Source organism: Pseudonocardia yuanmonensis, assembly GCF_039542425.1.
In the GTDB taxonomy this organism is placed as follows: domain Bacteria; phylum Actinomycetota; class Actinomycetes; order Mycobacteriales; family Pseudonocardiaceae; genus Pseudonocardia; species Pseudonocardia yuanmonensis.
This window is the reverse complement of sequence record NZ_BAABIC010000016.1, coordinates 112,805-169,382: the sequence shown is the minus strand read 5'-3', so window position 1 is coordinate 169,382 and position 56,578 is coordinate 112,805. Positions and strand designations below refer to the sequence as shown.

At 71.2% G+C, this 56,578-nt stretch carries 53 protein-coding genes and 4 pseudogenes (2 of these 57 cut by a window edge); 33 read left to right on the top strand and 24 right to left on the bottom strand.

What is annotated here, in order from left to right:
- The 9 genes from ABD990_RS23020 to eda all read left to right on the top strand — a co-directional run.
- A protein-coding gene (locus tag ABD990_RS23020; protein ID WP_345382803.1) for a methionyl-tRNA formyltransferase crosses the window boundary here: on the top strand, positions 1 to 640 show its 3' portion. 302 nt of this gene lie to the left of the window's left edge; only the last 640 of its 942 coding nucleotides appear in the window; its start codon lies beyond the left edge, outside the window; its stop codon occupies positions 638 to 640.
- Positions 637 to 2,295, top strand: a complete 1,659-nt coding sequence (locus tag ABD990_RS23015) for an ABC transporter transmembrane domain-containing protein (RefSeq protein WP_345382802.1) — start codon at positions 637 to 639, stop codon at positions 2,293 to 2,295. Before ABD990_RS23020 ends, ABD990_RS23015 begins: the two co-directional genes overlap by 4 nt.
- Positions 2,292 to 4,001, top strand: a complete 1,710-nt coding sequence (locus ABD990_RS23010) for an ABC transporter ATP-binding protein (RefSeq protein WP_345382801.1) — start codon at positions 2,292 to 2,294, stop codon at positions 3,999 to 4,001. Before ABD990_RS23015 ends, ABD990_RS23010 begins: the two co-directional genes overlap by 4 nt.
- 126 nt (positions 4,002 to 4,127) lie before the next feature.
- Positions 4,128 to 5,627: an amidohydrolase gene (locus tag ABD990_RS23005; protein WP_345382800.1), complete on the top strand. Its 1,500-nt coding sequence runs from the start codon at positions 4,128 to 4,130 to the stop codon at positions 5,625 to 5,627.
- Between the two features lie 660 nt (positions 5,628 to 6,287).
- A complete protein-coding gene (locus ABD990_RS23000; RefSeq protein ID WP_345382799.1) occupies positions 6,288 to 7,148 on the top strand; it encodes an FGGY-family carbohydrate kinase in 861 nt (286 codons plus the stop codon).
- Positions 7,058 to 7,756, top strand: coding sequence for a transaldolase family protein (locus ABD990_RS22995; RefSeq protein ID WP_345382798.1), 699 nt, complete (start codon positions 7,058 to 7,060; stop codon positions 7,754 to 7,756). Before ABD990_RS23000 ends, ABD990_RS22995 begins: the two co-directional genes overlap by 91 nt.
- 98 nt (positions 7,757 to 7,854) lie before the next feature.
- Positions 7,855 to 9,372 carry a glucose-6-phosphate dehydrogenase gene (gene zwf / locus ABD990_RS22990; protein ID WP_345382797.1) on the top strand — a complete coding sequence of 506 codons (1,518 nt, stop codon included), beginning with the start codon at positions 7,855 to 7,857 and terminating at the stop codon, positions 9,370 to 9,372.
- Between the two features lie 58 nt (positions 9,373 to 9,430).
- Positions 9,431 to 11,359, top strand: a complete 1,929-nt coding sequence (gene edd / locus ABD990_RS22985; RefSeq protein ID WP_345382796.1) for a phosphogluconate dehydratase — start codon at positions 9,431 to 9,433, stop codon at positions 11,357 to 11,359.
- Entirely contained in the window at positions 11,356 to 12,009 is a 654-nt protein-coding gene (eda, locus tag ABD990_RS22980; protein ID WP_345382795.1) for a bifunctional 4-hydroxy-2-oxoglutarate aldolase/2-dehydro-3-deoxy-phosphogluconate aldolase, read from the top strand. The genes edd and eda overlap by 4 nt, the downstream gene beginning before the upstream one ends.
- 887 nt (positions 12,010 to 12,896) lie before the next feature.
- Here the strand turns inward: eda and ABD990_RS34495 are convergent.
- Positions 12,897 to 13,313, bottom strand: a pseudogene (locus ABD990_RS34495) (AMP-binding protein); the annotation flags it as partial.
- On the bottom strand, positions 13,255 to 13,524 hold the full coding sequence (locus ABD990_RS22975; RefSeq protein ID WP_345382794.1) for a winged helix-turn-helix transcriptional regulator: 270 nt from the start codon (positions 13,522 to 13,524) through the stop codon (positions 13,255 to 13,257). The pseudogene ABD990_RS34495 and the gene ABD990_RS22975, both read right to left, overlap by 59 nt.
- A gap of 348 nt (positions 13,525 to 13,872) precedes the next feature.
- Between ABD990_RS22975 and ABD990_RS22970 the strand changes: the two genes are divergently transcribed.
- The 9 genes and pseudogenes from ABD990_RS22970 (at position 13,873) to ABD990_RS22930 (ending at position 19,702) form a co-directional block, all read left to right on the top strand.
- Positions 13,873 to 14,037 (top strand): hypothetical protein, encoded by a 165-nt coding sequence (locus tag ABD990_RS22970; protein WP_345382793.1) that lies wholly within the window; start codon positions 13,873 to 13,875, stop codon positions 14,035 to 14,037.
- A 532-nt stretch (positions 14,038 to 14,569) separates the two neighbouring features.
- Entirely contained in the window at positions 14,570 to 15,013 is a 444-nt protein-coding gene (locus tag ABD990_RS22965) for a nuclear transport factor 2 family protein (RefSeq protein WP_345382792.1), read from the top strand.
- 468 nt (positions 15,014 to 15,481) lie between these two features.
- The gene (locus ABD990_RS22960) at positions 15,482 to 17,092 is read left to right on the top strand and encodes a linalool dehydratase/isomerase domain-containing protein (protein ID WP_345382791.1); all 1,611 of its coding nucleotides are present in this window, start codon (positions 15,482 to 15,484) and stop codon (positions 17,090 to 17,092) included.
- The gene (locus ABD990_RS22955; RefSeq protein ID WP_345382790.1) at positions 17,089 to 17,592 is read left to right on the top strand and encodes an SCO family protein; all 504 of its coding nucleotides are present in this window, start codon (positions 17,089 to 17,091) and stop codon (positions 17,590 to 17,592) included. The genes ABD990_RS22960 and ABD990_RS22955 overlap by 4 nt, the downstream gene beginning before the upstream one ends.
- A gap of 48 nt (positions 17,593 to 17,640) precedes the next feature.
- Positions 17,641 to 18,345 (top strand): alpha/beta hydrolase, encoded by a 705-nt coding sequence (locus tag ABD990_RS22950; RefSeq protein ID WP_345382789.1) that lies wholly within the window; start codon positions 17,641 to 17,643, stop codon positions 18,343 to 18,345.
- Positions 18,346 to 18,611: 266 nt separating this feature from the next.
- Positions 18,612 to 19,046 (top strand): hypothetical protein, encoded by a 435-nt coding sequence (locus tag ABD990_RS22945; RefSeq protein WP_345382788.1) that lies wholly within the window; start codon positions 18,612 to 18,614, stop codon positions 19,044 to 19,046.
- Positions 19,004 to 19,099, top strand: a pseudogene (locus ABD990_RS34625) (protocatechuate 3,4-dioxygenase subunit beta); the annotation flags it as partial. The gene ABD990_RS22945 and the pseudogene ABD990_RS34625, both read left to right, overlap by 43 nt.
- On the top strand, positions 19,099 to 19,437 hold the full coding sequence (locus ABD990_RS22935; RefSeq protein WP_345382812.1) for a dioxygenase family protein: 339 nt from the start codon (positions 19,099 to 19,101) through the stop codon (positions 19,435 to 19,437). The pseudogene ABD990_RS34625 and the gene ABD990_RS22935, both read left to right, overlap by 1 nt.
- A gap of 85 nt (positions 19,438 to 19,522) precedes the next feature.
- On the top strand, positions 19,523 to 19,702 hold the full coding sequence (locus ABD990_RS22930; RefSeq protein ID WP_345382813.1) for a peptidase associated/transthyretin-like domain-containing protein: 180 nt from the start codon (positions 19,523 to 19,525) through the stop codon (positions 19,700 to 19,702).
- Positions 19,703 to 20,303: 601 nt separating this feature from the next.
- On the opposite strand, the gene ABD990_RS22925 is transcribed toward ABD990_RS22930, so the two are convergent.
- Both ABD990_RS22925 and ABD990_RS22920 read right to left on the bottom strand, forming a co-directional pair.
- Positions 20,304 to 21,662 carry an MFS transporter gene (locus ABD990_RS22925; protein ID WP_345382787.1) on the bottom strand — a complete coding sequence of 453 codons (1,359 nt, stop codon included), beginning with the start codon at positions 21,660 to 21,662 and terminating at the stop codon, positions 20,304 to 20,306.
- 200 nt (positions 21,663 to 21,862) lie between these two features.
- Complete coding sequence (locus ABD990_RS22920; protein WP_345382786.1) at positions 21,863 to 22,252, bottom strand: tautomerase family protein; 390 nt, start codon at positions 22,250 to 22,252, stop codon at positions 21,863 to 21,865.
- Between the two features lie 146 nt (positions 22,253 to 22,398).
- On the opposite strand from ABD990_RS22920, the gene ABD990_RS22915 reads away from it, so the two are divergent.
- The 3 genes from ABD990_RS22915 (at position 22,399) to ABD990_RS22905 (ending at position 24,060) form a co-directional block, all read left to right on the top strand.
- Complete coding sequence (locus tag ABD990_RS22915) at positions 22,399 to 22,845, top strand: winged helix-turn-helix transcriptional regulator (RefSeq protein WP_345382785.1); 447 nt, start codon at positions 22,399 to 22,401, stop codon at positions 22,843 to 22,845.
- A 24-nt stretch (positions 22,846 to 22,869) separates the two neighbouring features.
- The gene (locus ABD990_RS22910; protein ID WP_345382784.1) at positions 22,870 to 23,202 is read left to right on the top strand and encodes an FCD domain-containing protein; all 333 of its coding nucleotides are present in this window, start codon (positions 22,870 to 22,872) and stop codon (positions 23,200 to 23,202) included.
- Positions 23,203 to 23,319: 117 nt separating this feature from the next.
- Positions 23,320 to 24,060, top strand: a complete 741-nt coding sequence (locus tag ABD990_RS22905; RefSeq protein ID WP_345382783.1) for an SDR family oxidoreductase — start codon at positions 23,320 to 23,322, stop codon at positions 24,058 to 24,060.
- A 185-nt stretch (positions 24,061 to 24,245) separates the two neighbouring features.
- On the opposite strand, the gene ABD990_RS22900 is transcribed toward ABD990_RS22905, so the two are convergent.
- On the bottom strand, positions 24,246 to 24,704 hold the full coding sequence (locus tag ABD990_RS22900; protein WP_345382782.1) for a transposase: 459 nt from the start codon (positions 24,702 to 24,704) through the stop codon (positions 24,246 to 24,248).
- Positions 24,705 to 24,884: 180 nt separating this feature from the next.
- On the opposite strand from ABD990_RS22900, the gene ABD990_RS22895 reads away from it, so the two are divergent.
- Positions 24,885 to 25,049, top strand: coding sequence for a hypothetical protein (locus tag ABD990_RS22895; protein ID WP_345382781.1), 165 nt, complete (start codon positions 24,885 to 24,887; stop codon positions 25,047 to 25,049).
- A 692-nt stretch (positions 25,050 to 25,741) separates the two neighbouring features.
- On the opposite strand, the gene ABD990_RS22890 is transcribed toward ABD990_RS22895, so the two are convergent.
- The gene (locus ABD990_RS22890) at positions 25,742 to 26,521 is read right to left on the bottom strand and encodes an IclR family transcriptional regulator (RefSeq protein WP_345382780.1); all 780 of its coding nucleotides are present in this window, start codon (positions 26,519 to 26,521) and stop codon (positions 25,742 to 25,744) included.
- A 221-nt stretch (positions 26,522 to 26,742) separates the two neighbouring features.
- On the opposite strand from ABD990_RS22890, the gene ABD990_RS22885 reads away from it, so the two are divergent.
- Complete coding sequence (locus ABD990_RS22885) at positions 26,743 to 28,131, top strand: M24 family metallopeptidase (protein WP_345382779.1); 1,389 nt, start codon at positions 26,743 to 26,745, stop codon at positions 28,129 to 28,131.
- Positions 28,132 to 28,208: 77 nt separating this feature from the next.
- Here ABD990_RS22885 and ABD990_RS22880 read toward each other — a convergent pair whose 3' ends face one another.
- The 4 genes from ABD990_RS22880 to ABD990_RS22865 form a co-directional block, all read right to left on the bottom strand.
- Positions 28,209 to 29,453, bottom strand: a complete 1,245-nt coding sequence (locus ABD990_RS22880) for a flavin-dependent oxidoreductase (RefSeq protein WP_345382778.1) — start codon at positions 29,451 to 29,453, stop codon at positions 28,209 to 28,211.
- Positions 29,454 to 29,487: 34 nt separating this feature from the next.
- Positions 29,488 to 30,609 (bottom strand): LLM class flavin-dependent oxidoreductase, encoded by a 1,122-nt coding sequence (locus ABD990_RS22875; protein ID WP_345382777.1) that lies wholly within the window; start codon positions 30,607 to 30,609, stop codon positions 29,488 to 29,490.
- Between the two features lie 50 nt (positions 30,610 to 30,659).
- On the bottom strand, positions 30,660 to 31,991 hold the full coding sequence (locus ABD990_RS22870; RefSeq protein WP_345382776.1) for an MFS transporter: 1,332 nt from the start codon (positions 31,989 to 31,991) through the stop codon (positions 30,660 to 30,662).
- A gap of 208 nt (positions 31,992 to 32,199) precedes the next feature.
- Positions 32,200 to 32,805: an IclR family transcriptional regulator gene (locus tag ABD990_RS22865; RefSeq protein WP_345382775.1), complete on the bottom strand. Its 606-nt coding sequence runs from the start codon at positions 32,803 to 32,805 to the stop codon at positions 32,200 to 32,202.
- A 300-nt stretch (positions 32,806 to 33,105) separates the two neighbouring features.
- Between ABD990_RS22865 and ABD990_RS22860 the strand changes: the two are divergent.
- The 3 genes and pseudogenes from ABD990_RS22860 to ABD990_RS22850 all read left to right on the top strand — a co-directional run bounded on the left by ABD990_RS22860 (position 33,106) and on the right by ABD990_RS22850 (position 35,777).
- Positions 33,106 to 34,261 (top strand): annotated as a pseudogene (locus ABD990_RS22860) (cupin domain-containing protein).
- A complete protein-coding gene (locus ABD990_RS22855; RefSeq protein ID WP_345382774.1) occupies positions 34,258 to 35,103 on the top strand; it encodes a fumarylacetoacetate hydrolase family protein in 846 nt (281 codons plus the stop codon). The pseudogene ABD990_RS22860 and the gene ABD990_RS22855 overlap by 4 nt, the downstream one beginning before the upstream one ends.
- The gene (locus ABD990_RS22850) at positions 35,100 to 35,777 is read left to right on the top strand and encodes a maleylpyruvate isomerase family mycothiol-dependent enzyme (protein WP_345382773.1); all 678 of its coding nucleotides are present in this window, start codon (positions 35,100 to 35,102) and stop codon (positions 35,775 to 35,777) included. Before ABD990_RS22855 ends, ABD990_RS22850 begins: the two co-directional genes overlap by 4 nt.
- Before the next feature lie 69 nt (positions 35,778 to 35,846).
- Here the strand turns inward: ABD990_RS22850 and ABD990_RS22845 are convergent, their stop codons facing one another.
- From ABD990_RS22845 to ABD990_RS22815, 7 genes are all read right to left on the bottom strand, one after another.
- Positions 35,847 to 37,499, bottom strand: a complete 1,653-nt coding sequence (locus ABD990_RS22845; RefSeq protein ID WP_345382772.1) for a carboxylesterase/lipase family protein — start codon at positions 37,497 to 37,499, stop codon at positions 35,847 to 35,849.
- Positions 37,500 to 37,535: 36 nt separating this feature from the next.
- A complete protein-coding gene (locus ABD990_RS22840; RefSeq protein WP_345382771.1) occupies positions 37,536 to 38,015 on the bottom strand; it encodes a 5-oxoprolinase subunit C family protein in 480 nt (159 codons plus the stop codon).
- 19 nt (positions 38,016 to 38,034) lie between these two features.
- Positions 38,035 to 38,754 (bottom strand): flavin reductase family protein, encoded by a 720-nt coding sequence (locus tag ABD990_RS22835; protein WP_345382770.1) that lies wholly within the window; start codon positions 38,752 to 38,754, stop codon positions 38,035 to 38,037.
- 3 nt (positions 38,755 to 38,757) lie between these two features.
- Positions 38,758 to 39,411, bottom strand: coding sequence for a CGNR zinc finger domain-containing protein (locus tag ABD990_RS22830; RefSeq protein WP_345382769.1), 654 nt, complete (start codon positions 39,409 to 39,411; stop codon positions 38,758 to 38,760).
- Between the two features lie 106 nt (positions 39,412 to 39,517).
- Positions 39,518 to 39,955, bottom strand: coding sequence for a hypothetical protein (locus ABD990_RS22825; protein ID WP_345382768.1), 438 nt, complete (start codon positions 39,953 to 39,955; stop codon positions 39,518 to 39,520).
- The gene (locus ABD990_RS22820) at positions 39,952 to 41,283 is read right to left on the bottom strand and encodes an MFS transporter (protein WP_345382767.1); all 1,332 of its coding nucleotides are present in this window, start codon (positions 41,281 to 41,283) and stop codon (positions 39,952 to 39,954) included. The genes ABD990_RS22825 and ABD990_RS22820 overlap by 4 nt, the downstream gene beginning before the upstream one ends.
- Before the next feature lie 135 nt (positions 41,284 to 41,418).
- Complete coding sequence (locus tag ABD990_RS22815; protein ID WP_345382766.1) at positions 41,419 to 42,273, bottom strand: MBL fold metallo-hydrolase; 855 nt, start codon at positions 42,271 to 42,273, stop codon at positions 41,419 to 41,421.
- Positions 42,274 to 43,205: 932 nt separating this feature from the next.
- On the opposite strand from ABD990_RS22815, the gene ABD990_RS22810 reads away from it, so the two are divergent.
- Positions 43,206 to 43,598, top strand: coding sequence for a winged helix-turn-helix transcriptional regulator (locus ABD990_RS22810; protein ID WP_345382765.1), 393 nt, complete (start codon positions 43,206 to 43,208; stop codon positions 43,596 to 43,598).
- A 3-nt stretch (positions 43,599 to 43,601) separates the two neighbouring features.
- Here ABD990_RS22810 and ABD990_RS22805 read toward each other — a convergent pair whose 3' ends face one another.
- Positions 43,602 to 44,198, bottom strand: coding sequence for a CGNR zinc finger domain-containing protein (locus tag ABD990_RS22805; RefSeq protein WP_345382764.1), 597 nt, complete (start codon positions 44,196 to 44,198; stop codon positions 43,602 to 43,604).
- Positions 44,199 to 44,490: 292 nt separating this feature from the next.
- Complete coding sequence (locus ABD990_RS22800) at positions 44,491 to 45,390, bottom strand: alpha/beta hydrolase (protein ID WP_345382763.1); 900 nt, start codon at positions 45,388 to 45,390, stop codon at positions 44,491 to 44,493.
- A 115-nt stretch (positions 45,391 to 45,505) separates the two neighbouring features.
- On the opposite strand from ABD990_RS22800, the gene ABD990_RS34490 reads away from it, so the two are divergent.
- Positions 45,506 to 46,189, top strand: a complete 684-nt coding sequence (locus ABD990_RS34490) for a CGNR zinc finger domain-containing protein (protein ID WP_425569640.1) — start codon at positions 45,506 to 45,508, stop codon at positions 46,187 to 46,189.
- Between the two features lie 825 nt (positions 46,190 to 47,014).
- Here the strand turns inward: ABD990_RS34490 and ABD990_RS22795 are convergent.
- The 3 genes from ABD990_RS22795 to ABD990_RS22785 all read right to left on the bottom strand — a co-directional run bounded on the left by ABD990_RS22795 (position 47,015) and on the right by ABD990_RS22785 (position 50,236).
- Positions 47,015 to 48,178: an alpha/beta fold hydrolase gene (locus ABD990_RS22795; RefSeq protein WP_345382762.1), complete on the bottom strand. Its 1,164-nt coding sequence runs from the start codon at positions 48,176 to 48,178 to the stop codon at positions 47,015 to 47,017.
- 61 nt (positions 48,179 to 48,239) lie between these two features.
- Positions 48,240 to 49,994, bottom strand: a complete 1,755-nt coding sequence (locus ABD990_RS22790) for a CocE/NonD family hydrolase (protein WP_345382761.1) — start codon at positions 49,992 to 49,994, stop codon at positions 48,240 to 48,242.
- Positions 49,995 to 49,996: 2 nt separating this feature from the next.
- Positions 49,997 to 50,236 carry a redoxin domain-containing protein gene (locus ABD990_RS22785; RefSeq protein ID WP_425569639.1) on the bottom strand — a complete coding sequence of 80 codons (240 nt, stop codon included), beginning with the start codon at positions 50,234 to 50,236 and terminating at the stop codon, positions 49,997 to 49,999.
- A 209-nt stretch (positions 50,237 to 50,445) separates the two neighbouring features.
- On the opposite strand from ABD990_RS22785, the gene ABD990_RS22780 reads away from it, so the two are divergent.
- Together ABD990_RS22780 and ABD990_RS22775 are read left to right on the top strand one after the other, a co-directional pair.
- On the top strand, positions 50,446 to 51,234 hold the full coding sequence (locus ABD990_RS22780; RefSeq protein WP_345382811.1) for an enoyl-CoA hydratase/isomerase family protein: 789 nt from the start codon (positions 50,446 to 50,448) through the stop codon (positions 51,232 to 51,234).
- Between the two features lie 31 nt (positions 51,235 to 51,265).
- Positions 51,266 to 52,105, top strand: a complete 840-nt coding sequence (locus tag ABD990_RS22775) for an MBL fold metallo-hydrolase (RefSeq protein ID WP_345382760.1) — start codon at positions 51,266 to 51,268, stop codon at positions 52,103 to 52,105.
- A 332-nt stretch (positions 52,106 to 52,437) separates the two neighbouring features.
- Here the strand turns inward: ABD990_RS22775 and ABD990_RS22770 are convergent, their stop codons facing one another.
- Both ABD990_RS22770 and ABD990_RS22765 read right to left on the bottom strand, forming a co-directional pair.
- On the bottom strand, positions 52,438 to 53,007 hold the full coding sequence (locus tag ABD990_RS22770) for a hypothetical protein (protein WP_345382759.1): 570 nt from the start codon (positions 53,005 to 53,007) through the stop codon (positions 52,438 to 52,440).
- A gap of 11 nt (positions 53,008 to 53,018) precedes the next feature.
- On the bottom strand, positions 53,019 to 54,230 hold the full coding sequence (locus ABD990_RS22765) for a hypothetical protein (protein ID WP_345382758.1): 1,212 nt from the start codon (positions 54,228 to 54,230) through the stop codon (positions 53,019 to 53,021).
- Positions 54,231 to 54,616: 386 nt separating this feature from the next.
- Here ABD990_RS22765 and istA point away from each other — a divergent pair.
- The 3 genes and pseudogenes from istA to istB form a co-directional block, all read left to right on the top strand.
- Positions 54,617 to 55,855: pseudogene (gene istA, locus ABD990_RS22760) on the top strand (IS21 family transposase).
- Between the two features lie 121 nt (positions 55,856 to 55,976).
- On the top strand, positions 55,977 to 56,162 hold the full coding sequence (locus tag ABD990_RS22755; RefSeq protein WP_345382757.1) for an ATP-binding protein: 186 nt from the start codon (positions 55,977 to 55,979) through the stop codon (positions 56,160 to 56,162).
- A protein-coding gene (gene istB / locus ABD990_RS22750) for an IS21-like element helper ATPase IstB (RefSeq protein WP_345382756.1) crosses the window boundary here: on the top strand, positions 56,159 to 56,578 show its 5' portion. 93 nt of this gene lie beyond the right edge of the window; 420 of the gene's 513 nt are visible here — the first part of the coding sequence; it begins with the start codon at positions 56,159 to 56,161; the stop codon falls past the right edge of the window. Before ABD990_RS22755 ends, istB begins: the two co-directional genes overlap by 4 nt.

The following is a 56,578-nucleotide window of genomic DNA, read 5'->3' as shown; positions in this document are numbered from 1 at the left end:
CACGCTCAACGTCCACGACGCGCTGCTCCCGGCGTACGCCGGGTTCGCACCGCTGAACTGGGCGCTGATCAACGACGAGCCGGAGGTCGGCGTCACCGCGCACATGATGGACGCCGACTTCGATGCCGGTGACATCGTGCTGCAGTGGGCCACCCCGGTGGCCGAGTCGGACACCGTCGTCGAGCTGTTCGAGCGCACCCTGGCGATGTTCGGCCCCATCGCGGTGGAGGGCCTCGCGCTGCTGGCCACCGGGCGGACCGACTGGACGCCGCAGGACCGCAGCAGGGCGACCTACTTCCACCGGCGCAGCGACGTCGACAACCGCATCGATTGGTCCTGGCCGGCCCGCGACATCGCCAACCTGGTGCGCGCGCAGGTCGACCCGTACCCGAACGCGTACTGCCTCCACGAAGGCGAGCGGCTGTGCATCCTCGAGGCCCGGGCGACCGAGCGTCCCTACGGCGGCACCCCGGGCCGGATCTTCATCCGGGACGGCGACGGCGGCGTCGTGGTCGTTGCCGGTGCGGACGCCCGGCGCGGGCGGAACCCCGGCCTGTCGATCCGGCGGGTCCGCACCGCCGACGGGCGCGAACTGACCGGAGCGGAGTACTTCACGAGGATGGGCGGCTACCTCACGTGAGCGTCCTGAGGGCGTCGATCGGCGCGTTCCGCCGGCAGGTCGCCCTGGCCACGCTGTGCTTCTGCGGCCACCAGGTCGGCGAGGCCCTGGTCCCGGTCCTGGTCGGGGTCGTGATCGACGTCGCCCTGCGCGGCGGCGATGGGGTGGCGTTGCTGGGCTGGCTGGCCGTGCTCGGGCTGGACTTCGCGTTCCTGTCCACCTGCTACCGGCTCGGGGCCCGCCAGGCGTGGATCGCCGACGTGCGCGCCGACCAGCGGCTGCGGCTGCTGGTCGCCCGCCGGCTGCTGGACCCGGCGGGCGGCGCCGAGGCCGGTCGGCTGCCCGGCGGCCTGGTCGCCGTCGCCACGTCGGACACCAAGCGGGTCGGGCTGGTCAACTTCGCGCTGCCGCTCGGGTTGGCCGCCGTCGCGTCGCTCGTCGTCGCCGCGGTGGCGCTGCTGCGGATCTCGGTGCCCCTGGGGCTGCTGATCCTGCTCGGGACACCCCCCGTGCTGTTCCTGATCTACCTGTTCGGGCGGCCGCTCGAGCGGCGCAGCGAGGCCGAGCAGGAGCAGGCGGCACACGCCGCCGGCACCGCCGCCGACCTGATCGCAGGCATCCGCGTCCTCAAGGGACTGCGGGCCGAGCCGGCTGCGGTCCGCCGCTACACGCGGGCCAGCGAGGACTCCCTGGGCGCCACGCTGCGGGCCACCCGCAGCCAGGCCTGGTTCTCCGGCACCGTGCTCATCGTCAACGGCACCTTCCTGGCCCTGATCGCGCTGGTCGGAGGCCGCCTCGCGGCGGAGGGAGCGATCAGCCTGGGCGGGCTGGTGGCCGCCGTCGGGCTGGCGCAGTTCCTGGTCGACCCGCTGCAGGAGCTGGGCTGGGTCAACGAGCGGTTGGCGCAGGCCCGGGCCTCGGCCCGGCGGATCGCCGACCTGCTCGCCGCGGCCCCCGCCGTGCGCAGCGGCACCCAGCCGCTCCCGGCGCGGGTCGACGGGGCGCTGCGGGTCCGCGGGCCGCTGGACCTCGACGTACGGCCCGGCGAGTTCCTCGGCGTCGTCACCGCCGATCCCGCCGACGCGGTGACGCTGCTGCGCTCCCTGGCCCGGGAGACCGACGCCGAGGACGTCACGGTGGCGCTCGACGGGGCACCGCTCGAGGACTACCCGCCCGAGCAGGCCCGATCCGCCGTGCTCGTGGCCGCCCACGACGCACAGCTGTTCGCGGACACCGTGCACCGCATCGCGGCCGCCGGTGCCCCGGCCGGGCACGACCTGGCTCCCGCACTCGCCGCGGCCCGCGCCGACCAGGTGATCGAGACGCTCCCCGACGGTGCCGATACCCGGATCACCGAGCAGGGTCGCTCGCTGTCGGGCGGGCAGAGGCAGCGGGTCGCGCTCGCACGGGCCCTGGCCGCCGACGCGCCCGTGCTCGTCCTGCACGACCCCACCACCGCCGTCGACTCGGTCACCGAGGCCGAGATCGCCTCCAGGCTGCGCACGCTGCGGCACGGCCGGACCACCGTCGTGGTGACCAGCAGCCCGGCTCTGCTCGCCGTCACCGACCGGGTGGTGCTCGTCGACAGAGGCGTGGCCGAGGGTGGCGTGACCGACGGCCGCCACGACCTGCTCCTTCGGGAGAACCCACGCTACCGGGAGGTGGTGCGCGGATGAGCCGCGTCCTACTGCCGGTCGCCACCCCGGCCCGGACCCGACGGGTCGTGGGCGAGCTGCTCCGGCCGCACCGGGTCCGCGCCGCCGTCGCGCTGGCTGCCCTGGCCGGCGGGGCCGCCGCGAGCCTGCTCACCGCGCCGCTGCTCGGCCGGATCATCGACCTGGTCGCGCAGGGCGCCGGGCCGGACGCGGTGACCGTGCCCGTCGTCGGGCTCGTCCTCGCCGCGCTGGCCCAGGGGCTGCTCGCGGTCCTGGGCATCGCGCAGACCGCCCGGGTCGGCGAGGTCGTGCTGGCGCGGCTGCGGGAGCGGCTCGTCGACCGCGCGCTGGGGCAGCCGCTGGCGCGGATCGAGGCGGCCGGCGCGGGCGACCTCGGCTCCCGGGTGACCGAGGACGTCGCCCAGGTCGGGGAGGCCGTCCGCGAGGGGGTCCCGACGCTGGCCCGGTACGGGCTGCTCGTCGTGCTGACCTTCGTCGGGCTGGCGGTGCTGGACTGGCGCTTCCTGCTCGCCGGGCTGGTCGCGGTCCCGATCCAGGCGCTCACCGCGCGCTGGTACCTGCGGCGCGCCACCCCGCTCTACGCCGAGCAGCGGATCGCCGGCGGCGCCCAGCAGCAGCAGCTGCTGGACACCGCGTCCGGACTGGCCACGCTGCGCGCGTTCCGGCTGGGCAACCGGCACGTCGAGCTGGTCCGGGAGTGCTCGCAGCGCGTCGTCGACCTGGCGCTCGCCGTGGTGAGGCTGCAGAACGGCTTCTTCGGGCGGCTCAACCTGGCCGAGTTCGTCGGCCTCGCCCTCGTGCTGGCCACCGGCTTCCTGCTGGTCCGTGCGGACGCGGTGTCGATCGGCACCGCCAGCGCGGCCGGGCTCTACTTCATCGGCGTGTTCGGGCCGGTCAACGAGGTGCTGCTCCTGCTGCAGACGGTGCAGGCGGCGGCCGCCGGCCTGGCCCGGATCGTCGGGGCGGCCGACCTGCCCGCGCAGGAGCACCCGGAGCCCGTCCGCAGCACCGCGGTGGCGGTGCGTGCCGAGGGGATCTCCTTCGGCTACGTGGCCGGGGCCGATGTGCTCCACAGCGTCGACCTGGATCTCCCGCCCGGGGCTCGGCTGGCCGTCGTCGGTTCCAGCGGGGCCGGGAAGACCACGCTGGCCACGCTCGTCGCCGGCGTGCACCGGCCCACCGCGGGCACGATCCGGCCGGACCCGGGCGCGGTCGCGCTGGTCACCCAGGAGGTACATGTCTTCGCCGGTCCACTGGCCGCGGACCTGCGCCTGGCCCGCCCGGAGGCCACCGACCCGGAGTTGCGCGCCGCGCTGGCCCGGGTCGGCGCGCTGGACTGGGCCGCCGCCCTCCCCGAGGGTCTGGACACCGTGGTGGGCACGGGTGGACACGCGCTGACCGCCGTCCAGGCCCAGCAGCTGGCCCTGGCCCGGCTCGTCCTGGCCGACCCGCCGGTGGCGGTCCTCGACGAGGCCACCGCCGAGGCGGGCAGCGCGGGCGCCCGCGAGTTGGAGGCCGCCGCGCGGCAGGCGCTCGTGGGGCGGACGGCGATCGTCGTAGCCCACCGCCTCACCCAGGCCGCCGACGCCGACACCGTGCTGCTGCTCGACGGCGGCAAGGTCGTCGAGTCCGGAACCCACGCCGAGCTCGTGGCCGCCGGCGGACCCTACGCCGCGCTCTGGGCGGCCTGGTCGGGCGGACGCTGATCCCGGGGCTCCCCTTCGTCCTCCACTGTGGGCCGTCGACAGCCAAGATCATCCCTGCCTCTGCGTCGCAGCCGGTCGAGAACGTCGACACCCCTCACCCCCGCCCCGCCACGCAGAGGAGACACGGTGACGACCGAGGAACTGCTCGAGGGCACCGCCGGAGCCGGCGCCACGTCCTGGATCATGCGCGACGCCACCGTCGACGGACGACGCGCGGACCTCACCATCTCCAGCGGCCGGATCGTCGCGATCACACCACCGGCGCCCGGCCCGGGAATCCCGCTCGGCGGCCGGACGGTCCTACCCGGGCTGTGGGACAACCACGTCCACTTCGACCAGTGGGCGCTGGCCCGCCGCCGGCTCGACCTGAGCGGCGCACGCTCGGCCGCCGAGGCCGCCGCCCTGGTCGCGGACCGGGTCCGAGCCCGACCCGGCCCGGTGACCGGTTTCGGCTTCCGGGACGGGTTGTGGCCCGACCGCCCGGACCGCGCGCTGCTCGATGTGGTGTCCGCCGGCCACGAGGTCGTCCTGGTCTCGGCGGACCTGCACTGCTGCTGGCTCAACTCGGCGGCCGCACGACGCTTCGGGCACGCCGACCACCCCACCGGCCTGATCAGCGAGGCCGACTGGCACCCGATCATGGAGGCGGTGCGGCAGGTCCCGGCGGCCGAGCTCGACGCGGCCGTGGACGAGGCAGCGCGGGCCGCCGCGGCCAGGGGCGTCGTCGGGATCGTGGACTTCGAGGCTCCCTTCCCGCTCGACGCCTGGACCCGCCGCATCCGCACGGGGACAGCCGCGCTCCGCGTGGTCGCCGCGGTGTGGCCGACCCGGCTCGCGGAGGCCGTAAGCCGTGGCCTCCGTACCGGCGCGCCGATCGCGGGCACAGGTGGGCTCCTGACGATGGGCCCGCTCAAGGTCGTCACCGACGGGTCGCTGAACACCCGCACGGCCTACTGCGTCGACCCGTACCCGCTGGATCGGGCCGGCCCTGCCGAGCATCCGTGCGGAATGCTCCTGGTCCCGCCGGAGGATCTGGTCCCGCTGCTGCGCACGGCCCGCGCCGCGGGGATCGACGCGGCTGTACACGCGATCGGCGACGCCGCGAACACGATCGTCCTCGACGCCTTCGCCGCCACCGGGATCCGAGGCCGGATCGAGCATGCCCAACTACTCAGCCCCGACGACCTGACGCGGTTCGCCGCGCTCGGTGTGGTCGCGAGCGTGCAGCCGGAGCACGCCGTCGACGACCGTGACGTCGCGGACCGGCACTGGGCCGGACGCACCCACCGCTCCTTCGCCTACCGCTCACTGCTCGACGCCGGCGCCGAGCTCGTCCTCGGATCCGACGCGCCGGTCGCGCCGCTGGACCCATGGTCGGGAATCGCCGCCGCTGTGCACCGCAGCAGCGACACGAGGGCGCCATGGCACCCCGAGCAGCACCTTCCGTTGACCGTCGCGCTGGCCGCGACCTTCGGGCCCGACGGCCCGCTGCGGCCGGGCCGGGTGGCGGATCTCGTGGTGCTCGACGCCGACCCGGCCACGGTCACCCCCGCCGAACTCCGCCGGATGCCGATCGCGGCAACCATGCTCGCCGGCCGTTGGACCTACGCCGCAGGTCTGCCGTGAGCATCGGGGCCGGGCACTGTCGGAACCGTTGCGCGCACCCGCTCCGCGACACAGCGGTATTCCTCGGAGTAGCGGTGAGTAGCCGAAAGCGGGCCTCAACTCATGCGCTCCAGCTCGCCGGGCCAGGTCATGTCCTCGCCTAGCAGACACCCACGAACGGGAGCACACACCAAGGACGACGATCCAGGAACAGCCCTGTAGGACAGACAGCCCCCGCCACGCCACCATCACGGACATGCCGAAGTACCGGGTCAACGACGCCGCGGTCGATCACGCACACCACCTCGTCGACGCCCGCCGCTACGTCCTGCGCAGCCACTGGGGAGACGTCCCCTCCCTGGCCACGGCCCGCGCCCTGCGCGCCGACACACCGCGTCCGATGGCGTGTCGTGGCACAACTTCACCTCGGCAAGACCGCACCCTTGAAGCGCGTCGGAAGGAGTTGGGGTCACAACTGGGGTCACCGGCGTGTCGTGACAACCTGAACACGACTGCCGTGCTGAACTGGGTGGGCGCGGCAGGGATCGCATCTGCGACCGCTCGGGTGTAGAGCGGGTACCACTCCCCTCTCAGGCCTCCTACCAGCGACAACGCTGCCACGAGAACCCTCTCCAGCCTCTCTGGAAGCACCCGTGCCGGCGACCAGCACGCCGGCACCTTGTGCATCGGGGTCGCGCCGGAGACGTCGCCTACTCACTGGGCACCTCGGGCGGCGTCCTGACCACCGCGCTCGATCCCGTGCACGACCCCACCGGCCTGGTGAACGGGGTCGCCGATGCCGCGGGCGGCTACCTCCCCCTGGCCTGCACGCTCAACTGCACCAAGGTCACCGACCTGATGAGCCGGCTGCTGGGCGTGGACGTGGTCGGGCTGACCCGGCTCGCGCTCGACGCGTCTCCCCGCGCCGATCGCCCGGTCCTGGCCGCCTATCTCGACGGCGAGCGCACCCCGGACCTCCCAGATGCCACGGGGCTTCTCGCGGACCTCACCGGCGACACCACCCGGGAGGACCTCGCCCTCGCCGCCTTCGAGGGCGTCCTGCTCGGAATGCGGCGCGGGCACCTGGCGATCCAGGCGGCCGGGGCACCCGCCGACGGCACCGCACTCGTCCTCGGCGGTGGCGCCCGCTCCGAGGCCTACCGGCAGATCCTCGCGGACCTCCTGGAGAAGCCCGTGGTCGTGCGCGACGCTCCGGAGGCGACCGCCCGAGGAGCATGCCTGCAGGCCGCCGCCGTCCTGCACGCCGCCGACATCACCGCAGTCCGGGACGCCTGGCGCCCGACCGATGTGCTCGTCACCGAGCCGCGCCGCTCCCGCAACGACGTCTGGCAGCGCTTTCCGACTGGCGCGAACTCGACCACGCGACACCCGCCGCCGAGACGGCACCGAAGCCGGGCGTGCCCTCCCCACAGTGACTCCAAGGACTGGCCGTGCGCCTCTACCTCGACTCCGCCGACCGCGACGCCCTCGGGCCACTCCTGGAGACCGGCCTGTTCGGCGGGGTCACCACCAACCCACTGATCCTCCACCGCGCCGGTATCCGGCAGCACGAGGGCCCTGCCCTGGTCGACTGGCTCGTCGACCAGGGCTGCGGCCACGTCTTCGTCCAGACCACCGCCGACGACGCGGCCGGCACGGTTCAGGAGGGCCTCGAGTTGCGCGGCCTGTCCGACCGAGTGGTCGTCAAGATCCCCGCCACCGTTGCCGGCCTCACCGCGGCGCGTCGGCTCGCGGATGACGGTGTGCCCGTCCTCGTCACCGCGATCTACCACGCACGGCAGGCACTCCTGGCCAACGCCGCCGGCGCACGCTGGATCGCGCCCTACCTCGGCCGGATGGGCGCCGCGCGCCGCAACGGCCGCGAACAGGTGCTGACCATGCAGACGCTGCTCCGCGGGACGGCAACGCGGGTGCTGGTCGCCGGCATCAAAGACGTCCAACAGGTCGTCGACCTGGCGGCACTGGACGTCGACGCCTTCACGCTCGGAACCGACCTCGCCGAGCAGTTGCTCCAGGAGTCGCTGACCGAGGACGCCGTCGCCGAGTTCTCCTGCGCCACCGCGAAGCCTGCGCCTGGCTCGATTCCGGCGGTGTCGACCGCTCGCGGACAGGGCGCTGCCACATCCTGAGATACGTACTTCCAGTACCTAAGAGTAACTCCTAGAGTCGAATACGCGTCCCGGCCCGCCACCGCGGGCTCGAACCGACCGCCTCAGGGAGGCCGTCCATGTCGCACGCACACGCGCCCGTCTCCGCCGATGTGATCGTGGTCGGCGGTACCGGTGATCTCGCGATGCGCAAACTGCTCCCGGCACTTCACCACCGCGACCGCGCGGGGCAGCTCGCCGACGACAGCCGCATCGTGGCAGTGTCGCGCGCCGGGCTCGACCACGACGGGTACCGGGACAAGGTCTCGGCCGAGCTCCGGGATGTCGCCGAGGACTGGTCGGACGATCCGTCATCGCGCGACCACCGTTTCCTGCGGAGACTGCACCACGTCGCGCTCGACGTCACCGATCCACAGGACTGGGGCGACCTCGTCGAGCTCCTGGGCCCGCCCGACCACAGGATCCGCGTCCTGTACCTGGCCTGCGCACCGCGGCTGTTCGGACCGGTCTCGGTCGGCGCCCGCCGCAACGGCCTGGTCGACGACCGGTCGCGGGTGGTGTTGGAGAAGCCACTGGGACACGACCTGTCCTCGGCCCGGCAGATCAACGACGAGGTCGGGGAGGTGTTCACCGAGGACCAGATCTTCCGGATCGACCACTACCTCGGCAAGGAGACCGTGCAGAACCTGCTGGTGCTGCGGTTCGCCAACAGCCTGTTCGAGCCCCTCTGGAACGCGATCGGCATCGACCACGTACAGATCTCCGTCGCGGAGTCCGTCGGTGCCGGGAGCCGGGCGGACTACTACGACGGCTCCGGTGCCCTTCGGGACATGGTGCAGAATCACCTTCTGCAGCTGCTGTGCCTGGTCGCGATGGAACCGCCCGCCCGCCTCGATCGCGACGCCGTGCGCGACGAGAAGCTCAAGGTGCTTCGGGCGTTGGCGCCGATCACCGGCGAGGACGCCCACCGGCACACTGTCCGCGGTCAGTACGGACCGGGACTCGTCGACGGTGCTCCCGTTGCCGGCTACCGCACCGAGCTCGAGCAGGCGCGCCCCGGGGCCGTCGGATCGCCGGCACCTCCGAGCTCCACGGAGACGTTCGTGGCCCTGCGCACCGAGGTGCACAACTGGCGCTGGGCCGGAGTGCCGTTCTACCTGCGCACCGGTAAGCGGATGGACCGACGGGCCTCCGAGATCGTCGTGCAGTTCCGCCCGGTGCCGCACTCGGTGTTCCCCCAGCTCGATCACGGCGCCTCCGCGCCACCCAATCGCCTCGTCCTCCGCTTGCAGCCCGACGAAGGCGTACGGCTGCATCTCGCGGCGAAGCACCCCGGGCCGGGTGGGATCCGGTTGCACCCCGCCGCCCTCGACCTGAGCTTCGCCGACACATTCGCCCAACGCCTGCCCGACGCCTACGAGCGCCTGCTCATGGATGTACTGCGCGGCAACCCGACGCTGTTCATGCGGCGCGACGAGATCGAAGCAGCGTGGAGCTGGGTGGAACCGATCCTCGACTCCTGGCGCGGGTCTCCCCGATCCCCACGCCCCTATCCGGCCGGCACCTCCGGCCCCGCTGCGGCGACCGCACTGATCGAGCGCGACGGCCGCACCTGGCACGGCGACGGCGACGACTGACCGCTCTGCCCAGCCGCACCTATCCGTCACCCGTCCCCCACGAGAGGACCGACGCGACATGACCACCACAAGCGACGCCGCGGAAGGGCCGGGCCGCCGGCTCCCGACCGCCGATCTCCACCCCGTCGTCCGAGAGGTGACCGAGCGAATCCGCACCCGTAGCGCCGACCGCCGCTCCGGTTACCTCCGGCAGGTACGCGAGGCCGCCACCCGGCATGCGCGGGGCGCCACCCGGTCAGGGCTGGGTTGCGCCAATCTCGCCCACGGCGTCGCGGCATGTGGCGATGCCGACCGATCCCGACTGCTCACCATCGGCGCCGCCGCCGAGCAGGCCCCGGCGAACATCGCGATCGTGACCTCCTACAACGACATGCTCTCGGCCCACCAACCCTTCGCCGATTATCCGGTCACGATCAAGGACGCCGCCCGTCGGCACGGCGGGGTCGCCCAGGTCGCCGGCGGAGTGCCGGCCATGTGCGACGGCATCACCCAGGGCCGGGCCGGAATGGAGCTGTCGCTGTTCAGCCGCGACGTCATCGCCATGTCCACGGCGATCGCGCTGTCCCACGACATGTTCGACGCTGCGCTGCTGCTCGGGGTGTGCGACAAGATCGTGCCCGGGCTGGTCATGGGCGGCCTCGCGTTCGGCCACCTCCCCACGGTCCTCGTTCCGGCGGGACCGATGAGCAGCGGCCTGCCCAACGCCGAGAAGAGCCGGATCCGGCGCCGCCACGCAGCGGGCGAGATCGGCCGTGACGAGCTCCTCGAGGCCGAGACCCGCTCCTACCACAGCCCCGGGACCTGCACCTTCTACGGCACCGCCAACTCCAACCAGCTGCTCATGGAGGTCATGGGCCTGCACCTGCCCGGCGCCAGCTTCGTCCCGCCGGACACACCACTTCGCCAGGCCCTCACCGCTGCCGCGACCCGGCAGGCCCTGACCAACGCCCGCGAGGGCACCGGAGCCATGGCCGACATCGTCGACGAGCGCGCCGTGGTCAACGGGGTGGTCGCGCTGCTGGCCACCGGGGGGTCGACCAACCACACGATGCACCTGGTCGCCATGGCCGCCGCTGCTGGTGTCGACCTGAACTGGGACGACTTCGACGACCTCTCGGCGGTCGTGCCGCTGCTCGCCCGGATCTACCCCAACGGCACCGCCGACGTGAACCACTTCCACGCCGCCGGCGGGACCGCCGTGCTCATCGGCGCCCTGCTCGGCGCCGGTTTCCTGCATCCCGACGTGACCACCGTGGTCGGCAAGGGGCTCGACGACTATCGGCGCGAGCCGTGGCTCGACGGCGATCGACTGGCCTGGCGCGACGGGCCCGCGGAGAGCACCGACCGCGAGGTGCTGCGCGGGATCGACGACCCCTTCGCGCCGGACGGCGGCCTCCGGATGCTGCACGGCAACCTCGGCCGCGCCGTGGTCAAGGTGTCCGCCGTCGCCGACACAGACCGCGTCATCACAGCCCCGGCCCGCGTCTTCGACGACCAGGCCGACCTCACATCCGCTTTCGACGCCGGTGAGCTGACCGGAGACCTCGTCGCCGTCGTGCGCTACCAGGGTCCCCGGGCCAACGGGATGCCTGAGCTGCACAGCCTCACCCCCGTCCTCGGGGTGCTGCGCTCCCGCGGCCAACGCGTCGCCCTCGTCACCGACGGACGCATGTCCGGTGCCTCCGGCGCCATCCCGGCAGCCATCCACTGCACCCCTGAGGCAGCAGCGGGAGGACCGCTCGCCCTGATCCGCGACGGCGACACGGTCACGCTGGACACCCGCACCGGCCGCTTGGACGTCCTCACCGACCTCGAGACGCGTCAACCCCCGGCGACGACCTCGCTGGACGAGGCGACCGGGGCCGGGCGGGAGCTCTTCGCAGCATTCCGCACCGCGGTCGGCCCCGCGGACACCGGAGCACTCGTCGCTCGATCCGCCTCCGGCTACACCGGAATGGACAGCGCGGCCGCAGGTGGTGTGCGATGAACACCCGAACCACGACGACCCCCGAGGTCGTCTCGCCGCTCGACCTCGCCCCGGTCCTCCCGGTCGTCGTCATCCCCGACGCCGAGCTCGCCGTCCCCCTGGCGCGGGCCCTCCTCGCGGGAGGCCTGCGCGCCATCGAGATCACGCTCCGCTCGACCGCAGCCCTGGAGGCCTGCCGCCGGATCACCGCCGAGGTCCCGGGCATGACAGTCGGCGTCGGCACGGTTCGCGCCCCCGCGCACGTGACCGAGGCGCGCGACGCCGGAGCCCAGTTCCTCGTCAGCCCCGGCGCCACCCCAGGCCTGCTCGACGCACTCGAGGACTCCTGCCTGCCGTTCCTGCCCGGGACCGCCACGATCTCGGAGATGCTGGCCGTCGCCGAGCGCGGCATCACCGAGATGAAGCTCTTCCCGGCCGAAGTGGTCGGCGGGACCGCCCTCCTCCGCGCCGTCCACGGACCCCTACCCGACCTGCGGTTCTGCCCCACCGGAGGGATCACGCCCCGAACAGCGGCGACCTATCTGACGCAGCCCAACGTCGGCTGCGTCGGCGGATCCTGGCTCACCCCCGCCGATGCCCTGAACCGTCGCGACTGGGACGGCATCAGCACGTTGGCCGCCGCCGCATCATCCCTCCGGACGGCCGCATGACAATGCAACGACGGTAAGACGTGCTCATCGGCTGCCGGCGTCCTGGCCTTGATGGTCTCGAGCGTGCGGCGGAGATGAGTGGGCGAGGCGCTGAAGGTTCTCACGTAGGCCTGGCGACGACGGGAAGCTGCCGCTGCTCGCCCTGACGAGCGAGGTCGCGGACCGGCTCGCGCCGCCGATCGGCCCGGCCCTGTGGATTCGGCGGCAAGCGACCCGAAGAGGTCCACTATGCACGGCTGCGGAGCCGTTGGCAGCGGTGTGGCGTACCGTCCGCAACAGCCTGCGGGACGTGTTGGAGTCGGAGCCGTTGCTGACATCGTCGCGGGTTTGCTCCTCACGAAGTCCAGCGTCTCAGCCGGTCGGGCCTGGACTACGACCCCAGCGCTGCACTGCTGGGCTTGGCTGCCCGCTGGCAGCCTCGATCCGAATGGTCGCGGGTATAAAACAGCTCGTATCACCCGCTGGAAAATCGTGCTTCGCCTGAAGCTCGTACGATCTTCGCACAGATGAGCGGTCAAAGCTCCCGCATGATCACACGCCCACTCCCCGTCCTCGGGAATGAGCTGTGCTCCCGGGTCTCGTCCGGGACACCACGACGGCCGAGGTGCTCGTGACACCAGGCGCCGCCTGGAGATCGATCTCCAGCGCGTAGGTCGAGATGTTCTCCCCGCCACGTCGGATGATGTGCATGCCGCGGCCGCGGAACTCGAAGCGGCCGTTCGGGTGCCGGACCATGATGTCGCCCGTCCGCAGCCATTCGCCGTCGACGAGGGTCGCAGTGGTGGCATCGGGAGCGTCGAGGTAGCCAGCATGAGCGTGTTACCCGGGCTCCCGCGGACCCACAGCTCCCCCGGCTCGCCGTCCGGAGCGTCCGAACCGTCGTCGCGGACCAGGCGGACGCCGTCGACGCCGAGGAACGGGCGACCGATCGTTGCGCGGTCATCAAGTTCCCACGGCGATCCGCCGAGGACGCCGGTCACGGACTCGGTCTGTCCGTAGATCTGGCGCATGTGGACTCTTGGATCGGCGGGCGACAATCGAGGCGATCGCGGCGCCGGTGCGGCGGGCGGCGTCGAACCAGGTGCTCGCGCTGAAACGGGGCACGATCGCGATCGAGTCGCCCGTGACGAAGGGCGGGCGCACAGGTAGAGCTGCGCGTTGGCGTGGAAGAACGGCGTGCAGAGGTAGTGCCGGTCGGTGCTCAGATAGCCGCCGTTGCGCGCGAGTCGTTCGGCGGACATGACGTCATTGCGGTGCGTGAGCTGCACCAGCTTCGGGGCGCCGCTGGTGCCGGAGGTCGGCAGCAGCCCCGAGACGAGGTCGGGCGTGGCGGAGGGGGGCTCGCTGCCGGTCGTTCAGCACGTTGCCGCCCAGGCCGAGCTTCGAGCGGAAGTGCTCGTAGCGGCGCTCACCACGGAAGCACTTGCGCAAGATCATCATCGTCCACCGCTCGCGGATCACCGCACAGGCGCGAGCGACCGAGCGGCACAGCCCCTCGTGCTCGTCGTGCTTCACGAGCACAACTCTAAGACACCTTTCGAGTCCCAGCTGCTTGCCCTTGAGTCGTCGGATATGCCAGCATCAGACTCGATTCGAGTCTGACTCTGCCCGATGTTCACCGGCCACGGAGGTCATCAGATGCCCTACTACCAGTTCACCGCTTCCGTGGACAGCCGGACGGTGCAGCACAAGCCTGAGATCGCCACGGCGGTGACCAAGGTCCACAGCGAAGTCACCGGAGCTCCGGGGTGAAACGTGCACTGCGCCTTCGTGGATGTCCCGTCCGGGAGCATCTTCGTGAAGGGCGAGCCGAGCGACGGACCGCGAATGGTCGGGCTCATCCGCGACGGCCGCTCTCCAGAGGTGCGAGGGAACCTCACCCACGAGATCGCCGACGCGTGGTGCGCGATCACCGGGGACGCCAAGGAGAGCCTGGCGATCTTCATCCAGGAAATCCCCGGCGCCAACGTCATGGAGGACGGCGTGATCCTGCCCCAGATCACGGACGACCCGGGCGCCATCTACTGAGCTCGATCCACCTCGCCGACACCCGCCAGGGCCGACGGCGCCGAGTGGATCGACTTCAGGGCCGCGTCGCCGCTCGGGTGGACTTCCGCCCGTTCTCCGTTCCGGAGAGTCGTCGGCAGGCCGAGAGATTGACCGGGGCGGTCGGTCCGCGATCGATGGAACGACGCACTTGCCGAGGTGTCCAATTGAGATCGCGTCGGGCCGGCCGTGGCCGTGGTGGCACGGCGCTCATCCCCCGCTCGCAGCGGGGAGCCGACCGTCGTCGCGCTCCCAGCCGACATGCCCCTCCCGAGACGGCAGGGTCTGCTGGAGCGGATCACGGTGGAAGTCTTCGGAACGTCCAGGTCGGCCCGCTCTACGTGTGGGTCTACCTCTCCGACATCCCGGCCCCAGCGTCGCCCGGTTCGGCCGAGTTCTGCCCGACCCGGGTGGCGACGACGAGTGGTTCGCGGCATTTCCGGGACTGACCACAGGAGCGGCTTCGCCCGCATGCCGGACCGACTCTTGAGCGCACAGAATAGGGAGGATCCGTTTGTCCGCCATCCGCACGACCAGCACGCCGGCCGATATTGCCCAGCAGTGGGCCGACGCCTGGAGCGCGCCGACCCCGGAAGCGTTCGTTGACCTCTACGCCGAGAATGGCGAGTACTTCGACGTGACCTTCGGGGTGCGACGCCGAGGGCACGGCCTGATCGCTACCCATCACCGTCTCTGGCGAGCAGCCGTCCCGGACTTCGTCATGTCGGTTGACGACGTTCACACCGGTGATGGGTTCGTGGTCGTGGAGGTGACCGGACGAGGCACCTTCTCCGGCGACGACCTCGGCGGCGGAAAGATGAAGGCCACGGGCAAGCCCTTCAGTGGTCGTTCGGTCGCCGTTCTCGTGTTGGACCCAGAACTCAAGATCGTCTCATGTCGGGAGTACTACGATCGGGCTGTGATGCCCGGTGGAGCAGCAACGCCGTTCGGGGAGTGAAAGGCAGGACCTTCTTTCCGGATGAGCTGCCGATTGCCGGGTGACCGGGTTGATCGCGCCCGCCGACCCGGCGGTTCGAGGCGCTCCCGCAGTTTCTGAGCGTTGCCGAGCCAGACCATGAACTCGCGGGCCTTCATCACGGGCTGCTGTCTCGCTCCACCAACGCTCTGCGAGCCCTCGACGACAGCCTCGGCGGAGCCACGGATGCCGTCGCTCGACGCGAGGAGTTGCCGAGTCGTTGATGGATCCGGTCCGCGAGCTTTGGTCCGAGTGGGCTGCGTCCGTGGAGGTGGTGGATGGAGACGACCACCGCATGAGCCTTCATCGATCGATCTAGGCGGTCAGCTCCGCTGTGGGCATCACCTTTTGTTCAGCCGCTCCTGGTAGGGGTCGGGCCGGGGCGCGGTGTCCCACCTAACTCGAACATGATTCATTTTCAGCTTACTGGCGACCCACCGAGGAGTGGACATGACAAGCACGATCGGTCACCCCGTCGCAGCGGGAGCGCGCGGAGGCACGGGGCTCCAGGCGCCAGAGCTCTCCGACGAGCAGGTCGGGCACATCCGGCACGTCGACAATCTGTCGCGACTCCCCAAGGGGGACTGGCGGAACATGGCTGGTCCGCTGCCGTTCCAGGAGGACTTCAGCTCCTACCGCTACCAGCTGGGTTACATGAGCCTGGCGATGGCGCTCGCGCACTACCATCGGCTGCCCGCCGCGCCCGCGGTCTTCCAGGGCCAGCTCGACCGGCTCATCCAGAAGATGCTCGATCCCGCCGCGTGGAGCTACTGGCGGGACACCAGCACCCAGGGCGGCTACGGGCCCTTCGTCCTGCCCCGGCTCCCGAGCCGCACGGACCCTGTCGCGGTCGACAACATCATGTACAGCGCCTACCTGCAGGTCATGACGCTGATGTACACGATGCTGTTCGACGACCGCAAGTACGAGCAGCCCGGATCGCTCGCCTTCGACATGCGGCCGGTTCTGTGGGGCAAGGACCGTCACGAGCGGTTCGAGTACGACCAGCGGTCGCTCAACGAGCGCATCTACTGGAACATGGTCGAGAACGGCTACCTCGGCGTGGCGTGTGAGCCGTTCTGCGTGTTCCAGATCTGCAACCAGGTCCCCATCCTGGGCTTCCGCCTGCACGACCACCTCTACGGCGGCGAGACCGCCGAGGAGGTCACTCGCGGCTACGTCGCGGCGTGGGAGCGGTTCGGCGGCAACGTCAACGCGAACGGTCACTTCAACAGCTACGTCGTGCAGCGCAACGAGCTGCAGCCGAAGGACATCCTGCTAGACCAGGACCTGGCCTGGACCGACGGCTGGCTCGGGATGCTGATGAACATGTGGCGCCCCGAGCTCGTCCGGGAGACGTACCAGACCTCCATCGAGAAGTGGCTCGACCGGGGCGACGACGGGTTGATCTCCGTCCGCAACCTCTCCCGGATGCCCGGGAGCGACGAGCTGGTGGAGGTCGGCAACCTCGGCGAGATCGGGTGGCTGGCAGCGTGGGCCTCCGAGATGGGGGATCGCGAGGTCGTCGACGGGCTGCTCGGGCATGCGGACCGGTACATGAACCCGCAGTGGGAGAACGGTGGCCTGCACTACCCCCGGCGGGACGACACGTACGACGAGGCCGGCCACTTCGTCGCGGTGCCGCCGATCGTCGGCAACGCCACGTTCTCCTACGCGCGGCTCAACGTGGCCGACGGGCTGCACACCGTGTTCGACCGCCCGTGGACCGACCGAGAGCGCTCGCGGCCCGCGCTGACCGGAATCGGTGACTCGGTGGACGTGCGGCGTGCCTGGTACCACGAGGAGGCGCGCCGTCTGCAGCTGACGGTGAGCCCGATGCACGGCGTGTCGGACACCAGCACCGAGCTTGCGCTGTCGCGGGTATGGGGCCGCGGACCGTGGACGCTCACGGTCGACGGGGCGGTCGTGGCCGAGGGCGACGACACCACCGTGGTCACGACCGACGGGACGACCCAGCTCGGGCGCGTCGACGACGAGCTGCGGCTCACCCTGCACGTCCACGGGCACAGGGACATCGAGATGAGCTGGAGGGCAGCGTGAGCACCGCCGTCGTCCCCCGCTACGCGCTGGTCGACCACCACGGCAGGGCCGTGACCGAACAGGACTTCGCGGGGCGCTACCAGCTGGTCTTCTTCGGGTTCACCCACTGCCGCATCGTGTGCCCGGCGGTCCTGGGGAAGCTGAGCACCGTGCTCGACGACCTCGGGCCGCTGGCCGAGCGGATCCAGCCGATCTACGTCTCCGTGGACCCGGAGCGGGACACCCCGGAGGTCATGTGCGCCTTCCTCGAGGAGTCGTACCCGCGGTTCCTCGGGCTGACCGGCAGCCCGGAAGCCGCGGAGGCGGCCCGCTCGGCCTTCCGCGTCTACGCCGGTCGCGGGGCCGACCCGGAGGACCCGGAGGGCTACGCGGTGCCGCACACGGCGCTGACCTATCTGCTCGATCCCGGCGCCGCCTACCTCGCGCACTTCCCGGACGTCCTCACCGCGGACGAGATCGCCGCCCGGATCCGCGAGCTCTGCAGCACACCGGCTCCCTGACGGCGCCACCCCGACAACACGTCACCGACACACAACGAGGTGTATCTGATGGCACGACGCGCGGTTCTGGTTCATGGAGCATGGCACGGGTCGTGGACGTGGGAGCCAGTGCTCCCGCTCCTGCGGGCACGGGACATCGACCCCGTCCTCGTGGATCTGCCGAGCGCCGGCAAGGGTGGTGGTCTCCGTGACGACGTGGAGGTCGTCCGCCAGGCCGTCCTAGCGGAGGACCGGGACACCGTCCTCGTGGGCCACTCGTACGGCGGGGTGGTGATCACGGAGGCGGCGCTGGAGCTGCCGTCGGTCCGGCACCTGGTCTATCTCTGTGCCTTCATGCTCGACGTCGGGGAGTCGGTGGTCGGGCTCGTGGAGGGTGTGCTCCCGGACTGGCAGGAGCTCGACCCGGAGCGGGGCGTCGTCCGGGCGACCTCAGCGGAGTCCGTCTTCTACGGTGACCTGCCAGCGGACCTGGCCGCCGAGTACTCGGCGCGGCTGACGGCACAGACCGCGGCGGCCTTCTCCGAGCCGCTGTCCGGAGCGGCGTGGCGCTCGATCGGCAGCACCTACCTGATCTGTGACCAGGACCAGGCGATCCCGCCGGAGTTCCAGCGGATGATGTCCCAGCGGGCCACCCACCGCATCGAGATCACCAGCAGTCACACCCCGATGGCGTCCCACCCGCAGGTCGTGGCGGACCTGATCACGAACGCTCAGGGAGGTGCGCACCCGACCGCCGCAGCGGTGCACGGCTGACGCGGGGAGCGATTTCGGTGCCGTGACCGTCCGGCGGTCCGGCACGGGTAGCGCAGGACGTTGCCCCGTGGGTGCTCGAGCGCCCACGGGGCAACGTCATGAGCGCAGGGCGTGCCCGCACCGCTCGACGGATCACCGTCGATGCCGATCATCAGAGTTGCTGATAACTCTTCACTTGGAGGTTCGGTGGTCTCCTCGATGCCGCGTCGTGGCGGGACCCGGTCTACGCGGAGACCTGGACGGTCCCCGGCGGTGTATCCCACGAGGTGCGCGAGCCCGCGACCGGTGCCGTGCTGGGCTCGGTGGGTCTGGCGAGCGCGGACGACGCGGCCGCTGCAGCCGATGATGCCGTTGCGGCGCAACGGAAATGGGCCACGCGCCCACACCGAGCGCGCCGCGATACCACGGAGTCCGTGGTCGATCCCCGCACCGGGCTGACGACGCAGCAGACGATCTCGGCCGAGATCGCCCGGATCGCCCACGACTACGAGCGCAGCGGGCAGGAGGAGACCCAGCCCCGGCTGGGCTACCCGCCCTACCGCAGCAGCCTGCTGCGCCACCCACGAAGGACCCGGTGCAGGTCGATCCCGAGGGCGTCGAGCTGTGAGCGCCGTGCTTCGGTGGCCGGGACGTCGACCCGCTCGAGGTCGACCTCACCATCCAGCGCGGTGGCGAGCCCATCGGCGAGCGCATGGTCGTGACCGGACAGGTGCGCGGTAAGGGGCGACCGGTCCGCAACCAGCTCGTCGAGATCTGGCAGGGGAACGCGGGCGGCCGCTACATCCACGAGCGCGACCAGCACCGGCCGCGCTGGACCCGCACTTCACCGGCGTCGGCCGGTACCTCACCGACGACCAGGGCACCTACCGGTTCACCACGATCAAGCCGGGCCCATACCCGTGGCGCAACCACCACAACACCTGGCGACCCGCGCACATCCACTTCTCGCTTTTCGGCAACGACTTCACCCAGCGGCTCGTCACGCAGAGGCACTTCCCCGGGGACCCGCACCTTCGCCTGGACCCCATCTTCCAGTCGACCACCGACCCGAAGGCCCCGAGCGCCGCGTCGCGACGGACGACCACGACCTGACGACGCACGAGTGGGCCACCGGCTACCACCGGGACATCGTGCTGGCCGGCTCGCACTCCACCCCGCTCGACCAGGAGGAGGCCCGGTGACCGGCGCCCTCACCCCGACCCCCGGCCAGACCGTGGGCCCCTTCTTCCACTACGCGCTTCTCTACCCCGGTGACGGCGACCTCGTCGCCGTCGGCACCCCGGGCTCCGTCCATCCTCACGGCGCCGTCATGGACGGGGACGGCGCGGGAGTGCCGGACGTGCTGGTCGAGGTCTAGCAGGCCAACCCGCGCGGCCCGGTGCCGCGCGCAGGGCTCGCTGCGCCGGGACGGGCACCTCTTCTCCGGGTTCGGGCGGGCGAGCCCCGACCGGACGGGCCACTACGGCTTCACCACGCTCACGTCGGTCACGGTGGGCGGCGGAGCGCTGCCGTTCTGCGCGGTCACCCGTGTTCGCGCGAGGGCTGCTGAACCGCCTGATGACCCGCGCGTACCTGCCGCTCGACGGGGCCGAGCCCGACGCCGTGCTGACCGCGACCGGGGAGCGGGCCGCAAACCCCGATGTACGTGCCCGACGAACTGGGGCTCGGCTTCGACATCCGGCTGCAGAACGAGGCCGAGACGGTCTTCCTGACCTACCCGGGGCACCTCGCCCGGTGACGCACGGATCAGTTCCGGGCGGACAGGCTGCGGGTGATACCCGCGGCGGCGACCTGGAGAGATCGGTGGCCGGGCATCTGCTGCCCGAGGGCGGGGTGTTCGCGTTTCTTGCCGCGCACCGGTGCAGGGCCGCGGGCCTCCTCCTGTCCTACCTGGCCTTCGGCGAGCACCAGCGGCGGCACCCGCCGGACGCGCTCGCCCGCCTGGCGCAACGCGTTGGTCAGCCGATCGGATCGGCCTGCGGGGTGGCGGCGGGCTGCTCGTGGGCCATGGCCTGCCCTCGGGTCTCCTTGAGCGCCAAGGTGGAGAACAAGGCGATCACCCCGAGGAACGACAGCAGCAGACCGATCCCGAAACTCCCGAAGGAAGCGACGATACCCGGTGCGAGCAGCGGTGGGATCGCCCCACCTACCAGGGCACCGATGTTGTAGCCCAACCCGGCGCCGGTGTAGCGGTGCCGTGGCGCGAACAGCTCGGGCAGGAACGACCCCGCAGGCCCGTAGGCCACCGCGAAGATCGCCAGCGTGACGGTCTGCGCGATCGCGAACGCAAACGCCGAGCCCGTGTCGATCAACGGAAACAGTGCCAGTGACCAGCCGATGCCCAGGACGGCGGAGAGGATCATGACCGGGCGGCGACCGAAGCGGTCGGACAGGACGCCGGCGAACACGATGACGAACCCGATGACCACGGCGGCGCCCACGCCGACGCCGAGCACGACCGGGCGCGACAGGCCGGCGCCACCGGGGGCGGTGGCGTAGCTGGTGACGTACGCGGTGCCGATGTAGAAGAACGCAAACAGCAGGGTCAGCGAACCGGCCGAGAGCAGGACCTCACGGGGCTGGCTGCGGACGGCCTCCACGAACGGGAGGCGCTTGGGCGCGGCATCCGCTGCCTGAGCGGCGGTCCTGGCAGCCTTGAACGCGGGGGTCTCGTCGATGTTCATCCGGATGTAGAACCCGACGGCGACCAGCAGGGCCGACAACAGGAAGGGGATCCGCCAGCCGTAGTCGAGGAACGCCTCGTTCGAGTCACCCATGATCAGGCTGGTGGCGAGGAAGGTGCCGCTGGACAGGGCGAAGGCGATGGCCGGTCCCACCTGGGGGAACACGCCGTAGAAGCCGCGCTTCTCCTTGGGGGCGTACTCCGCGGTCAGCAGGGTCGCGCCCGCCCACTCGCCACCGACAGCGAACCCCTGGGCGAACCGCAGTGCCACCAGGATGATCGGCGCGGCCACCCCGATGCTAGCCGACCCTGGTAGCAACCCGATCAGAACTGTCGCCGTGCCCATCAGGAGCAGCGTGGAGATCAGTGTTCGCTTGCGACCCAACCGGTCGCCGTAGTGGCCGAAGAGGACGGCGCCGACCGGGCGGGCGATGAAGGCGACCGCGACGGTGGCGAACGAGGCGACCGTCGCGGCTGCCGATCCCAACGCCGGGAAGAACACCTTCGGGAACACCAGCGCCGCGGCGGTGCCGTAGATGAAGAAGTCGTAGAACTCGATGGTCGTGCCGGCGCAGCTCGCGATCGCGATGCGGCGCATCGACGCCGCAGGTGGGCGTCGCAGTTGGTTTCCCATGACGATCTCCTCATCGAGACATGGCGAGAACGGGACCGAAGGCACGATCTCGTTGCGCAGGGCAGGGCAGGCGACCGAACGGCAATGGCCGCCAACCCGCCGCGCATATGCGGCGGGTTCACAAGGGGCCCGGCTCGCCGACGTCACCGACGGCGATCTACCGGTCTCGCCGCAGCACGGCTGCGGGCGGGGACGAGCTGTCAGTAGATGGCGCCGGGCTCGTTCGTGATCTCGGGCAGGATCGTGCCGTCCTCCATCACGTTGGCACCCGGGATCTCCTCGATGAAGATTGCCAGGTCTTCCTTCTCATCCCCGGTGATCGCGGACCAGGCGTCCGCGATCCCGTGGATGAGCTTCGCCCGGATCTCGGTGGAGCGGCCGTCGCGGATGAGCCCGACCATTCGCGGTCCGTCGGTCGGCTTCCCGGCGACGTAGATGCTGTCGGCGGCGACCTCGACGAATGCGCAGTGCACGTACTTGCCGGGGGCGCCCGTCACCTCGCTGTGGACCTTCGTCATCGCCTCGGCGACCTCGGCCTTGTGGCGGAGCGTCGCGCCACCGGTGGGGACGATGAACTGGTAGTAGGGCACCGACGACCTCCACGAACTGTGTGGTTCGAGGCCGGTCGGACTCGAACGGAGTGTGAGAGTAGCCAGCGCGGAAGCCCCGCAGCAAGCTGCTGGGACTCGAAAAATGTCCTTGATTCGAGATTAGGGAGATGCCGTACACTGGGCGGGTGAAGCACGACGAGCTGGAGGACCTCTACTGCTCCGTCGCTCGCACCTGGTCGGTGATCGGTGAGCGGTGGACGATGATGATCCTGCGCGAATGCTTCCGCGGTGAGCGCCGCTACGACCACTTCCGCGCCAAGCTCGGCCTCGGCAGCAACGTGCTCAACGACCGGCTCCGGGTGCTGGTGTCGGAGGGAGTCCTGGAGCGGGTGCAGTACCAGGAACAGCCCGTGCGGCACGAGTACCGCCTCACCGCCAAGGGCGCCGACCTGTATCCGGTGCTGGTGTCCGTCATGGCCTGGGGAGACAAGTACAAGAACGACGTCCCGCCGGTGCGCTTGATCCATCGTGGCTGCGGACACGAGGCCGAGCCCCGCCTGGCCTGCGCACACTGCGCCGAGCCCGTGTCCTGGCGCGACATGACCGCAGAGTTCCAGCCGGACGCTTGGTAGCTCCGACTCGCGGCCTGGAGTTCCGTGCATGACCTCTTCCAGGCCCCTCGCCCGGCAGACTCACGGAAGGTCCAGTGGCTCGCCGAGCTCGCGGAACGGTACATCCCCTACTCCTACGATCCTCCGATCGCGGGCTGGCTCGACGCGACCCTCGTCGACCACGAAAAGATCATCGAGGCCTTCCGTCGTCGGGACGAGGGCGCCGCCCGAAGTGCGATGCGGGACCATGTCGTCAAGGCTGGCGAACTGCTCGCGCGCAGCTTCGAGCACGCACGGCAAGACCGGTCGGAGGACACATCGGGGGCCGGGGCCGCCGGCGCCACTCCCCATGAGGTGTCGGGATCTCCCGACTCGTGACCGCCACCGTGAGAACGAGCCCCGGCCGCGGCGTTCCGCAGTCATCCATCACCCGTCACCGACACCGTTCTGCGCCCAAGAGCGCGCTCAGGTGTCCGCAGCAGCAAGGAGAAGCCCGTGGGCACATTGGACGAGAAGGTCATCGCCATCACCGGAGCCAGCAGTGGCATCGGCGCAGCGACGGCCCTGGAACTCGGGGCTCGTGGGGCTGCCGTGGTCCTGGGCGCGCGGCGGGGCGACCGCCTCGAGTCTCAAGCGGCGCTGATCCGCGCCGCAGGCGGCCGCGCGGTGACCCAGGAGGCCGACGTCACCGTGCGAGGCGATCTCGAGAAACTCGTCGGCCTGGCCGTCGAGCAGTACGGGCGTCTTGATGCGCTCGTGAGCAACGCGGGCGTCGCCCGAACGGCGCCCGTGGCAGATCTCGACGTCGACGACTGGGACGCAATGATCGACGTCAACCTGCGCGGTGTCCTGTACGGGATCGCCGCCGCACTACCGGTGTTCCGCCGCCAGGGGCACGGACATCTCGTCACGATCGTCTCCACATCGGGTCTGAAGATCGTGCCGACCCAAGCCGTCTATGCAGGCACCAAGAACGCCGTGCGCACCCTTCTCGAGGCACTCCGTCAGGAGTCCACCGACGGGACCCTGCGAACCACCTCCGTCTCGCCAGGCTACGTCCGCACCGAGCTGGTCGACCAGATCGACGACCCGAGTCGGCGCGAGGCGGCTCAGCAGGCCATGGCGAAGCTCGGCATTGCACCCGAAGCCGTGGCCCGGACCGTCGCATTCGCCATCGAACAACCCGACGACGTCGAGATCGGCGACATCACGATCCGCCCCACTCGGCAGGGCTGAGGCCAGGAGGGACGCTGCTCGGCCAGCCGACGTCACCGGCTTGGGGTCGGACTCCCGATAGAGGCGGACGGCGCGCTCACGCAGCTCGTCGGGGTACTTCTTCGGTGCTGCCACGGAGACTCCTTACACGGCCCTTCGGCCATGATCGTCGATCTCCGAGCAAGCGGGGGTTCCTCTGTGTTCTGTCAAGCCGCCGGAGAGGGTGGCGTCGACGTCGTTGGCTGGAGCGTGGCGGGTCCGGGAAGTGGCCTCTCCGAAGAGTCGGCTTCCGGGATCAGGCCGACCGCGCTGGATGTCAGAGTCGCTCCCGCTTGCCCTCCCGGGCCCGCCGCCATCCGTCGCTCGTCGCTGATCATGGTCCGCCAGACGTGGTCGGTGAGGCGACGTCGCAGGCAGCGCATCGCCTCGGTGTGGGTCTTGCCGCGGGCGATGGTGCGGTCGTAGTAGGCACGTCCGCGGCTACCGGGCATGCGGACCTGGGTCAGCGCGATGGTGTGCAGGGCGTTGTTGAGCTGACGATCGCCCTGCCGGGACAGCCGGTGCCGGGCGCGGTCGCCGCTGGAGACCTCGATCGGTGCCGTCCCGCAGTAGGAGGCGAACGCCGCCGCGGTAGGGGCTGGACCTTCCCGCGCGGCGCGGGTCATCCTGAAGCAAGGCGCTGCTGGCCTTCGGGCCTCCGGAACGCCTCACGGCAGTGCTCGATGCCGGGCTGACCAGGAGAACCCCTCGCACCGTGATCCTCCCGGGTCTTCTCGGCCGCGAGCTCGAGGAGGTCCGCCGCAGCGGATCGCCGAGGAGCACGAGGAATCCGCGCCCGGAGTGGCGTGGCGGCGCCGGTCCTCGGCCCGACCGGGACCGCGGTCGCCGCCGTCTCGATCGCCAGCTGGGTGAACCGGCTCAAGCCGGCGCGGGTCACAGCGGCCGTCTCCACCACCGCACGCGCCATGACCCGGACCCTCGGCGGCCCACTTCTCGGCGCTCGCCGCTGATCCCCGGCTCCCGGCGCGGCAGCGGAGGGGTCCGTCGACGAGAGGAACGCCTCGTGCCCGAACCGTCCCCGAAGGAGTTCCACCGCGACGTGATCGCCGTGGCCCGCCAGGGCAACCAGTCGATCACCAACCCCGGCCCCCCGGAAGCGCCGCCCACGGCGGGAGCGACCTGGAGGCGGAGAACCCGCGCTGCGCGGACGGGCCGGGTAGCTCGAGCAGGAGAACGCGGGAGCCACGCCACTGCGTCCACGACGTGTCCCAGAACGATCTCTTGGCTGGTCCTCGACGTCGCCGTCCTCAACATCCCCATCGCGGTGGCTTGCCGGTGCTGCCCGTCTCCAACGCAGCGCTCCCGTGCCTGTCGCGATCCATGGCGTCGGGGTGCTCGGCCGCGGCGTTGCGGACGGCGCACCGACGGAAGCCCCGGATCCTGATGATGTCCGTGCCGATGTCCGCAGCAACGGCACGAGGTGTCCGACAGGCTCATCCCATTGCCGGCGGCGGCATTCTCGAACGCGTCGATGAAGCGGAACCCGCCGGTCCGGGGCACAGCGGTGATCGTCCCGGACCGATCGACGAGCCCCACGGGCTCCCGCTCCTCGAATCCCGCACGAGCCCGCAGCCGATCCCTCACCGTCGACCGTAGGAGGCGGGCGGACCGGTCTGAGGGGCTGGTCTCCGGGAAAAGGTCCTCAGGCGGTCAGATGCGAGGGCGGCTCCCTCGGCTCGAGCTTCACTGCGAGCGTTGCGGCCAGCTCGTCCCGGGCGTCGAACAGCGGGGCGCGCCGCTCGGGCGTCCGGTACAGCTCGACCAGGCGTCCCGCCGGGGTGCTGACGACGATCGCGACGGGCGGCGTACGCGGCGAGGTGACGGCGACCGCGACGGCCGAAATACCCTTGTTGATGCTCTCCAGGCAGAGGGAGAACCCGCGCCTGCGGGTGCTGTCGCACTCGGCGAGCAGGATTCGGTACTCGCGGTCCGGGAGGCGGGATCCGCGGGCCTCGGCGGCGGTGCTGCGGTAGAGGTGCTCGACCTTCTCGACCGGCAGCAGCGCCAGGAGCGCCCGTCCGGCGGCGCTGAGGTGGGCGGGAAGCACGTTCCCGGTCCGCTCGGGCACGTGGTCGGGATCCTCCGGCTCGGCGGAGACGAGGACGCGGGTGTGCACGCCGACGCGGGTGGCGAGGCACACCGTCTCGCCGTACCTGTTCGCCAGCGCACCGAGCGTCGGGAGGGAGAGCTCCTGGATGTCGCGGGCCAGCTCCGAGGAGAGGACCGGCGCGCTCAGGGCCGGGCCGGCGCGGTAGCGCCGGTCGTCGTCCTGCACCGCGAAACCGTGGAAGACGAGCATCGCCATGATCCGGTGCGCCGTCGAGTCGGCGACACCCAGGACCTTCGCGACGTCCGAGATCCGTGCGGAGCCGAAGTCGCGGAGTATGTGGATGGCCCGGAGAGCGTTGTCGATCGAGTTCACGGCGTACGCCGGCCTGTGGTACTCGAGGTTGCCCTGCGTGATGGCCCCGACCTCCCTTCCGGAAGAGGAGACGATCCTCCCCCACGGGTGGCCCGGCGACAAGGACGGGGCCGTCGCGGAGGCGGGCCCCGGCCCGATTCCACCGAGCAGAAGTTCGGCGCCCGCGACCCCTCGCGCGGTCACGATGAGAGGGCTCGACATCGATCAGGAAACGAGGACCCATGGCCACGGAAGGCAACGAGAACATCGAGTTCGTCACCGGTATCCCGGCGAACCTCGGACCCGAGGTCACGGCCCTCGGCCTCCTCCCCCCGTTCCCGCCCCACCCGATCCCCCGGGGCGCCCGGCCGTCGAAGGACCCCGGCGACCACCACCCCCACCTGAGCCTCGCGGAACGGGACCGGCGCTGGGACGCGCTGCGCAAGGACATGCTGATGGCGGGTGTCGACGCGCTCGTCCTGCTCGGCAACGACATCTACTGGGACATGGGGATCGCGAACATCCGCTACCTCACCGGCACGGGCGCGAAGATGGGCTCGAGCGCACTGTTCTTCCTGGACCGGGACCCGGTGCTCTACAACGCGGTGGCCCACATGAGCCAGCCCTTCCACTTCCAGGAGGCGCTGCACGGCTGGGTGGACGACATCCGCATCGGCCACGGGATCCCCGAGCTCGCCGCCGAGCTCAGGGACCGGGGCCTCGGCCGCGCGCGGATCGGCCTGGTCGGCTTCTCCTCGACGATCCAGACGACCTCGACGATCCTCTCCGGCGAGCAGGCGACACTGGAGGCGCTCCTCCCCGACGCCCGGCTCGTCGACTTCGGCTACGCGTTCCAGCGGCTCCGTGTGATCAAGAGCGAGGAGGAGATCGGCATGCTCCGCTCCGCGGCGGTGGTCGCGGAGAAGACCGTCGAGGCCCTCGTGACCGCCGCGGGCGCCGGCGCCACCGAGGCGGAGGTCTACGCCGAGATGATCCGGACGCAGATCGCGAACGGCGGCGAGCCGAACATCTTCAACCTCTTCGCCTCCGGGCCCGCCGAGCACCCGGACAGCGAGCTCTGGCACCTGCTGCACGGGTCGGACCAGCCGATGGTGCCGACGACCCGGCCGCTGAACGAGGGTGACCTCATCGTCGCGGAGTGGCACACCAAGTACGGCGGCTACCTCGTCCACACCGAGTACAGCTGCCACATCGGATCGCGCGTGCCCGACCCGCTGTGCCGGCTCTTCGACGTCGCGTTGGAGTGCTTCGAGGCCAGCCGGGCCGCGCTGGTGCCGGGCAGGACGATCGACGAGGCGCTGCGCGAGATCCGCGAGCCCGCCGACCGGGCCGGGGTCAACTGGATCGAGCTCGGCTTCCACGCCATGGGCCTGGCCTCGCCGGAGTTCCCCACCGTCGTCTACCAGCCCGGCTTCGGCTCCGACTCGCTCAACGGCGCGCGGATCGGCCACCTCGTGCTCGAGGAGGGGATGCACTTCGGCAACAACATCGACCTCCACGACCAGTCGTGGCGCTCCGACGTCGGCCTGATGTACGGCGGCAGCATGGTCGTCCGTCCCGGCGGCGCCGAGGTCCTCGTGAACCCCCCGAAGGTGCTCGGGGTCAGCTGAGCCGCCCCCCGGTGAGAACGGAAGAGGGACGCGGCCCGGGGGCTGCGTCCCTCTTCCGTTCTCGCCGGGGGGCGGACTCACCTCCGCGCGACGGTCTCCTTGTCGTAACCGGCCGCACGCTGGTACCGGTGGCTGATCTCCTCGATCTCCTCCTGCGAGATGACGTCGTGGAGGTTCTCGAACGGCTCGCCGTTCGTCCGCTGCTCCACGACCTCGATGATCGTGTCGGGCGGTGTGGTGCGGTTCGTCAGCACGAGGTTGTTGACGACCGGCAGCCGCTCCTCCTGGTACGCGACCAGCCCGTCCCGTGGGTCCGCGGCCGCCTCCAACGCCTTCGCGAGCGCCTCGGCGTCCAGGATGGCCTGCGCGCCACCGTTCCCACCGCGCGGGTACATGGGGTGCGCCGCGTCGCCGAGGAGCGTCACCCGGTCGAAGGTCCACCGGTCGACCGGGTCCCGGTCGACCATCGGGTAGGAGAGCACGTTCTCGCCCTTGCGGAGCAGCTCGCCGCAGTCGAGCCAGTCGAACTTCCAGTCCTCGAAGTAGTGCAGGAAGTCGTCGATGTCGCCGGCCGCGCTCCAGTCGACGGGCGCCTGCTCCTCGGTGTTGACCTCGGCGATCCAGTTGACGAGCTGGTTGCCCTCGGCGTCGATGGCGTCGCGAATCGGGTACACGGCGAGCTTGCCCGTGAGGAAGAGGGCCCCGATGCGGGTCGCGCTCCCTCCACTGAGGAACGGCGGCATCCGCGTCACCCCACGCCACATGTTGATGCCGTGGAAGACCGGGGCCCCCTCGTCCGGGTAGAACGTCTTGCGCACCACCGAGTGCACCCCGTCGCAGCCGATCAGGACATCGCCCTCGACCGGCGCGATCGCGCCGCCCGCGGAGTCCCGGAAGGTCGCCCTGACACCGGCCTCGTCCTGCGTGAGGCCCACCAGCCGGTGGTCGGTGTGCACGTGGTCCGCCCCGAGCCGGGAGAGCACGGCGTTCAGCAGCACCGTGTGCAGGTCGCCCCGGTGGACCGAGAAGTGCCGGTACGGGTGCCCCGCGTACCGCCCGGTCGGCTCGCGGTAGATGATCTGGCCGTTGTGGGTGGCGAAGACGAACTCCTGCGCCTCGACGGCCACCTCGGCGAGCGCGTCCTCCAGCCCGAGCTGGGTCAGGACACGGACGCAGTGCGGCATCAGGTTGATGCCCAGCCCCAACGGCTTGAACACGGGGGCGGCCTCGTAGACGTGGACGTCCACGTCGTCGAAGCGCGCCCGGAGCGACAGCGCCAGCGTCAGCCCGCCGATGCCGCCGCCGACAACCACTACCTTCATTCGCGAGGTTCTCCCTGTCTCCTCGTCCCGTCGCCTACGCGTAGGCCTTCGTCCGCGCCGGGTCGTCCCGACCCTCGGAAGCGACGGGCTGCCGCAGGCCGGCCCGCTCCATCCGGGGAAGCACCTCGTCGCGCAGGTGGGGGAACTCGTCGATGTAGTTGATGAGACCGACGGCGACGCCCTGCAGGCCGGCGGCGCTCAGGCGCGCGTACATGTCGACGACGTCGTCGTAGCTGCCCACCACGGGCCACGTTCCGGACCCGCCGATGTTGCGCCGCTTCATGGCGTGCGCCTGCAGCTGCTCCGCCGTGGACGACTGGGCCGTCAGACGGCCGGCCGCCATGTTGTCCGCCGCCTCCCAGTCGCCCATCTCGTCGACGATGTAGTGGTAGTAGTCCTCGGCCTCCGCGCGGGTGGGCCGGCAGACCAGGTGGCTGCTGGCGAAGACGCCGAACGGGCGGCCGGGGTTGATGCGCTTCACCTCGGCCACCTTCTCCCCCATGCTGTCGAGGTCGTTGATGACCATGAAGAGCGCGTCGGCGTTGCGGGCGGCGAAGGCGCTCCCGGCGGAGGAGATGCCCGCGCTCATGATGACCGGGTCGCCGACCGGGTGGGGCTGGCCCTCCACGCCCTTCAGGTCGAAAAACCGGCCCTGGTGGTCGAACGGGTCCGGCTCGGTCCAGACCTTCTTGACGACGTCCAGCCACTCCTGCGCGTAGGCGTACCGGTCGTCGTGCTCCTTGAGCGACTGCCCGAACATCGAGAACTCCGCGGCGTTCCAGCCCGCCACGATGTTGAGCCCGAAGCGCCCGCGCCCGACGTGGTCCGCCGTCGCCATCTGCTTAGCGGCGAAGACGGGGTGGATCAGCGCGCAGTGGGTGGTGCTGAACACCCGGATCCGCCAGGTGTGGGCCAGGATGCCGGTCGCCCAGCTGATCGGCTCGAAGTTGCTGTTCTGGCTGTTCGTCTCGCCGCCGTACCCCCGCCACCGGCCGACCGGGAGCAGGAACTCCAGCCCCGCGTCGTCCGCCAGTTGCGCGGCCCGGACGTTGTTGTCCCAGGTGTTCAGCCACCGCTCCGGCGCCTTGGTCATGGTCATGCCGTTGGAGCAGTTGAGGGCGAACAGACCCAGCTGGAAAGTGTTCTTGCTCAGCATGTAGCCGTCTCTCCTAGATCGGACGTCGCGTCGGGACGCGCAGGTGCGGCTCATCGCGCGAGCTCGCGGGTGTGCAGATCTCGCGGGATGAAGAATGCGGAGATGAGCGTGAGGACCGACACCGCGACGACCCAGTAGGACGCGGAGACCGGGTTGCCGGTCACGCTGATCAGCCAGGTGCAGATGTAGGGGCCGAAGCCGCCGAAGAGGGTGACGCCCACCGCCATGGTGAAGGTGACCAGGAAGCCGTGGTTGCGCCCGTGGAACATCTCGACGATCAGCGCGACACCCATGCCCAGGATGGGGGCCGAGAAGAAGGCGAGCACGAACTCGAGCAGCAGCACCGACCAGAACTCCTTGGTCGTCGCGACGAGCGTGAAGAACGGGACGGCCAGGACCAGGTAACCGATGCCGGAGAAGAGGATCACCGGCCGTCGGCCGACCCGGTCGGAGATCCAGCCGCCGACCGGGATCAGCGCCGCCGTCAGCCCCGCACCGAGTGCGGTGGCCCACAGCGAGCCCGAGGCGTTGACCCCCACGATCGCGAAGGCGAAGGTGGGCATGTACGTGAGCGTGATGAAGGTCGTCGTGGTCCACAGGGCGATGAAGCCGAGGACGACGACGAAGACGGCGCCGTTGGGCAGGCGCTTCACGGGCGCGGCGGCGGCCTGCGTCTCCTCCGCCGAGCGGTGCGCGGCGCGGATCTCCTCGAACACGGGGGACTCCTCGACGTCCCGACGCAGGAAGAAGACCACCAGGGCCAGTGCTGCGCCGAGGAAGAACGGAATGCGCCACGCCCAGGCGTTGACGGTCGCCGTCCCGAGTGTCGTGGTGAGCAGGGCGCCGAGGAGCGCACCCAGCAGGACACCGGTCGTCGCCGCGGCGTTGAGGAAGCTGCCGAAGAAGGCCCGGCGGCCCGTGCCCGCCCACTCGACGAGGAACATCCCGGCGGAGCCCTGCTCCCCGCCGGCCGAGAGCCCCTGGCACAGGCGGCCGACGACCACGATGAGGGTGCCGAGGACACCGGCGGTGACATAGCCCGGTGCGATCGCGATCAGCAACGATCCGGTCGCCATCAGCAACATCGAGAAGAGCATGATCGTCTTGCGACCCTTGCGGTCGACCAGTCGGCCGAAGATCAGGCCACCGAGCGGCCGGGCCAGAAACCCGACGACGAAGACGACGAAGGTGGAGAGCAGGGCGGCGAGGGAGTCCTGCTTGGGGAAGAAAGTCGCGGCGATCGCGGGGGCGAAGAAGCCGTAGACCGTGAAGTCGTACCACTCGAAGACGTTGCCGATGGCGGTCAGCGTCAGCGTGCGCCGGCGGGCACGGGGTGGGGCCGAGGAGTCGGCGACGTCGGCGTTGGTCGGAACTCTGGTCATTGAGAACTCCGTTGGACTCAATCGGACGGGGTGGGGCGGGACCGTCGGTCTGGAGGTGGGGGCCGGCGGCCACGAGGACCGACCCGGCGTGCCGTCGCCGGCGGCGGGTGCGCAGCGGGTGGTGCGGCTGACCGGATCGAACGGTACCGACGTTCTGGGCGGCACCCGTCGGAGTTCTGCGTTGAAGAATGTGCCGGCCGGCCGCCGTTCAGCCCGTTGCGCCGAGTGCGGACTCGATGAGCTGCGCGGTCTCGGACAGGGCGTCGACGTAGGCCGTGAGCTGGGCGGCGCGGTAGCGGGCCGTGGGCATGGCGATCGCGATGCCGATGGCCGGTGGGTGCTCGAGCCCGTGCACGGCACGCCCGATGGCGGTCAGCCCCTCCTCGGTGAGTCCGTCGTTGACCGCGAACCCCTGCTTGCGGACCCGGCGGAGGTCCCGCAGCAGGGCGTGGACGTCGAGCTGACCGACGTCCGGCGGGCCACCGGTGTCGTACAGGTCCCGGACGTGGTCCTCCGGCCACGTCGCCAGCACCGCACGTCCGGCGGAGGTGAGATGGGCGGGCAGCTCGCGCCCGACCCGGTCGCCGACACGAAGGATCCGGTCGCACTCGACGGAGGCGACGAACCGCGCGTGCCTGCCGCGGACCACCTGCAGCTGCACGGTCTCACCGGTCCGGGCCATCAGTACCTGGAGCGGCGGGAGCGCCACGCGCCTCAGCTCGGTCACGGGCTCGCCGAGCTCCCCGCGCAGCATCGGCCCCGGCCCGTAGCGACGGTCGTCGTCCTGCTCGGCGAAACCCCGGTAGACGAGCATCGCCAGCAGGCGGTGGCGGTGGAGCGGGCGACGCCGAGGCGGGTGGCCGCGTCGGCGACCCCCATCGGCCCTTCCTGTGCAAGTGCGGTCGCCAGGATCAACGCGTGGTTGACCGACTCGATGCTGTACCGCGGCTTGTTCTGCACGCCGGAACTACTACTCGCACCAGGCAGAACCCGTCCAGCGTCGGACTCGGCGACGCTGCCCCGTTCTTCAGTCCAGAACATCACCGACCCACGGGAAAAACATCCGTAGCGTCGGCGCTGCGACCACACCCGTCGCCCGGAAGGACCGTTCACCATGACCTCCCTCTCCTCCCCGGTCTCGCCGAGCGCGAGTGCGGGCCCGGGCCAGCCGGAGCCGTCGGCGGAGCTCGACGCCCTCTACCGCGGGTTCGCCGACGAGCTGCTCGTTCCGCTGTGGACCGAGATCGGCGAGCTGATGCCGCGGACGCCGAGCCCGGCGGCGCGGCCCCACGTCTGGCGCTGGGACCGGCTGTTCCGCCTGGCCGAGCGCTCCGGCGACCTCGTCCCGGTCGAACGGGGCGGCGAGCGGCGGGGATCGCCCTGGCCAACCCCGGCCTGGGCGCGCCCCCTTCGCCACGTCGACGCTCTGGGCCGCGATCCAGTACCTCAAGCCGCGCGAGGACGCCCCGGTCCACCGGCACACCCAGAGCGCGTTCCGGTTCGTCGTCGAGGGCGAGGGCGTATGGACCGTCGTCGACGGCGATCCGGTCGCGATGCGCCGCGGGGACCTCCTCCTCACGCCCGGCTGGCACTTCCACGGCCACCACAACCAGAGCGACCGGCCCATGGCCTGGCTGGACGGTCTGGACATCCCCTTCGTCCACCACATGGGATCGGCCTTCTTCGAGACCGGTCCGGACCAGGTCGGGGACCGCTCCGCACCCGACCGCTCCCGGGCCGAACGGCTGTGGGCCCATCCCGGACTGCGCCCGGTCGCGCGTCCCGACCCGCTGCCGAACTCGCCGATCACGGCGTACCGCTGGGAGCACACCGACGCCGCCCTGAACGACCAGCTCGCCCTGGAGCGGGAAGGGCATCCCGGGGTCGTCGAGCCCGGGCACGCCGCGGTCCGCTTCTCCAACCCGACGACGGGTGGCGACGTCATGCCGACCCTGCGCGCGGAGATGCACCGGCTCGCGCCCGGCGCGCGGACCGCCGCGCGCCGCGAGGTCGGCTCGGCCGTCTGGCAGGTGTTCGACGGCACCGGCCGGGTGCACGTCGGCGAGCGCGACTGGACGGTCGCCCGGGGCGACCTCGTGGTCGTCCCGTCCTGGGCGCCCCTCTCGATCGGCACCGACTCCGGCCTGGACCTCTTCCGCTTCACCGACTCCCCGATCTTCGAGCGCCTGCACCTCCACCGCGTCCAGGTCGTCCGCGCCACAGCGCCGACCACTCCGACCACTCCGACTGCCCTGGAGAACAACGCGTGAGACTGATGACCCTTCGCACCGCCGCCGGCACCCGCGCCGTCCGGGTGGACGGCGCCCATGCGGTCGAGCTCGATGCCTCGGACGTCGGCGCGCTCCTCGCCGACCCCGACTGGCGCGCAAGCGCCGCCGCCGAGGACGGAGCACGGCACGAGCTCGCGGGAGCGAACGCCGCCCCGGTCGTCCCGTGCCCCGGCAAGATCCTCTGCGTCGGGCTGAACTACCGGACCCACATCCTCGAGATGGGCCGGGACCTGCCGGGCCATCCCACGCTCTTCGCCAAGTTCCCGGAGGCCCTCATCGGGCCGGCCGACCCGATCCGCCTGGACGACGCGTCGGCCGCGGTCGACTGGGAGGCCGAGCTGGCCGTCGTCGTCGGCGCCCCCGCCCGCCGGGCCACCGAGGCCGAGGCCGAGGCCGCGATCGCGGGCTTCGCCGTGCTCAACGACGTCACCATGCGCGACTGGCAGTACCGCACCACGCAGTGGTTGCAGGGCAAGACCTTCGAGGCGACCTCGCCGTTCGGGCCCGAGCTGGTGACGCCCGACGAGCTGCCGGGCGGGACCCGGCCCGCGCTCGACATCCGGTGCACGGTCGACGGCGACACCGTCCAGTCCGCGAACACGGGCGACCTGGTCTTCGATCCCGTCGCGCTTGTGGCCTACATCTCGACGATCATCACCCTCAACCCCGGCGACGTCATCGCCACCGGCACCCCCGGCGGCGTCGGGCACGCCCGCAAGCCACCCCGCTACCTGGGCGACGGCGCCGTCCTCGGCACGGAGATCCAGCTCCTCGGCACCCAGCGCAACCAGGTCCGGGCCAGCGCGGCGATCCAGGCATGAGGTCCGCCACCGAGGCCCGCGGGTGGGCGGACGACGGTTACCGGCTGCTGCTCGAGAGCGTCGACGGGCTCACCGACGCCGAGCTCGACGACCCCTGCGCGCTGCCCGGCTGGGGCCGTCGTCACCTGCTGGCACACGTGGCCTCGAACGCGGAGGCCATCGGGCGCCTGCTCACCTGGGCCCGCACCGGCGTCGAGTCCCGCATGTACGCCTCGCCCGACCAGCGCGCGGCCGACATCACCGCCGGTGCCACCCGACCGGACCTGCGCGGGTGGCTGCGGGACTCGGCGGCGGCCCTCTCCCGCGCCATGGACGACCTACCTGACGACGCCTGGCGGCACGAGGTGGTCACCGCACAGGGACGGGTCGTCCAGGCGACCGAGACCACCTGGATGCGCGCCCGCGAGACCTGCATCCACGCCGTCGACCTCGGGACGGGGACCACGTTCGACGACCTCCCCGAGGGCTTCCTGGCCGCACTCGTCGCCGACGTCGCCGCCTGGCGGGCGGCTCGTCCGGGGCCCGCGATCACCCTCACCACTCCCCTGACCCACCACGAGTTCGGGGCCGACCCGCCCCTGACGCGGCTCGACCTCCCCGTCACCACGGCGGCGGCGTGGCTGACCGGGCGCCGCCCCGCGGCCGACCTCCCGGTGCTGCCGACCTGGCTGTAGGCGGCCGGGCATCCCGTCGCCCGTCCGCCCCCCCGGAGCACGCCGGCCACCGGTCTGCGCCTGCTCCCCTCAGCCGACGAACCCCGGGCCGGACCAGTAGCTGCGCCAGAACGTGAGCCGGCGGGTGTCGAGGATGTCCGCCACGCTTTCCTCGAGGTCCCACACCTTCGTGCGGGGCGACCGGGCGTCGAGGGCCGGCCACTCGATCCTCCCGCCGTCCGTGGGGTTCCCCGATCGCACGAACGAGATCCACGCGCCCTGCATCCGTTCGGCCAGAACGTGATCCGCCTTGGTCCAGTCCCAGTCGCGGTCCTCGTACGTCCCGAAGAGGTAGAGCACGTCCGCGGTGTGGAAGGCACCCGCCTCCGCCCCCTCGAGCACCCCCGAACGGGCCGGGACGGGGGGGCGCCGGGTGAACCGGAAGTGCCAGACGGGCGCCCGGAGGTTCTCGCTGTGCAGGAGTGCGGCGTTCCACGAGGGCATGATGAAGACCTCGTCGCCGGCGAGGGACCAGCTCGCCTTCTTGGTCGCGGCGTCGTCGGGGGCCGGGTAGAGCTCGAACACCTCGTCCGCGCGCTCGCCGAACTTCTCCTCCAGGTAGCCGCGATACGCCGTCACGGTCGGCAGGTAGCGGGCGCCGGCCTGCTCGTCAGTGACGTTCCCGACCAGGGCGGGCAGGTCCACCGCGCGTCCCTGCGCGAACGAGCGCTGGACGGGTTCGGTGAGCACGTACCCGTCGACGACGGGGTAGCCCGAGTCGTACCGGTGCACGCTCAGGCCGCCGGGAGCGGAGTCGGAGACCCACGCACCATGCGTCCGGGGAAGGTCGGCGCGCAGGATCACCTCAGGATCCAGCGCCCTCGCCTCGGCCACCGAGCCGACTCCGAGGGCAGCGAACAGCTCGACGCCCGCCTGCTCGGCCGCCGGCAGGGTCGAGGCGTACGCGGGGTTGCCGGGACCGTCGATGGCAGGCGTTACCCCCGGCCCGCTGTGTGCGATCACCCGGTGGAAGAGCCCCTGCGCCGGCGGTGAGCAGCGCAGCTTCTGGGCGCTGTCCCCGCCCGCGGAGACACCGGCGAGGGTGACGTTGCCGGGGTCCCCGCCGAAGGCCCCGATGTTGCGGCGCACCCACTCGAGGGCTGCGATCTGGTCCATGAGCCCGTAGTTGCCGGAACCGCCGTAGGTGGTCTCGGCCGAGAGGTCCGGGTGGGCGAGGAAGCCGAGCCGCCCGAGCCGGTAGTTGACGCCCACCACGGTGATCCCCCGGCTCGCCAGGCGAGCGCCGTCGTAGAGCGGGTTGCTCGCCGAGCCGAAGTGGAAGGCTCCGAAGTGGAGCCACACCAGAACCGGTCGGTCGACGTCGGCCGCGGGCCCGGTCCAGACGTTGAGGGTCAGGCAGTCCTCGCTGAAGCGGGACTCCCTCCCGGAGAAGAGCGAGCCCGCGGGCGGCGCGAGCTGCCAGCTCGCCGGACCGAACTCGGACGCCGCCCGTACACCCTGCCAGGGCACCACCGGCTGCGGGGGTCTCCAGCGATTCGCACCCGTCGGCGGCGAGGCGTACGGGATTCCCAGGAAGCGGCGAACCCCGAGATCCGGTAGGCATGTTCCCCTGACGATCCCGCCCTCGACCCTGACGCCCTCGTTCACGGACCGATGCTCGCACCTCCCGCCGTCGGGGCGGCGGCTCTTCTGCGCCGAGGAACGCAACCGCCGCCCTACCATGGACCGCTCCAGGACGCGGCTCGCGCGGGCTGTAGGTCAGTGTGTGCCCGTGCCGTGTCGCTGGATGGTGGGGAGGACGGTCGGCAGGGACATCGACTCGACGAAGGTCAGGGGCGGGCCGTCGAGTCGGCAACCGATGCGGTCGGCCTGTGCGGTCATGCTGACCCGCGCCAACTGACGAGCGAGGCGCTGGCCCTCATACGGTCTAGCTCCCAGGCCAGGGACGACACGCACCGTCACCCGGCCCCCGGAGGCCTGTCGGAGACCCGCGCCGATGTGCGCGCCGGGCCGCTCCGGTGATGCGACCTCGGCCCCGATGGGCAACGCATCACCGGCGACGAGGGGTCCGCCGGACAGGCCGCCGATCCCCGCGGCGGTGTAGGTCGAGCGGCTCCCGAGGAACGGCGTGGTGTCGATGCCCCCGCGGACGGCGAGGTAGGACCGGGCGCCGCTCCGGGCGCGGCCGACCGACACCTGCTGGCCGGCGCGGACCCGGTACGCAGTCCAGGTCCCCACCGGTGGCTGGGGGACGGTGTCAGGACGCTTCCGACGGCGTGGAACCCGACGCCGACCAGGCGGCTGTGTCGATAGGGGAGAACTCGCTCTCGAGCCCGTCGAGACGGCGCATCCGTCCAGTGCTCAACGCCTGCAACGTCTCCTCCGGGAGCGGCGTGGTGAAGACGTTCCCGACGTGGGTGTACTCCGCGGCGAGCCTGCCCACGGGCGCCAGCCCTGCGGTATCGATGCGCCCGTTGTCCAGGTAGAGATCGTCGCGGATGTGGAACCGCTCGATCCTCCCCCACACCACGTTCTCGAGCTTGCCGACGGGGATGATCCGGTCGACATGGCACTCGTAGGAGATCGGGGATGCCGCGATCCTCGGCGCCGAGAGCGTCTCACACGGCGCCTTCTCCAGCCCCAGCAGTTCGAACTCGTCCTGCTCGGGATCGAACTCGTACGCCGACCGGTGCACCGCGTCCGAGTTCGCGAGGGTCGCGATGTTCACCACGAACTCACCGGTGTCGCGGATGTTGGTGAAGGTGTCCTTCAGCGTGATCCCGTCCGACCGCGGCTGCAGCGAGATCGAGATCGTCGGGGGCCGCCGCCCGACGGCGGTGAAGAACGAGATGGGGGCGACGTTCGCCACGCCGTCGGGCGAGGCGGTGCTGACCCAGGCGATCGGGCGGGGGACGATCGAGCCGATGAGCAGCTTGTAGGCCGCCGCTTCGGCCAGGTCCGCGGAGTCGATGATCATTACTCAGGAGTCCTGTCTCTCACGTCGCGCCGGACGGTCAGGACGTCGCGCCCGGTGAGCGCGCACGTTGGCGCGGTTGCCGCACACCTTGACGTCGTGCCAGACAGCGCTGTTGTTGGGCGAGCGGTCGTAGAAGACGACGTCGCACTCGTGGCTCTTGCAGGTCTTGAGCCGCCGCAGGCGGCCGGCGAGCTGGGCTCGGTAGCAGATGACGAGGAGGGCGGACTCGAACTGCGACCAGCCCCGTCCGGTCGGCTCGGCCGAGACCTCGCCGTGCGACAGGGTCAGCCGCACGCCCGCCTGCGCCCGCGCGTCGCCGGGGCCGGGGCCGGCGGGGTCACCGTCCTCGGGCGCCGTCGGGAACAGAGCGTGGTACATCCGGCTGCGGAGGACGAGCAGGCGTCTGCGGTCGGTCTCGGTCAGCGGCGGCAGGTCACTCCCCCAGCAGGCCTCGTCGAGGGACGACCACAGCCCGCGGACGGCGTCCGACCACTCCCGGGCGGCCGTGAGGGTGGCCAGCAGGTCCGGTGGTGCCGCGGAGCCCTCCTGAATGGTGTTGAGGAAGTCCTGCACGAGGCCGAGCTCACCCGGTGCTCTAGAGAGGTTGTACCGGCTCGTCGCAGGCCAGTCCCTCGACTCCTCTGCACCGCTCACCATCGTCGTCTCCTCCGCTGGGTGGACCGGAACGCCTTGTCGCCGGTTCTCCCCCGAGGCTGCCACGTCGAGCTCGTCGACGCGGCAGCCCGCCCTCGTCAGCGGACGATCAGTCCGCCGCCCGGAAGTGCCCGGGCTCGATCCTCCCCTCGGTCAGCCGGTTCATCTCCGCGGAGAACTCCAGGGTCGCCCCCAACGGCCGGTGGCTGATCGCGACGTGCTGGATGAGGCCCTCGTCGTTGCGGGTCAGCACCGTCACCCCGGAGAACTCGACGCCGGAGGCGCCGACCGCCTCCCACTCCACGTAGGTCCGAGGGCCGTTGGTCGCCTGGTGTGTGAAGACCAACGAGCGGTAGTACCTGCTCGCGGTCCCCATGCAGGTCTGGACGTCGACGCGGCCCCGCACCGGCCGCAGAAGCGCGGCGGCCTCGAGCACGACGTCGGCGGTGAACTTCTCGCCGAACGCCTCCTCCTCCTTGGCGGCGAAGGCTCCGGTCCAGTCCTGCTCGGTGACCTCCGGGGTCTTGATTCCGGCGGCGTCCGTCATGAGTGGTCCTCTCCGATCGGTGACGGGGTGCGCTGTCTGAGGCCCAGGAGGGCGAAGCCTGCGGCGGCGACCAGGACGGGGACCGCGAAGCTGATGAAGATCGCGCCGATGCCCCAACCCGCGCCGATCATCAGCCCTCCGAACAGCCCAGCGGCGATGGCGCCGAACTTGCCGGCGGAGTGCATCCACGCGAGGCCGGTGCCCCGGGCGCGAGTGGGAAACGCTGAGGCCGCGAACGCGTTCATGCCGCCGTTCGACCCGGCGTTCAGCAGCCCCCAGAGGAAGCCGAGGACGAGCAGCCCGCCCAGCGTCCAGGTGCCGATGGCCACGGCGGCGACCGCGACCGCGGTGAGCACGAGACCGGCCACCAGCGCGCGGTACTGCCCGACGCGGCTCATGGCGTACCCGATGGCGAGCGAGCCGATGGCCCCGCCCCAGCCGGCCAGCCCGATGACCTGGCCCGAGGCCGAGGCGTCCATCGCCATGTTCGCCATGATGAGGGGTAGGTATCCGATCAGGACATAGGTGACCGTGCAGTTGGCCAGGTAGCCGTACCAGACGACCACGCTGGTGAGCAGGACCTTCCGCGACAGGACGGTGCGGACCCCGCCGCGGTCCCCCTCGTCGGCGGGGTCGCGGTCGACGATGAGGTCGACCGGCACCGACACTCCGGTCGTCCGCGCGATCGTGTCGACCGTCCGCGCGGCGCGGGGATCGTCGCTCCTGCGCCGCAGAAGCAGGGCGACCGACTCCGGCAGGAACAGCCACACGACGGGGACGAGGACCAGCCCGAGGATCCCGCCGACGAACAGCAGGACCTGCCAGCCGAAGGTGGGAACGATGAAGGCCGCGAGATAGCCCACCACCGCCTGCCCGAGCGGGAAGCCGGCGAACACGATCGCGACGAGGAGCGCCTTGCGTCGCCGCGGCAGGAACTCCGACACCAGCGCGATCGCAGACGGGAAGACGGCCCCGAGCCCGAAGCAGGCGACGGCGCGCAGCACGCCGATGGTCACGATGTCCGTTGCGGTGGCCGCGACCACCATCGCCCCGCCGAAGAGCACGATGCTGACCAGGAGTGTCGGCTTACGTCCCCAGCGGTCCGCGCACGGCCCCACGACGAGGGCGCCCAGGGCCAGCGTGATGTAGCCCGCCGTGACCATCGTCGTGATCTGCCCGGGACCGGCACCCCAGTCCCGGACCAGATGGGGGTAGACGAAACCCCACGCGCCGATGTCGACACCGTCGAGCAGGACGCAGAAGAACCCGATCGCGATGTAGGCGGTCCGCCGGGCACCCAGGGGGGCCTGCGCGAGGAGCTGCGTCACTGTGATCGTCTGTCGGGTGGTGGAGCGCACCGGATCACCGGCCGCGGTGGATGGAGAACCTCTGTCGGGCATGCGACAACTCCCTTGTCATCGGCAGTGCGGGAGAACGGGCGTCAGGACGACGTGGGTAGAGGTTCAGGTGCTCGCGCCGAGCAGCCCGACAGCGCCGTACCAGACCGGCCCCGGGTTGATGCGCAACGGATACCGGCGCAGCATCTCGTCGTAGTACTCCTCCGGAGCGCTCACCCGCGAGAGCAGCTCGCGGGCGTCGCGGAGGTAGGCGCGGGTCTGGCCGATGGTCGCAGGATCGTCATCGGCCCCCGGCGCCTTGTGTCCGGCGACCACGTACCGGGGCGCGAGCGCCTCGAGTGTGTCCAGCGCGGCGAACCACGAGTCGAACCCCTCCGCTGACGACTCGAGGACGTATTGGTGGACCCCGTTGTAGACCGAGTCGCCCGCCACGAGGAGCCCCAGCGACGGCACCCAGAGTGCGGTGGTGTCGTCGGTGTCAGTGTGGCCCAGCTCGATCGGGACGAACCGGTGTCCCTCGAGCTCGAAACCGCTCTCCGCAACGGCTTCGGCGAGGACGGGCGAGGGCGGCACCAGCCCCGGGAAGATTCTGTCCCACAACGCCTCACGGCCCGCCGACCCCTCATGCTCCATGCGCTTGAGGGTGCCGGGGGTGGCGTGGACGGACACCTCGGGGAAGGCGGACAACAGCTCGGCCAGCCCCAGCCAGTGGTCCCCGTGGGCATGGGTGATGTAGACGTGCCGCAGTCGCCGACCAGAGCCTTCGATCCAGGTGCGGACCCGGTCGACCTGTCCATAGGTGTACGGCGCGTCAACCAGTACCGCGTCCTCGACACCCTTCACGAGGGTCACGGCGAGCGGCGAGGACACGATCCCCTCCCCTGTCGGCAGGGTCTGGCCTCCGGCCCGCGGCACGCCGTCGAGAACCAGCACCTCGTACGAGAGCGCTCCTGTCGTCACCGCGACCTCCTCCTTCTCAGGAACGCTGTAAGAGTTACAGGCTAAGTGCCTCTTACGCAAGCACCTGCATGCAGGGAGAGGTCGAGTGTTGCGCCCGCCGCCTGATCTGCCCTACCGTCCGACCATGCCTACTGCGTTGCGCTGGGCAACCCATCGTGTCGGCGGCTCGGTGCCGTTCGCCGCCGGTGCAACGGCCCTGATGACCCTCTACGTCGGGAGAAACCTGCCGAGCGCCCTCTACGGCGAGCTGCGCGCGGAGCTGGGCTTCTCGACGTCGGTTGCAGACGGCGTTCTAAGCCACCGCGGTCGCGGTCATTCTCCCGTGCCTGGTCCTGGCGGGTCCGCTGTCGGACACCGTTGGACGCCGGGCCCCGATCCTGGTCGGGTTGAGTGGCTTCGTCGTCGGCGACCTCGTGTTCCTGGTCGCACGGGCGTCGGGTGGCTGTTCGCGGCCCGCACGATCCAGGGGTTCGGCGTGGGCATCGCAACTGCAACGGCCCAGGCCATGCTGAGCGACCGCCACCGGCGAGCCCGCTGACGCCCAACGGAAGGCCGCGATGACGGCGAACCGCGTGCCTGACGTTCGGGCTGGCGCTGGGCCCCTGCTGGGCGGTGTACTAGGCCGAGTACGGCGCGCTCCGGCTGGGTATCGCCGTGCACGCGGTCGTCGCGGCCGCCACCTTCCTGCCGTACGCACGGCGGGGCGACCGCCCGTCCGCCGCGCGTGGCGCCCGGGCCGCTCACCGTCCCGCCCGAGGTGCGGCGCATCATTCTCGTCTCCGGCACCTCCACGTTCTTTGCGTGGACAGTCGGATGGGGCGGTGCTCTGTGCCCTCATCTGCCTCCTCGTCGTTCCTCGGATAGCGAGGGAGAGCCTGCGACGCAGGGGGGCCCTCTCAGTCCACAAGCCGTGACGAGTCGAGGAGGCATCGGTGCCAGCAGCACGACAGGACGACCCGTGGTTCGAGGCGGGTGTGCGTGCCCTCGGCGACCGGTGGGTTCTGCGGATCCTCTACGCGGCGCGGGATGGGGTCGCCCGCTTCAACGACATCGCCGACCGCCTCGGAGTCTCGCGCCCCGTCCTGGCGGCGCGCCTGGTGCACCTGGTGGGGTGGGGCCTGCTCACGAAGCAGGAGTACCGACCGGACGGGCTGCGGTGCCGATACGAGTACCGGCTCACCGCCCGCGGGCTGGCGGCGCTGGCCGTACTCGACGAGATCCGGGCGTGGGCGGCCTCGGAGCAGCCGACCTTTCAGGGCGTCGAGCGCCAGTTGACGATCATCGGCCAGTCACGGGAGACGCACAGCGAGGGCAGGTCCTCATGACCCTCACCTGTCGATCGACGACTGCGCGCCGGTGAGGGCCTTCCGTCGGGCGCGCGAAGCACGCAGGTTGACGGCGTTGCCGCATACTCGGACGTCGTGCCAGACGCCGCTGTTGTTCTTGGACCTGTCGAAGAACGCCACCGAGCACCGGTCGTTGCGGCAGACCTTCAGGCGCCGCCAGAGGTCGACCTGCTGGGCGGCCGCGATCTCGATGAGGGCGGCCGTGGCGATCTGCCGCCAGCCCTCCCCACGGGGCGCCAGGACGACCCGACCGTCCCGGTGCAGGATCAGGCCTGCCGTCAGGTTCCGCAGCACCTCAGGGCCGGCCTCCGCGGAGCCCACCGGCCCGTCGACGGCGACCCGCAGGTCCGCGCGCAGGTCGCGCAGCTGGTCGATGTCCGCCTCGGACAGCTCGACCGGCTCCCTGGCGCCCCACGCCAGGGCGGCCCCCGCCGCCCATTCACGCGCGAGTTCAAGATCGCCCAGCAGGTCCGGCTTTCGGGGACGTCCCGCGCTGACGGTGTTCAGCAGATCTTGGACGAGCGCGAGGCCGTTGGGCGGAGGGGTGAGCCCGTACCTCTCACTGGCCACCCATGTCACGCCCCGATGGTAGCGGCCAGCCGGGACAGGCACTGAGCTTCCACATCCTCGCCCTCCGGTTCGTGCGACTTGGTCATCGGCACCGGTCCGCGCCCTCCCTCGACGAGGCGTACCGCGTGCGAGCGGCCCTGCTCCCTTCGCAGCGCCGGTCACGAGGGCGACCTTGCCGTCGAGCCTGCCCATGCTTGTCTCCTCTGTCGGGAGCACCGCCGTGGTCACCAGGCGGTCGAGCTTCTCGACGAGCGCCGCGGTGGTTCTCAGACCGGCACGGTCCGGCAGGTCCGGCATGTCGTCACGACCCGAGGTGTCTGACGAACCACGCGGTGGCTGCCGAGCTCGCAGGCCCGAACTGCGCAAGGTACGGATCGAAGTGCCCGCCCTCGACCAGCTGCAGCCGCTTCGGCTCGAGGGCCTGCTCGTAAGCGGCCAGCGCCAGGTCGGTGAGGGTGACCGTGTCGTGGGTGGCCACCACCATGAGGAGGGGCGTCGGTGACACCCGCGCCACCCATGATCCCGGCTCGTACATCATCGCGGCACGCGTGGACCGCACCGTCACCTCGTTGGACCACCGGGTACCCGGCGGAAGGGTCTGCAGGTAGAAGTCGATCGAGTCCTTCGACCGATACGCCGCCGGGACCGCTGCGTCGTCGCTGACGATGGCCTGTCGCCGCGGCTCGGCGCCGGCGAACTGTGCCCGTTCCTCGTCATCGAACGACTCCCAGAGCGCCCCGGCGGCCTCCGGTCGCACCCGGCGGTGACCCTGCTCGAAGCCGCTGATCGTGGGAACCTGCGACACGACGGCGCGGATCCGGCGGTCCGTCGCCGCCAGGACCAGGGCGTGACCCCCGGCGTAGCTCGTCCCCCACAGTCCGATCCGCCTGGCGTCCACCTCCGGCCTGCCCTCTAGGTAGGAGATCGCGCGACGCCAGTCGGCGATCTGCCGCCACGGGTCCACGTCCTGTCGGGGCGCGCCGTCACTGGCGCCAAATCCGCGGTGGTCGTGCAGGAGGACGACGAAGCCGGCCGCCGCGAATGCCTGCGCGAAGGGTTCGATCCCGTGCTCCGCCGTCCCGGCGTAGCCGTGGGCCATCGTCACCGCGGGATGCGGACCCGGGCCCTCCGGCAGGTACAGCCGGCCACGGAGGACCACCCCTCCGTCTGCGGCGAACTCCACGTCCTGGCGGTCACTCACGCCGTCATCCCCTTCCGGATGGAGGAAGCCGTCCTGGCGACGACTCCGACGCAGCCGTCAGAATGACACCTCTTTCCCATGCATAGGAGCTCCATGTGACAGAGTCTTCGAGGAGATGGCCATGTTGCAGACCGCGTGCGAGCGCTACGGGGCGCCGCCTGAGCCCGGCGGGTTGGCGGTGGTGCAGGACCTGCTCAACACCGCGGCCCGCGGACGTCCGCGCCACGCGGACCTCCTTGAGCACCCGTCGTCCACGTCCGACTGGCTGCGCACCGCCGCCGACCTCTGGATCAGCCCTCCCATCCGCCCATGTGGCCGTGGGCGAGCCGGACGTGGTGCGCTTGCGCGCGATCGCGACCACCTCAAGGCCGTGGCCGGCGGAACCGAGCCGCCGCCCGGACCCAGCCCGCTGCACGGAGAGCTCGCGCTCGAGCTCGGACCGGCCGGGGAGCTGACGATCGCGCCCGGAGGAGAGGGCGTGAACAGGCTCGCCGGAGCCGTGCTCCACGAGATCCACCGGGCCCGACCCGACTCACGGACACCTGGCGGCGGCGACGGCGCCTGCTCCGGCGCCTTCTTCGATCGCTCGCGAAACAACAGCGCGGTCTGGCACGACGGGCGTCCCTGCGGGAACCCGATCAACCTCGGCGCCTGCGGGCTCGTCGTCGAGCCCGCGACGACCCTGAGGCCTCCTCCACGTGGCCCCGGTTCGAGGCGCGCGGGTCGACCTCAGACGCGCGCGTGCCCTGTCGAGGCGCTCGTACCGCCGTCTCCGGGCAGGATCACGCCCGTGACGTAGGCGGCGGCATCGCTGGCCAGGAAGAGCACGTTCGGCGCGGTGTCCTCGGGCGCCCAAGCCGGCCGAGCGCGACGCGATCGACGAACCTGCTGTCAGCTGCGGGTCGTCGGTCACCGGGCGCACCGGCTCGGTCGCGGTCAGGGCGGGGGCCACGGCGTCGACGCGCACGCCGGCGGGCCCAGCCAAGCGCCGGCGACGTGCCGAACAACGACACCACGCCCTTCGTCGCGTTGTCACCGGCCTGCCCCCAGCGTCCCCCAAATCCGTACGACCTCGTCCTGCTCAGCTGCGAGTCCTACGACCCGCAGCGGCGCTCGACGACCTCGCCCCCGCTGTCGGTCCGTCCACGTTCGTGCTGCCGCTGCTGAACGGGATGGCCCAGCTCGAGGTCCGTCGCACAGCGCTCCGCGGAGATCCTGCAGGACACCTGGGACAAGTGGGTCGATCGCGACGGGCCGGGCTCACCTGTCTCACGAGGGCCCCCAGCAGGCACATCGTCGACGCCGGTGGCGCCCATCTGGGTGAGCGCATGCTCGGCGAGGCCGCCGCGATCGCCCCGGCCCAGGGGTTCGCACCGCGGGCAGCGTTCTGGAGCAGAGCCGGGCCATGTTCACCGCACCGGACTCGCCCCTGACCGCGTCCGATGCTGCGCGACGTGCGGCTCGGCGCCCGCACGGAGGCCGAGCACGTGCTAGGCGACCTCATCGCCCGGCGCGCTGGAGGGTGGAGGGGGACTCCTGGACGTCGCGCTGGGGCACCTGCGCCTACGAGGCTGGGCGACGGGGTCGCTTGAGCGGCGGCCCGTCGCCAGCCCGGCAGAACCCATCAGGCGGAGTAGAAGTGCTCCGCGTCGACGACGCCGGCCAGCTTCTCGCCGAGCGCCGCAGAGAACGTCAGCGCCGCCTGGAGGGGTCGGTGGTGAATGGCGATCTCGGCGATACGGCCCTCGTCATCCTTCGCCAGCACCGTCACGCCGCTGATCGACGTTCCGCCGAATGCCGTCGCCTCCCACTCCAGGTACTCACGCCGGCCCTCGGTCGCCTGCTGGGTGAAGGTGAGCGACTCGTAGATCGAGCTCGCGGCCGCCATGACCTGCTGTACCGCCTCGGCCCCCTCGACCGGCCGGTACAGCGTCGTCGCCCGAAGCCGTACGCCGGGCGCGAACGCCTCGCCGAACGCACTGGCCGTCTTCTTCTCGAAGGCGGTGGTCCAGCCCTGCGCCTCGACTCCGTCAGCCGTGTTGCCACGTCCGCCCGCCAGAGCCTCGACGAAGCCCGTGAGGTGACCGGCGACGGCCTCCGGGCGCTCGGCGTGGGCCCAGTGTCCCGCGCCCTCGATCGCGTGCACCTCGGCGCCGTCGAACCGCGCGGTGACGCCGGCGTCGACCAGTTCCGCAGTACAGAAGCCGTCCCCCGCACCGCGCAGGATCAGCACCGGACCGGCGAACGTGGAGGGTTCTGCCCCCTCGGGCGCGCCGTCGTTCCAGCCGTCGACGAACTGGGGGACGGCAGCGGGGTCGATCTTCGCGCCCACCTCCGCGAGCCGATCGAGCTCTCCCACCGGGAACGACACGCTCAGGCCGAGCCGAGCCTGACGCTGCGCAGCCGAATCACCGCCGAGCAGCTTGAACGGCGCGATGGCCTCGCCGGGGAGCTTGGTGCCGCCCAGCGGGACGGGGGTGACCAGCACCAGGCCGCGCACCCGGTCCGCACGTTCTCGGGCGGCGAGCTCGACGACCTGGGCCCCCATGCTCTGGCCCACCAGGACCACCGGGCCCGCCACGCGGTCGACGAGCGCCACGACGTCGTCCGTGTAGCGACGCAGCGTGTAAGGTCCGCCCTCCGCGGGCAGGCCGCTCATCCCGGCGAGATCGATCGCCTCGGTGGCGATTCCCCGCCGGTCCAGGATCGTCCGGACGGGCCGCCAGATCGCGGCGTCGTCGAGGAAGCCGTGGACCAAGACCACGGTCGGCCGGTCGGCGCTGACCATCGTGTACTCCTTCGCTGAGCGGACCGACCCTCGTCGCTTCCGCTCGGATGTGAACTGATCTCTAACGCGGAACCACCGGGAGGAGCAGCGCCGAGGGGTGGTCGGCGTCGTGGTGGACGACCTGGGTCGCCTTCCGGACCGACGTCGCGTCCGCGGTGCGCTGACCGGTGTTCGGATTGCGGTCCCACCGGGGGAAGTCGCTTGAGGTGAGGTGCAGCCGCAGGCGGTGGTCGGGGAGGACGACGTGGGACAGGTGGCCCAGCTCGATCCTGATCTCGTACACCCTGCCCTCGACGATCGGACTCGGTTCGTCGTAGGACTCGCGGAAGCGCATCCGCACCACCCCTTCTGCCAAGTTCTGGACGAACCCCGTGGGATGGACGTCGGACAGCACGGCCACGAAGTCGGTGTCCGGGGCGTCGGTCGACACGAACAGACGCAAGGCGACCTCGCCGGTGATCTCCAGGTCGTCGGCGGCTGCCTCCGCCGTGTAGACGAGAACGTCCTCGCGTGCCTGGTTGGCCCGCTGGTCGGCGACGCCGCCGCCCACGAACCGGCCGCCGGAGGTGGGGACGGGGTCGTCCGGGTCGTAGAGGTACGTGTCAGGAGCCTCGCCGGCCCCCGGAGCGGCCGGGCTCAGCACCCCCGCGCCGTCCGCGGTGTTGGCCGGGGCGGTTCCGCGCAGGTGCAGGGGGACGACTCCGGCCCGCGCCAGCGGCCACTCCTCCTCGTCCCGCCACCGGTTCTCCCCCATCACGAACAGGGTGACGCGGGCGCGCGGCAGCCCGGTCCGACCGTCGCGCACGAAGTGGGCGAACCACTCGCGCTGCATCTCCAGCACCGGGTAGGCCGCCTCGGGACCGAAGTCGATGTCGCCGGTGTCGCCCGAGGTCGGCTGGCTGTAGGGCAGCAGATGGGCCCACGGGCCCATGAACAGCGCCTGGTCCGCTCGCGATCGCGAGCTCATCGCCAACTCCGACAGCCCCATGAAGTAGTGCGGGGTGTCGAAGTTCGCGATGTCGTACCAGGACCCGACGTGCAGCATGGGGACGTCGATGTCCTGCAGCCGGCGACGGAGGTCGACGGCCCACCAGTAGGGGCCGTCGGTGTCGTGGTGGAGGATGTCCGCGAGGAACGGCGCGCCCTCCCCGAACCGATCGATCCAGTCCCGCAGGGGCAGGTGGCGCAGGGCCTCGTCGGTCAACGGCGAGAACCGGACGGACGGGTCGGCCTGCATGGCCTGCAACGCTGCGAGCCGCGCTGTGTCGCCCCTGGTGGCGAGGACGTCCTGCGCCATGTTCATGAAGTAGCTCAGCGTCCAGGACAGCTCGAGCGCACCGTGGTTGTACCAGTAGTTCCGGAACTCACCCAGGTACGCCGAGACGGGCACCGCCGTGACGAGGTGCGGCGGGCGCTGGGTCGCGGCGAGGTACTGCGACAGCGCGCCGTAGGACTGTCCGAAGGTGCCCACCCGCCCGTTCGACGACGGGAGGCCTGCCGCCCACTCGATCGCGTCGTAGCCGTCGCGCGCCTCGTAGACGAAGGGGTACCAGGCTCCCTCGGACCCGAAGCGTCCCCGGGTATTCTGCACGACGGTCAGGTAGCCGTGCGAGGCGTAGTAGTGGGCCTCGTTGAACGGCGCGGCCAGGTCGTTGAGGTGTTTGCCGTAGGGCGTGCGGCGCAGCAGCGTCGGCGCCGTCTGCTGTCCGCGCGGGCGGTAGAGGTCGGCGTAGAGCCGCTTTCCGTCCCGCGTACGCATCACCACGTCCCGCTCGACGTCGACGTCGTGCGGGCCGCGCAGCTCCTCCAGGTCCACCGCTAGCGCGTCATGTCGGGCTGGCCGGTGACCCGCAGGTACGGCTTGATCGTCTGGTAGCCCGGGAACTTGGGCTCGAGCGCCGCCGCCCGCCCCAGCTCGGTCGTGCACACCGGGGTGAAGTCGGCCGGGTGCGAGAACAGCACCCCCCAGCCGTCGCCCAGGTAGTCGTACCACCGGATCTCCCCGTCCGCCGTCGAGGCGGTGAAGTCCGGCGCGACGTCACCCAGCCACAAGGTCATGACCACTCCCTGATTCGTCACTCACCGACACCGCCCGCGTTGTTCGTCGAATCGAGCTGCCACGAACGGACCCTCGTGAGGCACGACAGAAGCATGAGGCGAACAGCACTGTCAACCATGGCGAAAGATTCGGTTGTTGAACCGAGTCGTGGAGCTTATGGTTCTGTCAGCTTCCTCTCGGCTAGGACCGAGCCGACCGAAAGGCCGTGATGGCACACCTCACCTGGAGCGTGGACGACAACGTCGCGACCCTGGTCCTCGACAACCCCCCGCAGAACCGCATCGGCCTGCAGATGGTCGAGGAGCTCGGGCAGGCGCTCGACGCCGTCGAGCGCAGCGAGGCCCGAGCCGTCCTGCTCCGAGCGGACGGCACCGACTTCAGCTTCGGTGGCGACATCGAGCCCTGGCCGGACTGGGAGGAGCGCGAGTTGCGGGCGAACTTCGAACGCTTCCTGTCGACCTTCAACCGGTTCGAACGGCTGCCCATCCCCACGATCGCAGCGGTTCAGGGCCTCTGCTTCGGCGGCGGCCTCGAGTTGGCCGTCCGCAGCGACGTGATCGTCGCGGGCCGGACCGCGCGCTTCGGGCATCCAGAGCAGTCGATCGCGATCGTGACCCTCCTCGGCGGAATCTACCGGGTCGCCGCGCGTGCGGGCCGTGCTCGGGCCATGGAGTGGGCGCTGACCTCCCAGCAGGTCCCCGCGGAGGAGATGGAGCGATTCGGCGTCGTCAACCGCGTCGTCTCCGACGATCTCCTCTTCGAGGAGGCGACCGGGTTCGCGCGCTCGGTGGCGAACGGCCCGACCAAGGCCCATGCCGTGCACAAGGCACTGTTGCGCACCTGGGAGGCGGGCGGCGTGACCGCCGCCGACGAGGTCATGTTCGATCTCGCACTGCCGCTGTGGCGCACCGAGGACACCCGGCTGGCGATCCCTACCGCGGTGGAGGCACTCAAGGCGGGCCGGCCACGCCCCGCCATGCCCTACACCGGCCGCTGACAACCCGGTTCCCCGCGACTTTGGAGGAAACATGACTCTGCGCTACGACGTGTACGTCGCCCCCTCGATACCGACCGCCATCCCGGACCTGCCGCCGGACCTGGACCGCCGGTGGTGGTCCCCGATCTCGTCAACGCTGATCCACGGCGAGCGCGACGCCGTCCTCGTCGACCCGCTGATGACCATCGACCAGGCCGTCGCGCTGGCCGAGTGGGTGTCGGCCTTCGACAAGAACCTCACCACCGTCTATGTCACCCACGGCCACGGCGACCACTGGTTCGGGCTCAGCACCCTGCTCGCACGGTTCCCGCAGGCCAAGGCGGTCGCAGTACCGGCCGTCGTCGCCCAGATGACCACCCAAATCGCTCCGGACTTCCTCGACTCCTTCTGGAACAGCCGATTTCCCGGGCAGATCCCGACCCGGCTCACCGTGGCCGAGGAGCTGACCGGCGGACGATTCGAGCTCGAGGGCGAGGAGCTCGCCGTCGTCGAGCTCGGGCACACCGACACCGACGACACCACGGCACTGCACGTTCCGTCCCTCGGGCTCGTCGTGGCGGGCGACGCGGCCTATAACGACGTCCATCTCTACCTCGCGGAGTCCCCCGCCGAAGGCCGCAAGGCGTGGCTCGCCGCACTCGACACGCTCGAGGACCTGGCACCGACGGCGGTGGTGGCCGGGCACAAGCGTGCGGACCGCACTGACGCCCCCCGGATCATCGACGAGACGAGGCGGTACATCCTCGACTTCGACCTGGCCCTCGCCCGCACCTCGAGCACCGAGGAGCTGTACCGCGCGATGCTCGATCTGCACCCCGACCGCGTCAACCAGGGCGCGGTGTGGGGCTCGGCGCGTTCGGCGAAGGGCTGACCCCCGAGTGTCCGCCACCCGGCCGGCACTGGTCGACTTCTATGGACATCTGCCACGAGCCGCTACGTTGGCGAGGACGGGAGCACAGCCACCTCCGCCCTGACGGCATGGAGGCGTGGCCCGCGATGGTCCGCGGACGAGCACGTCGCCCCGATGCGGCGGCTCGGCCTCGGTCGCGGCGAGGATTGCGCGGCCCTCCGCGGTGAGCACCCGCTCCCCCGTGACCAGGACCTCGTCCGGTCCGACGACGCCGCTCTCCGGGCGCCATCGCGCGCTCGCGCCCGGAGCGCGTCGCAGCACGGAGCCGTGTTCGAGCATGTGGCCGTGGTCGCTCACCAGCAGCACGACACGTCCAGCGCCGACGGGCGATGCAGCAGCGGCGACAACCCCGCCACGTCGTCGGGTCGCCAGCGCGGATCCTGACTCTGTCGCCCCTTCGCCAACGAGTCGTCCACGGTGTTGAGGACGACGGCGGTGACCGCGGGCCCGTCCTCCCCCACCGCCTCGTCGAGGTCGGCACCAAGCGCCCCCGGCGGGCCAGAACGAATGTGCCGGGAAGGCGGCTCGCTCTTTCGCCTGGTCACCGATGGTGAGCTGCGCACACAGCAGGCTGGTGCGGCTGTAGGCGGTCTCGGTGGGCAGGGCGGCGACGATTGCCTCTCGACCCGGCGCACCTGCCCGGACGATCTTGGTCCAGCCTGTGCGCGAGCCGTCAGATCTTCGGCGAGATCCGTGGCCACTGCGCCGGACATACCGTCGACCACGACGAGCAGCACCCGCGTCTGGGCGGCAAGCGGCGCGACCACGCGACGCAAGAACGTCTCGACGGCGAGCACGGAGCCTGGGGTGCGGTCCAAACGCGCCAGCTGCGCGGCGAAGGCCCGGTCGAGGTCAGCGCGCACCGAGCCCGCCCTCATCGCGACGGAGTCCAGGACAGCAGCAACCCGAGAGTCGCCGTCACCTGCGCGGACCTGAGTGAGCGCCCGATCGACCCAGGCGATCTCGGCCATGTGTCGGGCCAGACCGCCGGGCGACGGTGTCGAGCCCGGTCGCCGGCTTGCCGACCAGCCAGCGTTCGAGACGGGCGGCGGACCGGACCCGCTCGACGCGATGACGCTCGGCGCCCGCGGACCGGTGTGCCTCCAAGGGCGGCGAAGGAGGCGCGGTCCTGGAACTGGGCAGCCCGGGCGAGCCGCTCGGCGAACCCGCGAGCCAGCACCGGACTGTGCACCAACAGCGCCTCGGCGGACAGCTCCTCGAGCATCGCGTCCGCCGCGCGGGCCTGCTGCGCGAGCCGAGCCTCCGGTGCGGCCTCGACCGGGGTGATGGCCGCGGCGCCGGCTTCGACCAGGGCCGCCCTGGTGGGGCGGGGGTGGGCGAACCGGTGCTGGAGCACGGCGAACGCGGCGATCGCCCGCGCGTCGTCCTCAGGTGCGTCCGTGACTGCCTGGATGACGAGCAACTCGGCCAGCAGGTCGTCCCGGGTCTCGGCGAGGGCGGCGACCGCTCCGATGCCGGCGCCGTGGCTGTCGACGAGCTCGCGGACGAGGCCACGCCGCTCCGCTTCGGATAGCGCTCGCCACTCGGCCCGCACCAGCGTGTCGTCGAAGGCCGCGACGAGAGCCGGGAGATCCGCCCGCTCAGGATCGACCCCGAGCCGCGCCTGCACGACCAGGGACACGGCACGGCGCCGGTTCAGAATCGTTCCGGCCAAGGACGGGATCCGCGCGGCGTTCGCCAGGGTGATGAGCGCGTCGACGAGCCAGACGTCCTTGCTGATCCGGGGATCGAGCGAGCGCGCCCCCAGCAAATCCCGGACCAGGGTGTAGCGATCGGCCCCGAGGAGACGCCCACGGTGCAGCTTGGCCAGCACCGCGTCGCCGAGATCGCGCTCGGTGAGGTTGGTGAGCAGGACGGTGACCTCGTCCTCCGCGGCGGCGGCGAGCGCGTCGAGCACGCCCAGGACAGACGTGCACGGAGCGATCCGCAATCGGCGGCCGTCGATCACTTCCGGTGGGCTGGCCGCGCCAGCGGGGCTCCTCGGCGGTGCGGATTCCGAGCGCTCGACAGCCCGGGGCGAGCTTGCCGAGCTGGGTTCGGACGCGCCCCAGCACCGCCCGCTCACCGGCGGTGCTGGGCTCAGTCACGGTCACGAGGAATCACCCGGTACCGCCACCTCGATCTCCGCGCCTGCCTCCACGTGCTCGCTCAGCGTCAGCAGGACCGTGGCGCGGTCGCCGCGGAGCTCCTTCCAGCCCTTCACCGGCGGTGACGGGAGCGGCGGAGGCGGAACGACGACGATCAAGTCGAGCGGATGCACCGTCATCGGCATGCCAAGAAGCTGAGCCACTCCGCCGGAGGAGTAGCTCAGCTCGACGATCTCCTCCCAGTCGTCATAAGCAGGTCCACATTCTGTCGTCCCGACGGTCGGCAGAGGCCATGCTGACGACGGCTGAAAGCTGACCCTCTGGCGGCGGGTGACCCGGACCCCCCTTGTCGCCATAGTGAGGGGTGCTGAAGGTGGAGGACTGGGCGGAGATCCGTCGTCTTCATCGGGCTGAGCAGATGCCGATCAAGGCGATCGCCCGCAAGCTCGGGGTCGGCCGGAACACGGTGCGCCGGGCCCTGGCCCGTGACGAGCCGCCGCGCTATCAGCGCCCGGCAAAGGGTTCGATCGTCGACGTCGTGCAGCCGCAGATCCGGACCCTGCTGGCCGAATGGCCGCAGATGCCGGCGACGGTGATCGCCGAGCGGATCGGCTGGACACGCTCGCTGACGGTCCTCAAGGAGCGGGTGCGAGAGCTGCGTCCGCAGTTCGTGGCGCCGGATCCGGCCTCGCGGACGGACTACCGGCCAGGCGAGCTCGCGCAGTGCGATCTGTGGTTCCCACCGGTGGAGGTCCCGCTCGGCGCCGGGGCAGGTCGGGCGCCCGCCGGTGTCGGTGATGGTGTCGGGCTACTCGCGGGCGATGACCGCCCGGATGCTGCCTTCCCGCCAAGCCCCGGACCTGCTGGCCGGGCACTGGGCGCTGCTGGGCGGGTGGGGGCGGGTGCCTCGGGCGCTGGTGTGGGACAACGAGTCCGCGGTCGGGTCCTGGCGCGGCGGGCGCCCGCAGCTGACCGATGCGATGAACAGCTTCCGCGGCGCACTCGGGATCCGGATCATCCAGTGCAAGCCCGGCGACCCCGAAGCGAAGGGGCTGGTCGAGCGCGGCAACCGTTATCTGGAGACCTCGTTCCTGCCCGGGCGCCGCTTCAGCTCACCGGCGGACTTCAACGCCCAGCTCGGGGTCTGGCTCGCGCGGGCGAACACCCGCCGGCACCGCCGGATCGGCTGTCGCCCGGTCGACCGCTGGGCAGCCGATCACGGCCACATGCTCGTCCTGCCACCCCTGGCCGCGGGTTCGGCGCTGATCGGCTGGGTGCACTCGGTGCGGCTGCCGCGTGATCACTACGTCCGTCTCGACGCCAACGACTACTCCGTCCACCCCTCCGCGGTCGGGCGGCGGGTCACCGTCACCGCTGACCTCGACCAGGTGCTGGTGTCCTGCGACGGTCGTCGCGTCGCCCGCCACCGCCGTTGCTGGGCCCGGCATCAGACCCTCACCGACCCCGCCCACGCCGCCGCTGCCGCGGCGATGCGCGCCGCCCGCACCGCCCAGCTCGGCGAACCTCCCCGGCCGGGGTCGAGGTCGAGCAGCGCACTCTGTCCGACTACGACCGCATCCTTGGTTTGAGCGAGGTCTGCTGATGGCCAGCAAGACCAGCGCCGGGTCGACCTCCACGAGCTCGGCGGGCCGCAACGTCACCTCGGAGATCGCGTTCCTGACCCGGACGCTCAAAGCGCCGTCGTTGGGGGGGCGGTCGAGAGGTTGGCCGAGCGGGCCCGCACGGAGGGCTGGACCCATGAGGAGTTCCTGGCCGCCTGTCTGCAGCGCGAGGTCGCCGCCCGCGAGGCCCACGGCGGCGAGGGCCGGATCCGGGCGGCGCGCTTCCCGGCGCGGAAGTCGTTGGAGGAGTTCGACTTCGACCACCAGCGCTCCCTCAAACCGACGTGATCTCCCACCTCGGGACTCTGGACCTCATCACCCGCAAGGAGAACGTGGTGTTCCTCGGCCCACCCGGGACCGGGAAGACCCACCTGTCGGTCGGGCTCGGGATCAGGGCCTGCCAGGCCGGGCACCGCACCGCGTTCGCCACCGCCGCGCAGTGGGTCGCCCGCCTCGCCGAGGCCTACCACGCCGGACGACTCCAACACGAACTCGTCAAGCTGGGCCGGGTCCCGCTGCTGATCATCGACGAGTTCGGCTACATCCCGTTCGAGGCCGAGGCGGCGAACCTGTTCTTCCAGCTCGTCTCGTCCCGCTACGAGCGCGCCAGCCCGATCGTCACTTCCAACAAGCCCTTCGGCCGCTGGGGCGAGGTGTTCGGCGACGACGTCGTCGCCGCAGCAATGATCGACCGCCTCGTCCAC

Excerpts from the sequence above, each read along its gene's own strand:
- ABD990_RS22960 (WP_345382791.1), top strand. The coding sequence starts at position 15,482 with ATGACAAGCACGATCGGTCACCCCGTCGCAGCGGGAGCGCGCGGAGGC.
- ABD990_RS22880 (WP_345382778.1), bottom strand. The coding sequence starts at position 29,453 with ATGAAGGTAGTGGTTGTCGGCGGCGGCATCGGCGGGCTGACGCTGGCG.
- ABD990_RS34490 (WP_425569640.1), top strand. The coding sequence starts at position 45,506 with ATGGCCATGTTGCAGACCGCGTGCGAGCGCTACGGGGCGCCGCCTGAG.
- ABD990_RS22885 (WP_345382779.1), top strand. The coding sequence starts at position 26,743 with ATGGCCACGGAAGGCAACGAGAACATCGAGTTCGTCACCGGTATCCCG.
- ABD990_RS22875 (WP_345382777.1), bottom strand. The coding sequence starts at position 30,609 with ATGCTGAGCAAGAACACTTTCCAGCTGGGTCTGTTCGCCCTCAACTGC.
- ABD990_RS22865 (WP_345382775.1), bottom strand. The coding sequence starts at position 32,805 with ATGCTCGTCTACCGGGGTTTCGCCGAGCAGGACGACGACCGTCGCTAC.
- ABD990_RS22850 (WP_345382773.1), top strand. The coding sequence starts at position 35,100 with ATGAGGTCCGCCACCGAGGCCCGCGGGTGGGCGGACGACGGTTACCGG.
- ABD990_RS22900 (WP_345382782.1), bottom strand. The coding sequence starts at position 24,704 with ATGACCCGCGCCGCGCGGGAAGGTCCAGCCCCTACCGCGGCGGCGTTC.
- ABD990_RS22950 (WP_345382789.1), top strand. The coding sequence starts at position 17,641 with ATGGCACGACGCGCGGTTCTGGTTCATGGAGCATGGCACGGGTCGTGG.
- ABD990_RS22780 (WP_345382811.1), top strand. The coding sequence starts at position 50,446 with ATGGCACACCTCACCTGGAGCGTGGACGACAACGTCGCGACCCTGGTC.
- ABD990_RS22845 (WP_345382772.1), bottom strand. The coding sequence starts at position 37,499 with ATGGTAGGGCGGCGGTTGCGTTCCTCGGCGCAGAAGAGCCGCCGCCCC.
- zwf (WP_345382797.1), top strand. The coding sequence starts at position 7,855 with ATGTCGCACGCACACGCGCCCGTCTCCGCCGATGTGATCGTGGTCGGC.
- ABD990_RS22925 (WP_345382787.1), bottom strand. The coding sequence starts at position 21,662 with ATGGGAAACCAACTGCGACGCCCACCTGCGGCGTCGATGCGCCGCATC.
- ABD990_RS22785 (WP_425569639.1), bottom strand. The coding sequence starts at position 50,236 with ATGACCTTGTGGCTGGGTGACGTCGCGCCGGACTTCACCGCCTCGACG.
- ABD990_RS22870 (WP_345382776.1), bottom strand. The coding sequence starts at position 31,991 with ATGACCAGAGTTCCGACCAACGCCGACGTCGCCGACTCCTCGGCCCCA.
- edd (WP_345382796.1), top strand. The coding sequence starts at position 9,431 with ATGACCACCACAAGCGACGCCGCGGAAGGGCCGGGCCGCCGGCTCCCG.
- ABD990_RS22835 (WP_345382770.1), bottom strand. The coding sequence starts at position 38,754 with ATGATCATCGACTCCGCGGACCTGGCCGAAGCGGCGGCCTACAAGCTG.
- ABD990_RS22825 (WP_345382768.1), bottom strand. The coding sequence starts at position 39,955 with ATGACGGACGCCGCCGGAATCAAGACCCCGGAGGTCACCGAGCAGGAC.
- ABD990_RS22775 (WP_345382760.1), top strand. The coding sequence starts at position 51,266 with ATGACTCTGCGCTACGACGTGTACGTCGCCCCCTCGATACCGACCGCC.
- ABD990_RS22830 (WP_345382769.1), bottom strand. The coding sequence starts at position 39,411 with ATGGTGAGCGGTGCAGAGGAGTCGAGGGACTGGCCTGCGACGAGCCGG.
- ABD990_RS23010 (WP_345382801.1), top strand. The coding sequence starts at position 2,292 with ATGAGCCGCGTCCTACTGCCGGTCGCCACCCCGGCCCGGACCCGACGG.
- eda (WP_345382795.1), top strand. The coding sequence starts at position 11,356 with ATGAACACCCGAACCACGACGACCCCCGAGGTCGTCTCGCCGCTCGAC.
- ABD990_RS22795 (WP_345382762.1), bottom strand. The coding sequence starts at position 48,178 with ATGGTCAGCGCCGACCGGCCGACCGTGGTCTTGGTCCACGGCTTCCTC.